The sequence below is a fragment of the Clostridium aciditolerans genome, assembly GCF_016316925.1.
In the GTDB taxonomy this organism is placed as follows: domain Bacteria; phylum Bacillota; class Clostridia; order Clostridiales; family Clostridiaceae; genus Clostridium_AM; species Clostridium_AM aciditolerans.
In genome coordinates this window covers 1-57,671 of record NZ_JAEEGB010000038.1, presented here as the reverse complement: position 1 = coordinate 57,671, position 57,671 = coordinate 1, and the positions used below count along the sequence as shown (strand labels likewise).

Sequence of the window (57,671 nt, the reverse complement as noted above, 5' to 3'; positions counted from 1 at the left end):
TTCAACAACTTCCTGCACTTCTTTAAAATTCAATTTATTTACTGCCATATAAATACATATATTAGAGTTTGATGCATCATCAATGTTTTTCATGATAGTGTCATAAGTATCTCCTCTTATCAAATTATGAGTATCTTTCATACCATCAAGACTTAAAAATATTACATCTGCTTCGGGAATATCTAAAGTAACAGTGCCATTAGTTACAACGTTCACTATATAAAAGCCTATTTTTCTTGCCTCTTTAATCAAATCCCTTATATTTTTTCCTTTATCCTGCCAAAGTAAGGTTTCTCCACCACAGAAAAATAAAATTCTTATACCCGTACTATAAAATCTTTTCATTTCTTTTATAATGCTTTCATAGGAGTGCATTTTCTTGTTTATATTATTTACTGCGCAATGCTTGCAGCTTAAATTACAGTAATCTGTTAATATTATAGTTCCTAGTATTGGCTTCTTTTCTTTAAATACTATACTTTTGATACCGAAATGAGCTAAATATAAGAAATCTTTTTTCTTCATCTCATATCTCCTTATAAATTAAGTTCTTTTATCCAAGGCTGCTGCATAGAACTCTGCCATAGCTTGTCTAGATAATGTATGGAATACTGTTTTTCTACATAGTGATACGCGAATCTGCCAAGGTCCGTTAAAATCACTTTGTTACCTTCTGATCTTATCATTTTCAAAATTTTTAAAGCTGTAAAAAGCAATCTAAATTCATTTTTCATATCCCTATTAAATAATTCATAGAATCTATTTTCACCAATGACTCCATCGTAGCATCTCCAAAATAGCCAAAATATCATCTTCTCCCTTTCTGTCATTATATTTACAATATTTATAGGCAAACTATCTTTATTAAGTGAGTTAATATATTCATTCACATTAAAAGTATTGAGGTAAAAGTAGTTGCTAAAAAGGGAACTAGCTCCTGCCCCTATTCCAATAAAGCTTTCTCTAGTAACAGATGTATATCTGTTATCCATGTCTTTCCCATAAGTCCATATGGAACTTCTTTTATAATTATGCTGAATAGATATTTCGTCAATAATTTGAAGAATTCTTTTTTCTTCTAGTTCACTAAATCTGCTTAATCCCTTTTCTCTTATTATCCTATCCATACTGGTCATTGGAAAAACAATAAGAGGATATATGGAAATTTGGTCTATATCATATGAGTAAGCAGTTTTTAAATCATATACTATGTCATCAATAGTTTGTCCAGGTATATTAGTCATAATATCAATATCTAAGCACTTAAAATTAAAGCTTTTAATTAAAGTTATAGCTTCCTGTACATCTTCACTACTATAACATCTTCCTAGAAACTTAAGCTTATCATCATTAAATGTTTGTACACCTAAACTAATCATATTAATTTCCATTTCTTTTAGGTTTTGAAGAAGATTTTTATTTACTTGTGAAGGATATATTTCTATTCCTATATCCCCTGTAAAATTAAAATTATTTTTTATAAAATCAATAACTTCCTTAAGCTCTAAGCTTAAAAGAGCTGGACTTCCGCCACCTATGTATATGGATGTAATCTTTTTATCTACTAAACTATTCTTATAAATGGTTAGCTCCTTAAGCAGCGCCTTAGAATATTCCTTTGCTTTATTTTTTTCATATATTTCTTTATTGTAAGGACAATATGGACATATACTTTTACAAAAGGGAACATGTATATATATTCCGCATTCATTATCAATACTGGTAAAATCAATTATTCCCTCCTTATATCCTACAAATTTGAATTTGTCCCTCTTTCCTAATATCACTCTACGAAAAAAATCTGTAATCATAACTCTCACCCCACTACACTTATAGTGTAATTTTACACTATAAGTGTAGTGTTGTAAATACTATAAATATCCAACTTTATTATTCAACACATCCAAGTTGATAAATCAAACATCCAAGTTAGATATCTATAATTCTAAGAACTAGAGGATTTTTATTACCTTAAATACTATTTGTAACTATTTTGTAACCTTTACCTCATTCCACAAATAACCATAAAATGATATAATTTATACAAATGTAAATTTGATGTTAACGTAAAGGATGTGTTCAAAATGAAAAAAGGCCACATAAAAACAGCTGTTATAGCCTTTGTAGCAGGGTTATCAATGGTATGTCTATTTAAAGGAGCAACTGTACAAGCTTCTTCTCTTCCTGCAAAATATGATATGAATTTAGAATTTAATGCAGAGAAAAAGAACTTAACGGGAAAAGAAGATATATACATTAACAACAACAGTGGTTCTGACCTTAAAACACTGGAATTCCATCTATATGCAGACTCATACAACAAAAGAGAAACCATGCCTTTTTACAATAGTTCTATGGGGGACAAGCCTCTTTTAGAGGAAGAAAAAGGTGATATATCAATAGCAAAGGTTATCGTAAATGGAAAAGAATTAAGCTATACTCAGGACAATGAACTTCTTAAAATATCTCTAGATAAAGAGCTTAAAAAAGGTGAAAATTTAAGTATATCTATACAATTTAATCTAAAACTGCCTAATGGGGTTTTAAGACTTGGATATTCAAATGATGTATATTCATTTACAAATTGGTACCCGATACTTTCAATGTATGATTCAAAGGAAAATAAATGGGATGAAAACTCATTTAATATTATAGGAGAATCAAATTATAGTGATACGGCAGAATACAATGTAAATATCAAGGTACCTAAAAATTTCACTGTAGTTTCCACAGGTAAGGAATCAGAAACCTCTTCAGAAGGTAACACTAAAATAATGAATCTAAAGGCAAATGATGTAAGAGACTTTGTAATGATTATGAGTCCATATTTTAAATCTGTATCTAAAGAAATAGATGGTATAAAAGTGAATAGCTATTACTTGGACAAGGATAATAATTCAACACTAAACACTGCTAAAAAAGTTTTGGACTCTTCTGTAGATGCCGTTAAATTTTTCAGCCAGCAGTTTGGAAAGTATCCTTATGAGGATTTAGATATGATTGAAACATATTTTCAAGGTGGCGCTATGGAGTATCCTCAATTAGTCCAAATGCCAAAATATCCATCGGACACTGAAAATTCTTCTAATAATAGCTCCTTTTATATGACATCTTTTATAAAGGAAGCTGCAGTTCATGAAGTTGGACATCAATGGTGGTATGTAACCGTAGGTAATAACGAATTTAAAGAACCATTCTTAGATGAATCTTTGACTTCATTTTCTACTGCATACTTTTTTGATAAAACTGAGGGACCATACTCCCAATACGGTATCTTAAGTAAGCTAAGATCTTCATTTGTAACAACCAATGAAGGAGCCTATGGCGGAATAAAAATTCCATCTGCTGCCTCAAGTGTAGACAAGTACGACAACATGATGTCCTATAACATTTCAATATACGGAAAAGGTGCTTTAATATTTGAGGACTTAAGAAATAGAGTTGGAGATGCGAAATTTAAAGAAGTATTACAAGCTTATTTTAAGGAGTATAAATTTAAAAATTCGTCTATTGATGGACTTTTATCTATAATAGAGCAAAAGTGTGGAAGTTCTGTTAAAGAAGCTATAAAAAATGCTATATATTCGGATAAATACAATCCAGAAAATTTAAAAGTGACTAATGAAGATTTTGAAAAAATCTCTATCGAAAGATTAAAGAGTTCAATAAAGGCTTCAGAGGATAGCAAAGGGGTTGTATTAGGAAGTTTATTTCTTAGAGCTGCACAAGGAGAAAAAGTTATAATTGTTACTCCTTCATCCCTTAGTAAAACAGAAGAAGCATTAATTGGAGATAATTTAAAAAATTATTTTAGAGACTTATACGGAAAAGTATTAATTAAAAAAGACAAAGACATTACCGAAAAAGACCTTATTGGTAATAATGTTATGCTCTTAGGTAATCCACAGAACAATAAGTTATTTGATTCTATATCCAAATCTCTTCCTATTTCTATAAATAAAACAGGAATATCTTCTAGCAGTTTTACTATAACTAATGAAAATATAAGTGGATTTTTAGTAACAAAAAATCCTAAAGATGAAAAAAAGGTCATGGGAATACTTTTCTGGACAAAAGATGGTTCTGAAAACTTTTTCTTTCATCCTGAGATGGATTCACAATTTACAATTTCCATAGATAATAAGCAATTTATGAACGGAAATTTTTAATTCTTAAGATTAAAAATGCGGCAGAGTTTGCCGCATTTTTTCTATAGATTAGCTTTTAATTTTGGGTTCTGGTATATATGTACCTTCTAACACTCTCTTTAACTTTCTAAGAAAATAACCTGATACCATCGGAGATAAAGCGATAAATATTAAATAAAATCTTAATATTGAAGCATTTTTAAATACAGTTAATAATACAATTAGTATAATTCCACTTATAACCCTTCCTACATTAAGTGCTATATCTTTATTAATCATATATTCTATTCTCATATCCTCTTCATGAGCTTCATTTATGACATTAAAGGTAGAGGAAGATAGCTGTATAATAAAAAACGGCAGAAAAAACGCATCCGCTACAGTATAAATTAATAATGTTTTATATTCTATACTTATTGCTAAGCCTACAACAGCTGCAAAAGAGCCTATTGTTCCAATGAGTATGGAAATTTTTCTTCGAGCTGGCTTAATTATTTTTTGTACCAATATATAAGATGCTGAAGATATCAAGGAAGCAGTTAATGTAAATTTTCCGAGGGAAAGTTCGCTTTTAGTAGTCTCAATAATTAATATATTTACTAAAAAAACGATTATTACATCTCTAATTCCCCAGAAAACTGTAGCCTTCTGAATAACTTTCCACTCATCGCAATTACTTGAAAATATTTTTTTATAATTAAGCTTACTAGAATAATTATTACACTTCAAAATCATACTAATTAAAATAAGCAGTAAAAATATAGTAAGAGTAGCAGTAAAAACTATATTATACCCTCTTATACCAGTAAATCTATTGATTATATACGCAGAAGTTATCGGAGCTATTGCTGCAGCAATTCCGCAACAGCTTCCGTTAAATCCATTAAAGGTATCCCTATTGTTAACATTAGTAAGGTCAAAGCTTAGCGTGTTAAAAGCTAACCAGTAAAAGCCTACCGCCACTCCAAACACAATCCCAAGGCCATATATGTATGGTACCCCTTTATTTCCTACAAATAATATCAACCCATAAAATAATGCATAGGTTAATAATCCTAATCTTAAGGGTAATATACCATTTTTCTTTTTAGCAATTATTCCAGCGAAAAGGAAGGTTATTGGTGTAGCTATGTAATGAATTAAGTTATAAATTACAATTACAACAAAATCATTGGTTTGTCTCCAGAAGAAAACATTTATAAAAATACCTGATAGTCCTGTAGCAAATGAGAACAGCATACTTACAACCAATAGAACTTTAGCATTTTTGCACATAAGGCTCTCTCCTTCAACTTCATTAGTACCCTTTTATTATGTGCATAATATGCTATTATATCAGTAAATAAAAAAGAGATATATCAAAAGTAATTTGACATATCTCCTTTTTATTTTAATTAATTGTAAAATCCATTTTTACAGGTGCTATAAGCTTAGATGCCTTTCCATCTTTTTCTACAGACTTAATATCTTTTATAAATAATGTGTATTTTTTCCCTTTTCCATAGGATGTATCCGGCTCTACTTTTATAGCCTTGGTATTTTTATCATAGCTAACTTTTATTTTAAATTGATGATTTTCCTCATCTAAAACATATATATTAGCTGTATTAACTGTCAAAGGGTCTAACTCATCAGAGAATTTAACTGTCCAAGCCTTGTTATCAACTACTTTATCCTTTTTCTGCAATTCTATAAACTTACCTTTCTCTTCCTTTGAGGTTAATACATTTTTTATTACCATAAAATTCTTTTTATTTTGTTGTATTTGAGTTTCTCCACCTACCACACAAAGGTAATTCTGCTTTAACACAGCGTCCATAACAGGAGCAAAGTTCCTTATATCTTCTGCAGTGGTTGATACAAGTTCTTCCCTTTCCTTTTGCATATCAGATTGTTTAACTCCTGTTAAGTACAATCCATCTGCAATCATACCATCTGCTGCAGGACCTATTAACGAGCTTAACATACCAGTAGAATTATCAACTTTTCCTGCTGCACCAATTATATAATTGTTCATTTGTTTCTCATCCGCTTTAAAATTCCTTAAATATTCAGGAATTTTATCAAAGGTATCAATAGTCTCTTTTAAATTAGGATCTCTGTAGGAGGATAATATAACACTACCATTTTCTATTCCTATATTAGCACCGTAAGCTCCACCTTTAACTCTTATATTATTCCATAAATAATCACTTTGTAATATGTTTTGTAGTACTATCAACTTGCCGTTTTGTGTGTATCCCGCTTTTTTAAGATCCCCTCCTTTAACTACATACTGAACCTTTGAAGGTATGATTAGACCTTCATTTATTTTTGAGCTATCAAAAGTGTATTTGTAACTTGTTAACTTATTATTCTTTAGTGAACTGGTTAATTTATTCAAGCTATCAGTAAAACTTTTATAGTTTTCATCATTACCTGTAATACTTGCAATCATATCTTGCTTATTAAATATAGCATCTCTGACCTGCTGCAGGTTCTTAACAATTTCATCACCTTTACTATCAAAATTTTTATCTAAATCACATAAGAAAGAGTAGAATCCTTCATTTTCATATGCTTTATATTTTCCTGATTCAGACATATAGGATGCAACTCTTTCTGCTGCCATACCATATCCGTTATATGCCAAGCCCTGCTCTTTTTCCATTTTTATATTATTCACTATTTCTTTTATACGAGTTTTATCATTTAAATTGCTGTTAAATATAATTTCTTGTAAAAGCTCAAATCCTTTAGGTATGTTTTCGTTTAACCCTATTAGGTTAACACACATTTTAGGAGAATAGGTATCATTGTCTCCGTATTTAACTAAGCAATTAGTTGAAAAACCAATTCCACCTGAATTAATCAACGTCTGCTCTGCTAATTCTTCTTTAGAATAGTTTTTTGTATCTACATTTCCAAGAATCTGGCTCAATAAATAAACATAGCCTAGTTTGTCTTGTGGAACCTTCGTAGTATCAAAGTACAAACCTACATAGTCCACACCATTTGTATTTATAGGGTGTTGAAGTACCTTGACACCATTTTCACTCTTTTCGATAGTTTTATATTCTTTAACATTTTTATTTATATCTTCACGTGTAAGGGTAGGTAAAGTATTTATTTCCTCTTGTGTAGAGGTTGCTGCCTGCCACTTTTTAAGCTCTCCTGTATTTTTAACTAATTCATCTATCTTATCTTTTGAAAGAGAAGCTTTGTAATTAACTAATTTAGCTTTTAATTCACTTTCTTTCTTCTCCTCAAGTCCTGGAACTGGCTTTAATACTACTAGCGAACTATGCTTATTATCAATAAGATATTTTTTTACCAAATCTTCCATATATCCTTTTTCAAATTTATTTTTAATATCTGCCATATCAGAATTCATATTCAAATAAGCTGTAGGGTCTCCACCATAAAGCCAACTTCTCATAATTAGCATATTATATGATAGAGCAAAATCTCCTTTTAACATTCGATGTGATAAATCATATACCTTAGAAATTGAATTTACTAACTCATCATCAAACCCTTTTTCAACTATGCTTTGCAATGTATCATCAACAACTTTTTTGAATTTTTCCTTTTGATTTTCATTAACATTTTCTGCTACTATGCTTAGTACTGGCTGAATATTTGAATTATCAAATCTAACACTTACATCTTCTCCAAAGCCGTTATCCTTTAATGCTTTTTTAATAGGTGATGACGGTATACCTCCAAGTAATGTTTGAATAAATGCAAAAGCTTCTACCACCTCTTTATTGGTAGATTTATCAATTACATAATTTAAGCTTAAATATGTTTTATTATCAGTAGGCGCCCCTTTAGGCAGTGAATATTCCACTGTTTTTTCTGCTCTCTGGGCGAAAGGCTTTTGAAGTTGAAGCTCTGTCTTAACTTCTTTTTTATCAAAATTATTTAAGTATTTTTCACCAATGAATCTTAAAGTTTTTTCAATATCCATCTTTCCATACAAATAGAAGTAACTATTAGCTGGATTATAGTTATCATTATAGGTCTTTACAAGCTCCTCATAAGTTAAAGTTGGCATATCCTCTGGCAGTCCACCAGATTCGAATTTATATGAGGTATCAGGAAAAAGTGATTGTTCTATACTTTTATTTAGTATCCTATCGGGCATTGAATAGTTTCCCTTCATTTCATTGTATACTATGCCATTATATTTTAACTCACCATCTTTAGAATCTAACTCATATCTTATGCCTTCCTGCTGAAAAATTCTTTTATCCTTTAATACATTAGGATAAAAAACTGCATCTAAGTAAACACTCATTAGATTTTGAAAATCCTTATCATTTTTACTTGATACAGGATAAATAGTGCTGTCATTTGAGGTCATAGCATTCAAGAATGTGCTCATTGATTGCTTACCCATTTGATTAAAAAGATCTTTAACGGGATAATTTTTTGACCCACAAAGTACAGAGTGTTCTATTACATGGTTTACTCCTGTATTATCTTTAGTTGGGGTTCTAAAGTTTACACACATCATTTTGTCATCACTGTTACTTTCTAAATATATAAGATGCGCTCCACTTTTTGGGTGAACATATGTATATGAATTGCACTTCAAATCTTCTATCCATTTCTTGGATTCTAATTTAAATCCACCTAATGAATTGCTTTCTGCTGCTGTATAGGATGCTTGTACACTAACTCCTGCCGCTTTAACACTATTTGGTCCTTGTATTATCAATGCTTGTGATATAAGCATCGTTGACAATGTAATTGCTATTAAAAGCTTTGTTTTCTTATTCATTATAATCTCTCTCTTTCAAACAAATTTTCCACATATAATCTTATATGGAAATATAACTTACAATATCATAATATATTGTATATCATCCAGTCAAATTCCTTTAAATGGTGTATAAAAAAATTATTTCCTGTTTATTACGCTTTTATATGTCTATCGTAATTTATATTATTATTTGAAAAAAACTTATTATTAATTCAAAAATATTTTACGCATAATCAAATAAATAAGAGACCAAATATGCGAGAATACTGGTCTGTTATTTATTTGATTATGCCTTAACAAAAATAAATAATTAAAAGGTGCGGCAATACAACCGCACCTTTTAATTATTCATATATGTCCGAAAACTCAATCTGAACACTCTCAATATATTTGGAATTCATATCTTTATAAGATGACTCAGGTTCTAAGTCCTTCTTCTCTTCTACAAGAGTCACTGGCAATTCAATTATAAATTCACTACCTTCTCCAACCTTACTTTTAACATATATCTTCCCGTCATGGAGTTCTACAAGTGATTTTACCAGCGCCAGACCAATTCCACTTCCTTCACCTCTTCTTGAAATAGGCCTATTCACCTGAGCAAATCTTCCAAAAACACTTTCTAATTTATCTTCAGGAATTCCTATTCCAGTATCCTTAATAGATATTTTAATTCTATCTCCTAAATCATAAATATTAACAAATATACTGCCGCCTCTCTCAGTAAACTTAATTGCATTTGATAGTATATTTAATACTATTCTTTCGATTTTATCCGAATCAAAGGCCATATATTTTTCTTCTACTTCTGTATCAAAAATTAAATTTATATTTTGAGATTCAGTGTAACTGGCAGCTGATAAAACTATCTCTTCTATAGCATATATTATATTGTCATTAGCCAAATTAAGTGCTAAATATCCTCCGTCTATTTTAGTGGTATCTATTAAATTATTTATTAATCTTAAAAGCCTCAAGGTATTTTGGTTCATGATATTTAAATATCTATTTATGTCATATCCTTCCCCACAGCTAGTTAACTTTATTGATTGAAGTAACTGTGTTGTACTCCATATTACATTTAATGGAGTTCGGAGTTCATGAGAGACATTGGCAAAAAACTCAGTTTTAAGTTTATCATACTCTAATACTTCAGTAAGCATTCTTTTGTTTTCTTCAAAGTTTTCACTTAGCTCTTCTACCTGTTTTGTTGTATTTTCAACCTGGAACTGCAATTTTATAGCTTCTTTAACTGAGTGCTTTAAATCTATAAGAGTTTTTACTCTAGTTAAGAGCTCAGAACGCTCAAAAGGCTTTTTTAAATAATCATTGGCACCACATTCAAAGGAAACAACTAAACTTTCAGCCCGATTATCAGCTGTCATTATTAAAACTGGTAGTTCAAGTAAAGAGTATTTTTCTCTTAATAGAGTACATACTTCAAAGCCAAGCATATCAGGAAGCATTATATCTAGGATGACAAGATCTAAATCCTTGTCATTAGCCACCTTTTCTATTGCCTCTCTGCCATTAGCAGCTGTAACAACTGTATATTCTCGTTGCTCTAAAGAATGTTTTAAAACTCTTATATTTATCGGCTCATCATCTACAATTAATATTCTTTTACCGTTTTTAGGTACTTCTTTGCTACATTCATCATTTTCTTTGTAGTCCCGCATTTCATTTAACTCTTCTTTGTCTGTATCTATTTGTAAGTTATCTATCTCACGATTATAGGAATTATGTTTTGGTAATGTAAAAATAAATTTTGAGCCTTGGTCTACCACAGATTTAACCTTTATTTCTCCGCCGTGAAGCCTCACTAGCTTTCTTGCTATATGCAACCCTAAACCTGTTCCTCCATATCTTCTATCTATTCCTTCACACTGTTCATAGGGATCAAAAATTTTATTAATCTGCTCTAATGCTATTCCTATACCTGTATCGGATACAGTAATTTCTATGTAATCTCCACTTTCCGCCGTTGATACTACTATCTCACCAGCATCAGTAAACTTTACTGCATTTCCTATTAGATTATACAGAATTTGTTCAATTCTGTTTTCGTCCCCATAGATAGGAGGAGTATTATAATCTATGTTATTAATGATTTTTAAATGCTTATTGCCAATAAAAGGTTCACAAAACTTTATGACAACATTAGTAAGCTGTCTAATATCCACAGCTTTCATTTCAAGGTTTATATCATTATTTTTAAGCTTTGAGAAATCCAAAATATCGTTTACTAAATTAGATAATCGCTTAGCACTAGCCTCTATTAAATTTAAAGTTTCTTTATTTCTCTTACTTAGAGACTCTGGCAATTCTGAAGACAAACTCTGAGATAATCCAATAATGCCATTTAACGGCGTCTTCAATTCATGGGACGTATTAGCTAAAAAATCATCCTTTAGTCTATTCACAGATTTTAGTTTTTCTGTCATTTCTTCAACACTAGAAAATGCTGTTGAAAATCTATCTGCTAACACATAGGATTGAGCTAAAATAAAAATAAGCATTCCTAATGGAGCATAGGAGTCAGTCTGAATTATCGAATATTCATATAAAATATCATTAAGTCTTGTTATAAATAAGATAAATACAGCAACTATGACCATTGGATACCCTTCACCTTGTGTAAGATACCTATAAGATAAGTTGCACAAAATGTATAATAATAAAAAGAGTGCTACTATTTCAAAAGGAAATAATAAATTATTATAGTTTACAACAGGTAAAAGCAATATTATGAGAAAGTAAGCTATTCCTACAATCTTAGAAAATTTAACTATTGATTTAGATATGATTTTAGGGTAAAAGCTATCTATAAAAAGTACAAGCATAGGTATATAAAGAAAAAATGTCCATAGAAGAAGCTTTGTATTTAAAACATAGTTCATATTAGGAAATATACTGTAGATTAATCTTTCTCCAACTAAAATAGTTCTTAGGCCTACTAAGGCACATACTATAGCAAAATACAAAGGAGCTTTGTTCTTTTTTCTTCTTAGAAACATGGCAAAATGATATATAACGGCTACTATAGTGCTGCCAAAAAGGAATAAATCGAATCCTAATTTTTTAGCATTATATCTGCTAATTTGTGATTCCGTTCCCAATAAAATACTGTCAATTTGTCCTGTACCATAATAAAAATTACTTGTTTGAAGGACTATATCAAGCTCTCCAGTATTGTTATAAAAAGCACCAGTGCTTGTAGCAACTTTTGGGATCATCTCTGCTCTAGATGTTCCTACAACTCCAGACCCAGCTACAAGTTTACCATTAATCCATATTTTATGTGCTGTTTGAATAAATTCTGTTTTTATAGCATACAAGTCCTCTGCATTATTGGTAAGAACTTTTAAACGATAAGTAGCATATCCTTTGCCATCTAGTTGTTTTTCTGTATATTTATATGTAGAAAAATTTCCTGGAATATTAATTACTCCTGTTTTCTTCAAATCACTTTTATTTTTGAAATCCTCTGGAGTTAAAAGTTGATTATAGTAAATTTGCCATTGTCCATCTAATTTAACAATACCTTGATTTTTAAAATCCCAATTTTTTAAATCTAAAACACCATCCTTAGCTATTGGCTGCGCTTTGAAAGCTTCAGTGTTTTTATTAATAAACATTAAAAGCAATATTAAGCATATAGATAGTGCTGTACATATTAGAACTGCCCTAACAATAGCAGGCTTTAACTTCCGCATAAAAATCTCCTCATAATTTATTTTTATAACTTCTAAAGATATTTTACCAAAAATTCAGCCATTATTCTACCAATTATAACATTCTTCTTCATTTATTGATTAAAAAAATTGACAAAAAACTATTCTAATAGCAATATTGACATAGTCTTTTTTATTATTACGTAAAAAAGTAAAACAGTTTGCATATAAGCAAACTGTTTTATCTTTACATATATATTATATTATATCTAAAGCTATATTTTTTAGATGCTCTAATTTACTTTCATAGTCAACAAAAGTAGAATCATATACTTCTTTAACCATTTTAAAGTAATTTATAAATTCCTGCTGCTTCTCTATACTTATATTAAATCTTGCTGCTAGTCCCATTAAAAACTGTATCTCTTTTTCATCATATGCTCCATCTGATAAAGCTAATCCAACTAATTCAAAGTATATTATATTTTTAATTCTATCTGTGGATCCCTCTAATTCCTTAATAGCTGATTCAAAATCTAGCTTTTTTATATCCTCTTTAGACAAAGAAAGTTCTTCGATATATTCTTCTAATAATTCCTTTTCATTTTCAGCAAATACTTGGTCTATATTAGCCAAAACTTCAACCAGATTAACAAATGCAATGGCTTCTTTTTTATTAAATTCACTTAAGAACATCTCTACATTCCCCCCTATACAATATTAACGAACACTGACCATAACCTCTCGAAATATACCCTTTACCAATTAATTGAAACTTGGACCAAATAAGATTTAAAACTTACCTTGCTATTAATGGATTTAAAGAATTGTTAGGTGTAAAATTATCCATCAACATAATATTACACCATAATAAGCTATTTGTTAATATTATATCCTTTAGCTTTGCTTATATTTTTGTAATTCTGAATCTAAATCCACTTCTTCAAGCTTTGCAAACTCTTTATCTAAAGAATCTTCCTGTCTTAAATCTTGTAATCCTTCTGCAAAAGCTTCTTTCTTCTGGATTTTTCTTTCTATATCATCTAAGTTTATCTTATTATTTCCATCGTCTACATTAGCTAAAATTTCATTAACCTTTTTACTTGCCTCAGCATTGTTATATCTTGCAGCAGCCTCATCTCTATAAGTCCTTGTTTTCCCAATTTCCTCTTCTAAATCTCTTAATTTTTTCTTAATAGCCTCTCCTTTTTTTACTGCATCTTCATAACTTGTTTTTAATGAATTATAGCTCTTATCAGCCTCAAGTTTTTTAGCTAAAGCTTTTTTAGCTAACTCTTCATTACCTTTACTCATCGCAAGTTTTACTTTTTCATCATATTCTTCAGATTCTCTTTTAGCATTATTCATTTTCTTTTCATTCTCACGAACATTACCTAAGATTTGCGCAGATGAAAGTTTTGCTTGATTTAAACTTTCTTCCATATCTCTTACCTTTTGATCTAAAAGCTCTATTGGATTCTCTACCTCATCTAAAGCGTTGTTAACCTTTGCCCTAAAAATATTTGATATTCTTTTAATCATTCCCATAAAAACATCCTCCTAAAGATTATTTTTAATTTTTTAATTTCTTGTTCAAAAACTATAATCCTATTATATAGTTATATATACTATTTAACAATATTAGTTTAAACTCATTTCCACTTGTTTTCGACTATTTATCTATTATTACTAAGCTTAATCTCCCAATATCTAAATATATCTAATATTTTGCTCAATTTCCCAAGGTATATATATCCAATTTCCCTAATTGACTTAACTAATGTATTCATAGAGGTACATCTGACAGTACAGAAGATGTACTTCTATAAATACCTCTAATAATCCAAGCACCCAAGTTGTATATCTATAGCTTAATATCTTAAATTATGCAAATAAAAAAAGGCATCACTGCCTTTTATACTTTATATTTACTCTTATTTATTTTCTATTGATTCTCTTTTCTCAGCAAGATTATTATTTAATTCTACTCCATTTGGATTAATCTGAGTAAAATCCGTTACTGTTGTTGTTGCAAAATTGAACACTCCAATATTAGCTGCTTGTGCAACAGCATTTTGAAAAGCATTTTCGAAATTGTCTAAGTCTCTTATTTTTTCACTCATAGCTTTCACCTCTTTTAATGTTAAGCTATCCAAAATAAACTTATGCTATTCATGTTGGTGAATACCATACAATCTTTCTGTCAAAAATTATAATAAAAACTTAAAAGGTATATAATAATTATGGTGCAGTAAAAATATTTTAAAAAATGTTTATGGTAGAAACGAGGAAAATAATGCTATTAATAAAAAATACTTATAAAAAATATAAACACTTTTTGTCCTTAACTATATTCCTATTTTTAACCTTATGGTTTGCTTATCTAAAAAAAACTATAATTCCTGAGCATATTATGTATTTTTATCTTGATTCTCAAATACCTTTTGTGAAAGAGTTTGTTTTAGCCTATTACTTTTGGTTTGCATATATGGCTATTGGATTTCTATATCTTGGGTTTGCATCAAAAAGAGCCTTTTACAGAATGGAGCTTTTTCTTTCGTTAGGCATGACTATTTCCTTTATAATATTTATACTATATCCAAACGCTCAATTTCCCAGACCAAGTGTACCAGGTAATGATGTTTTTTCTTGGCTAGTTAATTTTATTTATGATCATGATGGCACAAATAATGTATTTCCAAGCATTCATGTTTGCAATGCCATTGGAGTTCATATTTCACTAATTAATTGTTATGAATTAAAGGATAAAACATTACTTAAAAGCTTATCATTTGTGGCGGCACTATCAATATGCGCTTCCACAGTATTTATAAAACAGCATTCAATTATAGATGTTGTTGGAGGGGTTATTCTTGCTACAATAATTTATATATTTATTTATCAAACACCAAAATTATTTGCATCTTCACCGAAGATAGATAACATAGAAAACTAAAACAGAAAATTCTAGTACTATTCTATATTTATTAAATTCCAAAGAAGATAGTTTATGCAAATATAAAACTTAAATAATTCCTCTGTAGACCTGGTTCCAATTTCCAGAAACATTGATTTGACTTACTTCTTAACATATATTAAAATATATGAGTACAAAAGCATACAAAAGACAGTTCGTAACCATCCTGTCTATAAACAAAACTAGGACGTAACTACCGGCTTAGGTAGTTTTTTGTTTAAGGGCAGTTTCTGCCCTTTTTTATTTTAGGAGGAATTTACATGTATATTTTAAAAACAGAACATAGTTTTGATAGTGCTCATTTTCTCGCTCAATATGTAGGTAAGTGTGGAAATATCCACGGACATAGATGGCGAGTGGAAATTGAGGTACAATCTGAAACATTAATAAAAGGTGGTCAACTTGACGGTATGGTAGTGGATTTTAGTGACCTGAAAAAAGATGTTAAAGATATGATAGATTATTATGATCATGCATTAATTATACAAGAAGGAACTATGCGACAAGAAACATTACATTGCATACTTCAAGATGGATTTAAAGTAATAACAGTTAACTTTAGACCTACAGCAGAAAATTTTGCTGCTTTTTTCTTCAAGGAAATAAAGAATAAAGGCTATAATGTAAAAAGATCTACTGTTTACGAAACTCCTACTAATAGTGCTATATATGAAGAAAGCGAGAGGAATTCCAATGAGTTTTAAAGTAGTTGAAAAATTTATAAGTATAAATGGCGAGGGTTCTTTATCCGGTCAATTAGCAGTATTTATAAGATTTGCAGGCTGTAACCTAAAATGCAGCTACTGCGATACAGAATGGGCAAATAAAGATGGCGTGACCTATGAATTAATGACTAGTGATGCTATATATGAATATATAAAATCTACTGAGATTATAAACATAACTCTAACTGGAGGTGAGCCTCTTCTTCAGAAAGACATAATAGAATTATTAAATAAACTCTGCAGCGATGAGACACTTAATATTGAAATAGAGACTAATGGCAGTGTGCTATTAAGTAAGTTTTTTGATATAGAAAATCCACCAGCCTTTACTATGGACTATAAGCTTCCTTCAAGTGGAATGGAGGATAAAATGATATTAGATAACTTCAAATACTTAACTTCCAAGGATACAGTTAAATTTGTATCTGGCAGTATTGAAGATTTGCAAAGAGCCAAAAATATAATAGATAAATATAAACTTGTAGATAAAACTAATGTATATATTAGTCCAGTATACGGAAAAATTGATATGAGCGAAATTGTAGAATTTATGAAAGACAATAAAATGAATGGGGTAAACTTGCAAATGCAGCTTCATAAAGTTATATGGGCCCCAGACAAGAGAGGTGTGTAATGTAATGCCAATCGATACAAATGCAATCGAGGAGCATATTAGGGGTATTTTTATAGCATTAGGCGCAGATCCTAACAGAGAAGGTCTTAAGGATACTCCTAAACGTGTAGCTAAAATGTATGAAGAAATATTTGAAGGAATGCTCTATACCAATGATGAAATTGCGGAAATGTTTAACAAAACCTTTGAAGATGATTTATCTTTTAAAGAAAGAACTGATACTAATGACATAGTTATGATGAAAGATATAGAAATATTCAGCCATTGTGAGCATCACCTAGCATTAATGTATAACATGAAGGTCGCAGTAGCATATATACCTAATAAAAAAGTGATTGGGTTAAGTAAAATCGCTAGAATAGCTGAAATGGTAGGACGAAGACTCCAATTACAAGAAAGAATAGGTACAGACATAGCTGAAATTATTGAAAAAATAACCGATTCAGATGATGTAGCTGTTATTATAGAAGGCGAGCACGGATGTATGACTACCAGAGGTGTAAAAAAGCCTGGTACTAAAACAGTATCAGTTACACTAAGAGGAAGATTTAATATTGACCCAATGCTAAATAATAAGCTGATGATGCTTTATAAATAAATATATGGATATTCAACCTCGGTGTTTGACTTATTAGCAGTATTCATAGTGGTACCTCTTATGTACTGTCAGATGTACCCCTATAAATACCTTAGTTAAGTCATATATCAGAGTTAGATATCTATAAAGAAACTAGCTAGAAAGTTAACTTATGCAGAGGGATATGTTTCCAAAGCTGAAGTAGATTTAAAAACTTTGTGCCAGTCTTAGTAAAGGGTTTTAAGAGAACCTTAGAACTTTAGAGTTGTTTGAGCACAGCGGCTTAATGTTATATGAAACTCCTCTTCCTTACGTCAGAGGAGTAAGCGACTCGCACAAAATCATAGATTTTGGCTCTCTGCTTAACGTGCTGAAGCTTGGAAACATATCCGGTTGTATAAGTTGACTTTCGGACTTTTTTCCTATGGAGATATCTTAAACTTAGTAAATATGCCTTGTATAGTCTGTAAAACAATCAATACAAACCTTTTTCCCATTCATAAGTCTTATTTTGTGTTCTGCTGCAGATTCTCCGCATTCTTCGCAAACTACACTGGTAAATATTCGTGCTTTTTCAGGAAGCTGAAAATTAGGCTTTTTAAATTCAAATAATTCGTCATAAGGAGCATTCAGTATGCGCTCTATTTCCTTTTGTCTGTCTTCGCCTTTCTTTCGAGATTTAAGAACAATCCTAATACCATCGCCATTCTTTCTATTAAAAAATGTAAAGACCATTTTTCCTGAATCTTTATGTATCAAGTTTCCCTTTCCTATAGAGCAGCCTGTCAAAACCTGCACCGCATCTACACAACAAGCATCATTCTCAACTACACATACTATTTCTTCATCCTTTGAAAAGCTCAATCCCATCTTTTCTTTCACTGCTTCACTTACCTTGTAGCCTATAGCTAGTCCAGGACATTCATGTCCATGAAAATCTACGCATTTTTTCCATAATTCATTATTCATTTTTATACCCCCTCAAATTCAATTAATTAGATTATCTACTAAATATTATAACTAAAATAATTTATAAATTATAGAATTTTCCATTTATATTATTCAAACATGGACAAAAATGCACCTCCAAATATTATATGTATCTAACATTTGGGGTGCACTTAAATTCCGTCTATTTTTTTATCCGATGACTACCCGCTCTAATACTCCCTCGCACTCTGTGAAAGCGATTCGCACCAAATCGGAGATTTGGGCTCTCTGCTTTTCTCAAGGTGGGAGTATTAGAGCGGCTACATCCCTGGATTCGTTCAACTAAACTTCAGATGGGGTCTAAAACCCCACCTGAAGTAAGTTTCACTTTATCTTAAGAAAATTAAGTTTTATAAGCTGTATACACAGCAAAAGCGAAAGAGATATAGCTAAAACATAATATGATAATACTATTTCAGTATTTAGTTTAACCGTAAAAATAATAGACAGTGCGTTAACTACTATATACACTAAACAGCATTTAAAATTAACTGATTCTCTATACGCTCTAACCATAGTAATGATAAATAGTACTAGTATAAAGAGTAAACCATAAATTATCCAAACTTTTAAAGATAACTTATTATATACATCATTCTTATATGTTAAAGAGCGCATTAACCCCATCTTTTTATCAGATAGATAATAAATAATAAGAGAAAATGCTATTAAGCATGCTTGAATAATAGTACCTAACCATTTTAAAAAACTTTTTATTCTCATTGTACTTATTCCTCTAGTATTAGTTTCCTATTGTTGTTTTTTAGGTTCTCCTGTTTCTATAGGATTTGCTGGGTTTCCAGTGTTTCCACTCCATTCATTCCAACCACCATCATAAAGTGATATGTTTTTTAATCCCATAACATCCGCATAAGTTAAAACCTCTGCTGCTCTCCAACCTGTTCCACAGAAGAAAGATAATCTTTGCTCTGGAGTAATACCCCATTCTTTCCACATAGCAATTATCTCATCTTGATTACGCATTGTATTGTCTACATTTCTATAATCATCTAGATTTGAATTGTCTGTACCTGCATGACCCCATACTGAACCAGCTGGACGTCCCTTTGGTTTTATATAGTCATATCCTGATGTCTTACCAATATGTTCATCCCAGCTTCTAATATCAACTAATTTACTCCCTTGCTTGTCTGCTATTATTTCTTTAGCTTGTGGTAAATCAACAATGTAGCCTTTGTTTGCAGGAACTGTTGCTCCAAAAGAAGCTACAGCAGTTTTCTTATTAGATGTTTTTTCTAATTCATAACCTGCATTTTTCCATTTTGCAGTTCCGCCATTTAATACTCTAACATCTTTTACACCCATATATTTTAGTATTGCAGCAACTCTGAAGGATGGCATTGAATCAGCTCCATATAATACAACTGTAGTATCTGTTGTTATACCACTACTTTCTGCAAATTTTTGAAGTCTATCATCAGAAATACGATTCCAAAGAGGTCCTTCTTCAACTTCATCAGTATTGATATGTACTGCTCCCTTAATATGACCTTCTTTTAAATAGTCTGGTGACTTTGTTTCATCTCCCCAGGAAACTTCAAAAATCTTGTATTCTTTACCTTTATAAGTTTCTGGTTTTTTGCCATCGACTAAATCTTTTACCCATGATGCTGGCACTAACATTTGATAGTTTGTATATGCTTCCATTGGCATACTTTCATCTTTAGCCCACTCTTTTACGTCATATGTATATATATTTTTATATCCCTTTTTAGATAAATAATCTCCAACTTCTTTAGCATCTTTTCCATTGGCATCATAAAGAACTACATTCTTTTCTGCTGATATTCCCTTAGTCTTTAGGGCATCATCTAAACGCTTGTCCTTATCTTTATTATCTGCTTTTAACCAAGCAGCTGAGAAATCTGTTGCTCCTTTAATGTGTCCTCCTCTTTTTACGCCATCTAGTGTCCAGCCATTAAATGCATCATTTTCTCTTGTATCTACTACTACCCAATCGCTTTTCCCAATTTTGTCTTTAAGCTCTTTAGCAGTAATAGTTTTAGCTTTTCCATCTTCTTTAACTTCTTGCTTACTTCCACATGCAGCTAATACTGTCACTGAAAGAGATAAAGTTAAAAGTATACCTAATAATTTAGTACTTTTTTTCAAGATTATTCCCTCCTAATATCCTTAGTCTTTATAAGCTCTATGGTCCCTAACTATAGAGTTTACTATCACTTAATTAATAAGTAAATATATAATTCCTCTATATTAAATTTTCAAATAACCAGTTTTAACTCTATTACAAAACCAAATAGATTGCATGTTTTTTGGTTATAATAATAGCCTTAATTATCTGAACCACTAATGTCATATAATTAAGGCTATTGTTATAGAGATTATTGATCTTTTATAAACATCATTTTACTATCAGCTGTAGCGACAAGTTCATCATTGCTATTAAAAGCCTCAGCATACATATTTATTAAAGTATTTCCCTTATATTTTAAATACACATTAATCACAAGCTGGTCTTTTTCATAAATCGGTTTATGATAATTAGTATTTAAATCTAATGAAACTGCCTTATTTTCTGTAGAAAGAAAACATAACATGCCAAAAGCGTTATCAAAGGCTGCAGAAATAAACCCTCCCTGCATGGACTTCACCGGATTTAAATACATCTGTAATACAGGAAACTTTATCTTAAGCTTTTCATTTGGCACATATTCTAGTAAAATTGGCTGCATTAACTCAAAACAACTTGCTGTTATTTCTTCAAGGGATGTCAACATATACTCTTTTCCAATACTGATTAAAGCTTTTTCTATATATCTCATTTCACCCATTTCTCCTTTTACTATAAAAAATATTACACTTAATATAAAATTAATAATTCCTTATATAAACTCTTCTTATACTGATATGCTTTTTTGCATAGGTATCTTAATTTTCATTGCTAATGTGAAATTCATTATGGCTATACATGCTCCGGCAATGAATACATACTCATACCCAAAAGCATTCCAAATTAAACTTCCTAACCATGGAATAAACATTGACACTACATGGTCCATACTGATTCCCATGGATAAGGTAGGTGATATATCTTCACTATTTACAGCAATTTTTTTCAAATAAGTAGCTCTGGCCATGGTAGCTGCCGTAAGGAGCTGGTCTACTACAAAACAAGCGCAAGTTATATATAAAGCAGTATTCGTGAGTAAACCAGTTCCCGGAATACTTTTTGCGAAAGCATAACCTGTACATACTAAAATAAGCAGCAGTGCCTCTGCTGTTAGTACAAACCTTTCTCCCATACTATCAATAAGATAACCAACATAGGGTTTAAAGAAGATTCCAATACCTGCAGTAAAAAACCCTAGTAATGCAAAAGTACTAACTCCTTGATTAAATATCTTAATAAGTACCCATGGACCAAATGTTATAAATATCTGTTTTCTTGCACCATTTAATATACTAAGATAATAAAATAAGCTATATTCTTTTTTTATAAACAGCTTCTTTATTTTACTCTCGCTTTTATAGGGTGTCATTTTAAATATTAATACTGCAGAAGCCATATACGCTATTGCTCCTATTGAAAAGGCAACTCTATAATCTAATTTTACATATCTTAGTACGATTGCAGTTATAATACTTGTTACAAGAAAAGCGGCAGTATTAAGCCCATTTATCTTTCCAAGTATCTTTCCTACATCCCCTTCTTCTGCCAGCTTCATCCCTATACTATTTTGTACTGGCATTAAAAGGTGCTGCCCCATGCTGTATACAATGACCCATAACATAGTTATCCCAAAACTTTTTGATAAACAACCTATAGCAAGCATCCCCAACGCAGAAAGTATATTTGCTACAAAGGCTATTCTTATATCCCCTAAGAATAACAGCATTCCTAAAACAAATACTACCATAATCCCTGGAAACTCTCTTGGCAGCTCCATTAAAGTTCTTTGTGTAACAGTAACATGAAAAACATCATTAAAAAAATTATTAAAAGTTGAAGAATCAATGCTTTGGCTAATCCCCATAAATGCACCGGCAATTAAAAACAATGTAAAATCCTTTTTTTTCAATTGTATATCCCCCTATGTAGTTCATCAATATTTATTATTTTATCATACATAGAATAAGCTAACATCATAATTGGGTAAAATATTTAGACTACAGGTTTTTTTAGCAAACTAAAAATCACTTAAGCAAAAAACTTACTTAAGGAAAACATTAATTTATGAATAATTACTTTACTTTACGAGAAAATATTATATAATAGTAATATAGATGTAATTACAAAACTTACATTATAATCTTAAATTATATAAATGAGGTGATTTTTATGAAAAAAGTTGAGATATACACTAGCGATACTTGTGGCTACTGTCATGCTGCTAAAGATTATTTTAATCAGAATAATGTTCAATTTACTGAATATAACATCTCATCAAATTCTGAGGCTAGAAAAGAACTTATGAAGAAAGGATATAGATCTGTTCCTTTAATTGTAATTGATAGTGAGGAAATCCTTGGATTTGATAAAGATAAAATTGATTCAATTTTAGGATTATAACTAACAAGGCATAGAATTTAATTCTATGCCTTATTATATTACTTTATGCATTCCAATCTCAACTTTATTGCGGCCACTATTTTTTGCCTTATAAAGAGCTTTATCCGCTGCTTCTATCATCTCATTATATTTTATATGTTCTTTTGCTGATTTGTAGCATATTCCTATGCTTATTGTGACTCTAATAGATTTATTACGTACATTAAATTCATGTTCCTCAATACTTTTTCTTATCATTTCACATAACCTTAAAGCTTCACCTAATTCTATATCTGGAAAAACTATACCAAATTCTTCCCCTCCATATCTACCAACTATATCACAAAACCTAACAGAACTTTTTATAATAGATGAAATTTCTCTCAAAACCATGTCTCCAGATGTATGTCCAAAGTTATCGTTAATTTTTTTATAAAAATCAATATCAAGCATTGCAAAACAAATTCCTTTTTTAAGTTCCAATTGTTTCTCATACTCTTTTACAAATAGCTCTATTAGAACTCTATGGTTATATAACTCAGTAAGCCCATCCTTCATGGCTAATTCTTTCAATTTATCTTGATGAGTTTTAAAGCGTAATGCAGAGTTTACCCTGGCAGACACCTCCACTTCATCTATAGGTTTTCTTATATAGTCAAAAGCTCCAAGCTCCAAAGCTTTCTTTATATTTTGGCTTTTAGTTTCTGATGTAACCATTATTATAGGTATATCCTTACTTTCATCCTTTTCCTTTAATAATTTACAAACTTCAAAGCCATCAAGCTCAGGCATAACTATATCCAATAAGATTACATCTGGGTTAATTCTATTAGCTAACTCTAGCGCCTTCAACCCATCAGTACATGCAAATACAGCATATCCCTCTCTTGATAATATGTCTATGAGAATTCTTAAATTTAATTTTGTATCATCTACTATAAGTATTGTTTTAGTCATTATATTTATCACCTATCCATTTTCCTATTTATTAATAGTTTAATACGACTAATTACTGTGATAATATGTTTATTTTTCTTTTGGCTAATGATTCTAATGAAAAACTTTTATTCAAAAACCGACACATTTCACCAAATAACATACTTAATTTTACCAAAGGAAGTTATACAAAGTAAATAGCAAATTTTATCCAAAGCTTTTATATTACTAGTTAAATAAGATTAAAGTATAGAATAAAATCAAAGGGAGCTTAAAATAATAAAAGCAACTATTAGCTTGCATCACACAAACTGCTCTAAACATGAAACTAGGCATTTCTTCGTAGTGATTTAACATTAATTTAACATTGATAATATAAATAAAAGATAGTAAGATTGTGTAATACTTTAATATAACCGGAGGAGCATAAAAAATGTTTAACGAAAAGAAAACACTAAATCTTTATACAAGCATAGAATCTTATAACAACTCTGAACCAGATATAGTCATTGAAGATGCAATCATTGAGACTCAAAGAGAAGGTTTTTTAGTAATAAGGGATTCTAACAATTATACTCATATAATAAATGTAAATAAATTCGTAGCGGTAGTTTACTAGGGGGGCAAATGGAAATTGAGTTTTTTAAAGGATTTAGAATTATATCCTATATATATAAAATGGAGAGAAGGTACAGATGCCTTTGAATGTTTCCTTAAATCAACAGCCTTTGTATCTTTAAAGAATTATCCAAACTTTGAATTAGAGAATCCTTCTATTTCTCTAGAAGAAAGTATACTGTATGATAAGATTAAGACAATAATAGATTCAAATAATACATCAGATACCATTTTTCTTTTAGATATACCAGGACATCAGAGTATATTATTAGGATATTTACTTCAAAATAACTTGAATATTAAACCTATACTAACGCTTAATCTGCTTTTTCATCCTTACGGGTTAATAGGCAGCAAGAAGCTTATAGGTAATTTACTTCTTTGCGGGGATAAATTAAATAGTATTGATCCTAAGGGATATATCTTCATATTAGATAGTGGAAGATATTTATTGGAGTCTGATGGTACTGAAAAAAATTCATTTAACAACCAATACGAAACTACAGAAGAAGATATGCCAAATGTAGACTTATTAAAAGAACTTTGTTATTCAAAGGTCGTTTATATTTACTCTGATAAAATAAAAGAAGATATAAATTGTTATCTTGATTATCTGGAGCATTTTGATATTAAAGTAAGCAAGTGTAAGATTGGAGAATGTTAATATTATGGACAAGAACAATTCATGGAAACAGAAATCTGCTGCGTTAACCTTAGCCGTATCTATGGTTATGGTTAACCCTATAGCCTTATCAGGCTGCAGTTCTTCTAACAATACAGTAAAAAACTCTACAAATCAAAATCAGAATGTTAACAAGGATAAGGATAAAGATGAAGAAGAGCAACAAAGTGGTTATACTGGCGGTGGTGGAGGCGGTTACTATCACAGTTCCTCTCCTTTTATATTTAATTCATCTAATAAAAGCAGCAGTGGAAACTCTACTGTATCGAATGAATCTTCTAGCGGCTGGCATGCGTGGACAACTCCTTCTTCTTCAGGAGGATATTCAGGAGTACATGCTGGTAGCGTAGCAGGCTAGTTATAACAGGAGATGATGGATTATGTATGAATCTTTAACGGATAAATTATTATTTGATTATTATATGATAGATAGCAGAAGAAAAGATAGCATATTTTCTCCTGCTCCCTTTTATTTAGAAAAGGAAATTGCACAAAGTATGAAAGACTCTGCGGAAATACTAGATATTTTACTGCAAAGGATAGTTGCAAATATTAATACTAGCTTTAGTGACTTTATAGATTTTATACCTGACTTTAATTATAAAAGAGATATTTTAAATCTAAAAGTTCCTTTAAGCCCTATATTTTGGGTCCGATTTGATGCTTTTATAAGAGAAGATGGTGGCGTCTTTTTCTCTGAATTTAATTATGATAAACCCTGTGCTCAAAGAGAAATCTTAGCAAGCGAATATCTATATGCTGAAAATAATATTAATAAGGGTTTTAAGGAAAGCTTTATCAACTCCTATAAAAATATAGCTTCTCAATTCTTTAAAGAAAAAAGAACCTTCAATACTGCTATATTAATAGATCCTTGTCACCTAGAAGAATCTAGACTTTCCTATTTATATACTGAACTGCTAGAGGACAGTAGCTTTCATTTCATAGCTGTTGGTCCTAAAAACTTGAAAGTAGTAAATGATGAACTTATTGCTTTTGGCAAAGAAAAGATAGATATAATACTAAGACAATTCCCTACAGAGCACTTAGATGAAGTAACAGATATAGACGCTATACTAGATTTATATGGCAAAGAAAAAATACTCATATTAAATGATCCCAGAATTATTGTAGGTCAATGTAAAAATTTATTTTCTTTTTTATGGAACCTTGTTTCAAATAATGATTATAGGTTAACAAACATTGAAAAAGAAGTAATACGAAAAACTATTCCCTATACTGTACCTTTTAGAAAAGAATATATCAATGAAGTTATAGATAATAAGGATAAATATGTATTAAAACCAGTATACGGGAGGTACAGTGAAGATGTATTTATAGGAATACTTTATAACAGAGAAGAATGGCTAGAAGTTATAAACTATGTACTAAAAAAAGACAATAGTTTCATATTACAAGAATTCTGTCCTATTCATAAAGATTCAGTAACTGCTGCTTCCAAGCATCGCCATATACCTAAAGAAGCCTTTGGAAACTTTGGAGTTTACCTCATAGAGGGGAAGGTTAAAGGCTTTTGTACAAGATGGAACGAAAGCTATCTCACTTGCGACGAAAGTACCTGGATAACACCTATAGGATTAGGCGAAAATCCTTTAAAAGTTGTTAAACCAAACCTTCAGTGCAGAAAAGAGTTATGGGATAGGGTAACAGATAGGGCTATGATGGAATCTGGATTTACAGGAAGGTATTTTAGAGATAAAGAATATATTGGATTAGATAGTCTTTTAATAGATAAAAATAAATTTTTAGAATTAAAAAATGCATCAGAAGCCCTTTGTCATATTTTTAAAAAGGCTCAAAAATTAGTTATTGACAATATTGACACTTTTTCTCCTATATTAGGAATTTCCGGTTTAAATAACTTAGCTGTTCAAAACTATACAGACTCTCTTACTTTTCTAGGAAGAATGGACTGGTGCCTTAACAGCAAAGGACAGTGGAAGCTTTTAGAATTTAATTCAGAAACTCCAGCTGGTCTGGTAGAAAGCATAAGCATAAGCAAAATTATAAAAGAAGAGTTAAATATTAAATATGAAAATCCAAATGAAAATATGGAATATCTATTAAAGAATGAGTTCCATAAAATAATAAAAGATTACGAAAAGGTGAAAAAAATAAACAATATAGCTATTCTATCCAGTACCTATTATGAGGATTGGTATAATACCAGTGCTATATATAATTTGGTTAAAAGTCTGCCCTATAATATCACAATGGGAAACATTTTTGATGTTAAAGTACATGAGGATAAACTATATTTATATAATGAACCTATAGACGCTGTGTTTAGATATTATCCTTTAGATTGGTTTTTAAAAGATGGAAATGAACAAATACTTAAAGCTCTAGAGTTTAATACTTTAAGTATAAATCCTCCACATACTATAATAACTCAGTCTAAGGCATTTCTAGCACTAATTTTCGAACTAAAGTTGCAAGGATTCTTCTCCGAGGAAGAAGTTAATTTAATTGATAAGTATATAACTCAAACATCCTTTGATGTAGAAAACTTAAACACCGTTGATATATGCCTAAAGCCTCTACTGGATAGAGAAGGTAATGGAGTTCTACTTGGTTGTGATGTTTTTGAAGAACCTGAATATGATTTTGTGTTTCAAAAAAGAGAAGATATCAGACCTTTAGACTATGTTACGCATTGTACTACAGGTGAAGATAAGAAGTTATTATACCCAATAATAGGAACATATATAGCCGGTGATAAGTTTTGTGGAGCGTATACTAGGCTTGGTGAATTAATTACTACAAGCTCTTGTATATATGCACCAATATTTTTGAAGCAAGATCTTAATTCAAATGGGGGTTCTTTTACCTCATCTGAATTTTAGAGCTGCAAATGCATGACTTATGCCAAGTCAGTCAGATAAAAATAGCATGAGGAGATTTTTATGAGTAAAAAAGATAAATCTTTAAGCAATGTTACATTATCAAGATCAAAGTCAGCTGAAATAGATAGCTCTATAAGGACAATTAAAAAAGTAGTAATATTTTTTTTAGTTATATTTACTGCTGTTGCAATATATTCAATTAAGCAATCTAAAGAAAAAAAAGATGATAAAAATCTTGTAGGCTACACATTAAAAGATGAGAAGTTAGTTGATAGCTGCAATTTGATTTCTGTTGAGGGTTTTTATCTCGGAAAAGGTGCTCTAAAGGGCGAGGTGCATTATATTTTTCAAGCAGAAAAGAATGGGGAAAAATCGAATAACGTAGATGTGCCCGAAAAGGAAATAGAAATAGTTTATGTTTCATCAAATAATTCTACCGAAAAACCTGGAACTGTTAAAGCCTATACGAGAACCTATACTAAAGAAGATAAAAACAAGGTGTTAAAAACACAGAGCAGGTATTTTTATAAGGCTTATATTCCTCAAGGTACTATTAAAGACTGTGGTGAACTTACTACAGATTCTGAAAACAATGATGAATAAAATTATATTGCAGCAAATGTGATTTACATATAATATTGTATTAATGCTAAATCTAATATAAAAATTAACCTAAAACTATAATTGTTCGATAGATACCATCCGTAACACTCTCACCACGCCCTGTGATGAGAAATAAAGTATAATACGTCTCTAGATAAGTTCTTCTAAGGCTCAGATGAAAAGAGTAATATCCTTATAGGCAAACTCCATCTGAGCCTAAAAATCACTTAATAGGAGGTCTTTATGAAGATTGTAAAATATATCAGAAACATCTTATCTGGATTATATTTAAGTATTAAGAGATTTCCACTTGCCATATTATTTTCAGCATCTGTTGCTGCTGTACTTATAGTAATATCAGAAACTAATTTAAAAGAGGACACCTTAGCTAGAATAGCTATGATCCTTGCCCTTGGAATTCCCCTTTCACTTTGTATAAAGCTTTTCTTTGAGAAAAAAGAGGAAAAAAGTATTTATAAGCTCCTTCTAGCTTATATAGGTGGATCTTTATTTCTAATTCTTTATTACTTCTTATTTCTAAAAACTAGAGAAATGGTGCCTATTACTAGATACATTGCTGTAAGTCTTGCACTATATCTATGGTTTCTTTTTATACCACATCTTCTTAAAAAAGAACAATTTGAAATGTACATTATAACTGTATTTACAGGATTTTTTATCACTATAATCTATTCAATTGTATTATATTTAGGGCTTTCTGCAATTTTATTTACAATAGATAAACTTCTTGGAATAAAGATTTTAGGTAAAGTCTACTACTATACATGGCTTTTTGTAGTTTTTATCTTTGCAGTATCATATTTTCTTTCTGGAATACCATTTAAAAATCAAGAACTAACTGTGAAATCTTATCCAAAGCTTCTGAGGATACTGCTTTTATATATTGTAATGCCGCTTTTGACAGCATACACAATAATACTATATATATACTTTGGGAAAATAATTATAACAGCACATTGGCCAATTGGCATAGTTTCTCATCTAGTTCTGTGGTATTCAGTTATTGTTACAATAGTATTATTCTTTATTACCCCTATAAAGGATGAAAATCCATGGCAAAACAAATTTTTAAAGTTTTCTCCTAAAATCCTTCTGCCACTTCTTATAATGATGTTTATTTCCATAGGTATAAGAATAAATGCTTATGGTGTAACAGAAAGAAGATATTTTGTTGTTATTCTAGGAGTATGGTTATTTTTAATGATGCTTTATTTATCCTTTACTAAAAAGCATAGGAACATAATAATTCCTCTTACACTTTCTATAGTCGCCTTAATTTCTGTATTTGGTCCTCTTAGCAGCTATTCTATTTCAAAGATGAGTCAAAATAACAGACTTGAAAAAATTCTTATAAAAGATAACATACTTAAAGATGGAAAACTGCAAAGTTCTCCTAATATTCCTAAAGAAGATAAAGCTGAAATAAGCAGTATACTAGATTATTTTAATCGGAATCACAGCTTTAAAGATGTTAAATATCTTCCACAAAATTTCAAATTAGATGATATGGATAAAGTATTTGGATTTTCTTTTGTAGCATCAAGCTACGGTCCTACTGGAGAATACTTCACTTTTATGAGAAATCAATCAGAAAATGCACTAGATATAAGTGGATATGATTACCTCTTTGATACAAGAACTCTTAATAATCACGTTAACGCATCAAGTTCTCCTTTGACAGCTTCATATAATTATGAAACCGCAGTTGTAAAGGTTACTTACAAAGGAATTGAGGTTTATAATAAAAATTTAAATTCTTTTGTAAAGAATCTAATTGACAAACATGGATTATTTTCAAAGGAAAACTCACTTTCTTCTGAAGAAATGACTTTAGTTGAGGAAAATGAAAAAATTAAGGTTAAATTTATATTCTTAAACATATCTGGCAACAAAGACCCATCAACTGGAAATATTGATGCTAAAGGAATCGAGTTCTATATGCTTCTTAAAATCAAATAAAATTTCAGGTGGTGAAATAAGTATATTCACCACCTTTTTGGTAAAAACTTGTGAATTTATGAAAAGTTTAGTAGAATTGTATTGTCATCAATATTTTACATCATACGAGGGGGAATAATCGTGCGAAAATTTTTTGCTTTTATTACAGTAACTTTATTCTTTATATGTCTACAAGTTACTTCTTTTGATGTCCACGCTGAAGGGGCCGGTAGAACATTATATGTATCTCAGACTAAAGGAGATAGACAAGCGCCTTGGGGAAGTATAGATAATCCTTTTCCATCTATTCAAGAAGGCATATATGCTATGGAACCTGGCGACACTCTTTTAATAAGAGGAGGAACCTATATCGAAACTACAGATGTATTAAGCAGACACAAGAAACCTGGTTCAAGTACTGCTTGGTATACAATAAAAAATTATCCTGGTGAAACTGTTGTAATGAGTGGAAACAATGCTAGGACTATATTTGGAAAAGATGGTGTCGATGCAATAACTTTCAACGGAGTTTCTTATTGGAGAGTTGAAGGTATAGAAATGAAAGACTATACAGGTGCAGGAGTATATGTATACAACTCAAGTAATATCGAATTAAGTAACTTAAAAATACATGACTTAGATTATCCTGAATATAGACCTGTTGGAACATCTGGAGTATACGGAGAAAATGGTTCAAACAATTGTACTGTTAAAGACTGTGAAATATATAATGTAGGTTTAAAGATAAATAAGCCAAAAGATCATGGAATATACATAGGTTACGATGTTTCAAACTGGACTATTAGCGGAAATCATATTCATGATAACGCAGGAGCTGCTATACAAATGTATGGGGCTCCTAATGGCGGCAGTAACTGCAACATTACAAATAACTTTTTATATAACAATCATGCTTATGGTATGGCTATTGGCAGCAATGCAACTAACAATTACATATATAATAATGTATTTTATGGAAATGCTTTTGACGACATATACATGCTAGAAGGTGCCGTTAAAAATTACTTTAGAAACAACCTATTTTTAAGCAGATACAGCAACTATAATATTCAGTTGTCTGACGAAAGTTCAATAGATAACTCCTTTGATAACAATATTTATTATAAGGTTAACGGAATAGTAACAAACAGATACGATAAGACATTAACTTTTAACGAATGGAAAGCATGTTCACAGGAATACAGTGGACAATATATTAATGATGAAAATGCTGCCCAATCTTTAATAAATAACTGGACACCTGCTAGTGGTAAAAAATATTCAAGTATAAGATTAAGTGGACAGGATAGATTTGAAACAGCTACGAAAATTGCAGAAGGCTTTAATAGCGGAAGTGTCAGCAGTGTAGTTATAACTTCTGGTTATAACTTTCCAAATGCTCTAAGTGGAAGTGTTTTAGCTAAAAAACTAGATGCTCCTATACTTTTAAGTGGTAACTCTGCTTCTGAAAATACGAAGACTATAGAATATATAAAGAATCATTTGACTAAAGATGGTACAGTATATATTTTAGGTGATGAAAAGGAAGTAAATAACGATATAGTAAATAGCCTAAATAATTTAGGTTACTCAAATGTAAAAAGACTTAGTAGTAGCTCAAAATATGAAACTATAAAAATTATAAATGATGAAATAAATGCGAAAGAAGGTACTCCTTTAGTTATAGCTGGTGGAAATGTATTTGCAGATGGTCTAAGTATTTCAACAGTAGCTGCTTCAAAAGGATATCCAATTGTTTTATCAGACAGTAATTCTTTATCAGATTCTGCTATAGAAACTATTAAAAAGGTTAAACCTTCTAAGGTATATATCATAGGAGGAACTGGCGCTATATCTGATAGTATAAAAGAACAAATTAAAAGCATAGCTAATCTTTCTGAAGATAATATAGCTAGAATTTGGGGAAGCGACAGATATGCGACATCCTTAAATATAGCTAAACATTTTGATTTAGCTAGTGATACTGTAACCTTTGCCTCTGGTGAGAATTTCCCAGATGCTTTAGCTGGTAGTGTGTATGCTGCAAAACATGGCTCTCCTGTTATTCTTGTCAGTGGAGATATTAAAAATCAAAAGGTTTATATTGACGGAAAAAGCTTTGTAAATCAAGTTATTTTTGGTGGAGCAGGAGTAATTGGAGAAAATTTAAGAATTAATTTAGCGAAATAGAACTCAAGCAATAATAAGACACTGTATGTAAAACATATAGTGTCTTATATAAAAAATGTCATGGACTATATACAAAGTCGCTAATTTTTTTATAGCAAACTTTTGCATGTCCATGACATTTAATTTTTATTTTATAAATAACTATTAAGATCTATTTGCTCTTTGAAAGAATCCAATCCTACTCTGTCTATATAATCTCCTAATCTTTCTCTATTAGTTGCATTTTCATTATATACTTGAATAATTTTTTCTGTTAAGTCATATATGTTTTCTTCTGGTACGCAAAGAGCTATTCTATCTGCTATTCTTGGCTTGGCTCCACCTTTTCCGCCAACATAGAACATCCATCCTTTTCCGCTTCCTATTAATCCTATATCCTTAAATGCACTATCTGCACAGCTATTAGGACAACCGCTTACACCTATTTTTAATTTATTAGGTAATTTTTTACCATGATACAAACTATCTATTTTTGAGCCAACTGCTACTGAATCTTGAAGACCCCTTTTACAAAAAGTAGTGCCTGGACATATTTTTACACTTCTTACACATAAACCTATTGCTGCACCTGGATCCATATCTAAGTCTTTCCAAACATTATCTAAATCCTCTTCTTGTAATCCAACTAATGCAATTCTTTGAGCTCCAGTAACTTTAATAGCTGCTGCATTATATTTTTCAGCTACATCTGCAATAGTTCTCAAAATATCTGGTGTTACAATTCCAGCAGTTAAATGTGGTGCTACTGCATATGTTTCTTTATCTCTTTGTAATATTGCCCCTTTTTCTAATAAATCAGTTTTCATTCGTATAACCTCCTAAATTGGTTCTTTTAATATATATTATTAAATAATTAATATCAATTCAATTGTATCATATTTAGCCAATATAGACTACTAAGATATTAAATGCTTTATTTATATCCAGAAATAATTAATTTAAAAATACTATGTTTTAAGTGTGTATACACCTATATAAGATCAGTTTAGTTATGGAAAATGTAATGTAGGTTAGATAATATAAATAGTTTAGAATTTATAGTGTAAAGTTGATAGAGCTAGACTAAATTAAACTAGCTCTATTAATTTGCTGTTATAATCAATGTGACTAAACCAACTGTCCGTTATTAGACTAACGGGTATATGAATAATATGAAGTTTAATTTTGCCTAAGGGTCTTACCTCATCTATGATATGGTTCACCGAGTCAATTGCATAGAAGCTAAAAATGGCAAATTAACCTTCTAGAGGAGCTTAATTACCAACTTTCTATTGAAATTAAATCAAAATTTTTTGAAGCCTTTAACAATTCATCGTCTGTTGGGGACATTCCAAAATATACCCTTCCTTCTCTTAGCGATCTTAATTCTCTCATAGCATATTTATCAGAGTGATATTTCATGACATAGTTGCCATAGGTTTCAAATTCACTGAAGCCTGCTCCCTGTATATTTTTTACATCAATAGAATACATTATTTTTTCATAAAAGTAGTTGCCTTTTAATTCTTTATTACTTTCGATTTTCTTTATTAATTCAATCATTATTTTTGTATCTATTATCATATGCTCTGCTATAAATGACTGATGATTATACTTTTTAACTTCACCATTGAAAAGTTTTTCAAGAGTTGCAAAATAAGGTTTATGGTGCTCAGTCTTCATTGTAAATAAATATTTACCGCTCCTATCATCAAAAAATGAAATGACGTTAAGCGGTATTGTATCAGCATCCCATATAACATAATGATCTTCTTTACATATTGTTGCATAAGACATCTTAAGAAATTGTTGAAAATACCAACCACTTGAGTGAGTGTTACCTGCAATATTATACATAATAGATTGAATAGTATTTAATTTCATATCTTTATAAATCTCATCTTCATTAATGAATTCTAATTGCTCATTAAGTGGAAATGAACTTTCTGAATCTTTAGAACCGATAAAAATAATCTTTCTAGGTGAGAGCATTTTAAAGATATATGGTATATTTTTTATCGCTAGAGGCACATCTTCTTTAGCTACTGGTATAACCACATCAAATGTTTTATTATTATCCACTATATTTTCCCCCATTTGCTTTTAACACATGAATCTTTGCGCTTTATACAGTTGCATTTTATTATATTCTATATGTTGGAATTTGTTACAGCTTTATAACTAACTTATTAGTATTTATATAATAGTTTAGAACTAATTCTACGTTATTTCAGGGGGAATTTGAAAACGCATCACTATCATCATTTAGCTGCATTACAAGCTATATGAACTGCATCCCATACTCCTGCAAAAGGAGGTGCATAACATAAATCTGTCATTCCTAAATCCATGGTAGTCATATTGTTATGAATTGCTATAGCAAACATATCAACTCTTAATACAGCTCCTTTTTTGCCCATAGCCTGAGCACCTAAAATTCTATTAGTTCTTTCTTCATACACAAGCTTAATCCATATAGGAGTTGGATCTGGATAATATCCTGGGTGGTCATACGCCTTAATAAAAACTGTTTTATAGTTTATAGCTAAAGCCTTAGCTTCACTTTCAGATACTCCAGTTCTGCCTAATTCATAATCTAAAATTTTAATTGCAGAACTTCCAAGGGTCCCTACATACTTGTTATGCTTACCTGTAATGTTTTCCCCTGCCAGCCTTCCACACTTGTTAGCAGTGGTTCCCAGCGGTATAAAGGAGTTCTCCTCTTTTACCTTATTATATACTTCAGCACAATCTCCCGCCGAGTATATGTCAGCAATATTAGTTCTCATTTCTCTGTCAATTACTACTGCACCATTCTTAGCAAGGGCTATTCCTGAATCTTTCAAAAAATTAGTAGCAGGTCTTACACCTATAGCCAAAATAACCAAATCTGCTTCATAGCTTCCCTTATCAGTTTTTACCCCTGTAACCTTATCTGTGCCTACAAGTTCTTCAACCTTTTCATTTAAATTAAATTTAACTCCAGCTTCCATCATAATGTTAGTTGCCATTTCTGTTAATTCAGAATCAAAAGGTTGTAATATTCTCGGAGCTAGTTCTACAACCCTGACATTTTTGCCAGCATGTAATAAGGTTTCCGCTAATTCTATTCCTATGTATCCACCACCAACAATTGCTACATTCTTTATCTCTGGAGTTTCTACTGCCTTTTTAAGTATCATTCCATCTTCCAAGGTTTTAAGCACATATACTCCTTTTAAATCCTTTCCCTTTATAGGTGGAACTACTGGTACAGTACCTGTAGCTATCATAAGTTTGTCATAGGAATCTATAAACAGACTATCATTCTCTAAATCTTTAACTAAAATTTGTTTACTTTCCGGTTCAACTTTTACAACTTCATGTTTAAGATTTATTTTCATTCCTGTCTTTTCAAATTCTTCTTTAGTTCTTGCTATCATTTTAGTATAGTCATCATTTATACCAGATACATAGTAAGGAAGTCCGCAAGCACCATAAGATACAAATGGACCCTTCTCATAAACTACAATTTCAGCACTACTATCAACTCTCTTTATTTTAGAAGCAGCAGACATTCCCGCTGCAACTCCACCAATAACAACAACCTTCATAAAATCACTCCTGTCTACTTGAAAAGTTTTGGAAGACTCTCACTATATGGCGAATATGCTATACCCTTTTCTGTTACTATAGCAGTTATTAGTGAGTTATCTGTAACATCAAAGCATGGATTATAGGTTTTTACTCCTGCTGGAGCCATTGGTTTTTCATACCACTTTGATGTTATTTCTTCATCAGCTCTTAATTCTATGTGAATGTCATCACCAGTACTGCATTTTAAATCAACAGTAGATAGTGGTGCACAAACATAGAATGGTATTCCATAGTGCTTAGCTAAAATCGCCACCCCTGAGGTTCCAATCTTATTAGCAGTATCCCCATTTTCAGCAACTCTATCACAGCCAACCAAAACCGCTTGAATTTTTCCTTCTTTCATAACTATTGAAGCCATATTGTCACATATTTATGGATAAACAACTGAATTTTTAACTATATACTACCATAGCATGTTGTGTTTTTCAATTAATACAACAAAGGCTATCTTTCTTACACAAGAAAAATAGCCTTTGTTAAAGAATATTAACTTCTACTGATTTTCTATATAGGCATCCACAACAGTAGCCACATAATGATCTATTCCTTCATCAACCATAGCTATTATTGTAGGAGAACTAGGACTGTTAACCTGTATCCTATAGGCACTTGAATTTATTCTATCTAATCCTTTATCTCTATTTATAATAACTTCAGATGCTCCATTATATTCATAACCTTCGTAGGCATTTGATATCATATTCTTTAACCTATCCGCCTGACCATCGATTTGTCTTATATCTTTTAATACATCATCTATATCTTTCATGTTTTTCCCTCCAGCATTTATAAAAATATAATTTTACTTAACTTATTATTCCTTTTCCATAAAAATAAATACAGTCACAAGGCAATTCCTTATGACTGTACTACAAGTAAGATATATTTTAGATTTCCATGATTATTGGAAGTATAACTGGTCTCCTTTTTGTTTTTTCATATAAAAATTTCTCTAAAGATTTTTTCATGTTAGATTTTAATACGTACCATTCAATCACTTTATTTTCTAGGCAATTATCCAATTCTTTTTTTACGATTTCTTTTGCTTCATTAATTAGGGCTTCTGATTCTTTTACATAAATGAAGCCTCTGGTGATTATATCTGGACCGGCAATGATATTGTAGGTTTCTTTTTCTATAGTTACAACCACTGTTAGAATACCGTCTTCGGCTAAATGCCTTCTATCTCTAAGAACTATATTTCCAACATCTCCAACTCCAAGTCCGTCTACAAGGACAATACCAGTTGGAACCCTACCGGAAATTTTTGCTTCATTTTCTGATAACTCTAAAACTTGACCAGTTTCCATAATGAAAGTATTTGAACTTTCCATACCAAGCCTTTGTGCTAATATTGAGTGATGTCTCAAATGTCTATATTCACCATGAACTGGCATAAAATACTTAGGATGTACCAGTGTATGAATTAATTTCAACTCTTCTCGATAAGCATGGCCGGATACATGCACTTCCTCTAATGCCTCATAAATAACCTCTGCCCCTTTTTTAAATAGTTCATTAATCACTCTTGATATAAACTTTCCATTGCCTGGTATTGGTGATGCAGATATAATAATTAAGTCATTAGGTTCAAGTTTAATTGTTTTATGAGTAGAGAAGGCTATTCTAGCAAGAGCTGACATAGGTTCTCCTTGACTGCCTGTAGTTATGATAGTTATCTGCTCATTCGGATAATTACGAATTTCATCTACAGAAATCATATAATGTTCTGGTATATGCAAATATCCTAGTTCCATTGCAACCTTAGATATATTTTCCATACTTCTTCCACTAAAGGCTACCTTTCTCCCATATTGTACAGAAGCATTGACTATTTGCTGCATTCTTTGAATATTTGAAGCAAATGTGGCTACAATAACTCTTCCTTCAGCCTTCGAAAAAATTTTAACCAGCGTTTCTCCTATAGAACTTTCTGAAATTGTATGACCAGAACGCTCAACATTTGTGCTATCTGCCATAAGCAGTAGTACTCCGCTACTTCCAAGATTAGATATACGCTTTAAGTCCATAACCTTATCATCTATAGGTGTATAATCTACTTTAAAATCTCCAGTATGTAGTATAACTCCTACTGGTGTGAAGATAGCAAGACAACAGGAATCTGATATACTGTGATTGTTTCTTATAAATTCAACCTTAAAATTTTCTAGCTCAATCTTATCGCCAGGTTCTACCGCGTGAAGCTCAGAGCTATTGAGCAAACCATGCTCTTTTAATTTTATTTCAACTATTCCTAAAGTCAATCTTGTGCCATAAATAGGTACATTAAGCTGTTTTAAAAAATATGGTATTGAGCCTATATGATCTTCGTGCCCATGAGTTAAAAATATTCCTTTAACTTTTTCCTTGTTATCTAACAAATATGATATATCAGGTATTACTAAATCTACACCATACATGTCTTCCTCAGGAAAAGATATTCCACAGTCTATTACCATGATTTCGTCTCTATATTCAATTGCAGTTATGTTTTTGCCAATTTCTCCAAGCCCACCCAAAGGAATAACTTTTACACAATTTTCATTTTTCACTTGAATTCCTCCTTAATACCTATTAATTATCTAAGGATTTTCCTATACTTTATTTTTTCTTTAAATTATAAAAATAATCCTTTTTATTTTTAAAAGAAAGAAACTTAGTATGATAAATATAAATATCTAAACTAAGTTTCTTTGCTGTAAAAATATTCAATTTCTAATCTAAAACCAATGCTTTTAATTGTGCTTCAACAAAACTTTTATAACAATAGTTTAATATATCACTTCTCTTTATTATTCCAATAAATATTTCTTTATCATCTACTACTGGAATAAAGTTTTGACTTACAGAAGTATAAAGTAAATCTTCTATGTTTGAATTAATATGGATAGGCTTATTTACCATTCTTCTAGGTATATCATTTAATTTTATCTTGCTTGTACTTTTCAAATCTAAACCTGAGGTATTTTTTAGTTTCCAAAGCAAATCACCCTCTGTAAGTGTTCCAACATACTTTCCTTGGTCATCTAATAAAGGAATGGCCGTATATCTATGGTATTCCATTTTCTCTAATGCTTGCCTCATAGTCGAATTGATATTTTCATATACTATTTCTTCTTTAGGTGTTAAAAAAAATGCTATATTCATATCGACTTTATGTTACTAAATTATAAGAATTTATCTTAGTAATTAGTAACAATTTCACCTGCCTTTTCTCATTTTACAGTTCTCAATACTACTTAATATTTTATTTGTCATTATATATACTTATAAATTTATTATAACTCTAATATTTTAAAACTCAATAAACTAATTATTAATATTTTGTAATTTTTAAATATCAATTACCTTATATAGATATTCAACTTCGATAATTGACTTAACCAAGGCACCCCTATGAATACCGCTAATAAGCCAACCACTCAGGTTAAATATCTATATAATCTACTGATTTACTGTATAATCAAAGTTTCCATTCAATTGATTTTTGAGGAATACAGCTCTTTTATTTAACCTGTTAAAGTTCTTATAGTAAATATCTTTAAGGTTGTTTATTTCAGTTTTATATTTATAGTCATTAGTTTTCTTATAAGCATTGTCTAAATATACATAGTATTTTTGGTAAATCTGATAATAATACTTTTCACAATCTAAAACTATATCAAAATACTTGATTGTATTCTCTATATCTCCAAGCCTTTCATAGGTAAAAGCAATATTCATCTTTATTCTAGGATCTTCATTATTAACCTGTTCTGCTAATTTTAAGTTTGCTAAGCATCCTTGATACATATTATTGTTTCTGTAAACCTGTGCCATCAGCACATATACATCTGGATTTTTAATGGTTATTGCTTTATTTGCTCTATAAAAAGTAATAGATTTGTTTATATCATTTTTTGCATATAAATTTCCCAGGAAAGTTAATGAATTAATTATTAAAATATATACTGAAACTATCAATCCCAAACTTATCATAGACACTTTAACTGAATTTCCTATAGTAAAGCTATTACTTTTATCTGAAAAACTCATTATCATTACTACTATTATAAAAATTGAGGTAAAAGAAAAATCAAAATCTAACAAACTATGAAAATATATCGTTAAAAACATAGCTAATTTTAAAACTTTTAATCTATCTTTCTTAAGTTTTAGTATTATATATAATCCATATATAAAGATAAATATAAAAACTGCTAGTCCCAGTATCCCTAAATCATAACAAACTTGCAAAAGTGAATTGTGAATGTATTTTATATCATAAAAAGCGGATTGACCTTTATACTGTTTATACACAAATGAGTTAATACCATCCCCCAAAGGATTTTTTATTATACTTTGAAAACAATCTTCATAATATATAAATCTTTCTTGAAGAGATCCTGAATTTAAACTGATATTGCTCACTCTAGTGTTAAAATTAAATTTTCCAAATACCAGCAAAGAAAGAGATATAATTATAGCAATAGCAAAAAATAAAGATATCTGTTTTTTTATTTTAGCACTAGACTTGTCATAAAAATAATATAAAGGTATATAAAAAACTGGTATAACAAAGGCTGTTCCTAGTCCAAAATATTTAACTAATCCATAAAATATGATAGTCGTAAAAAAATTTATTGCTATTCTATAGTTTTTTTCTTTATATTCTGCAAAATAGCATATTAATGCAAAAATAAATAAATATATAAATGTATTTCTTGACTCAGTAAATAGTATTCCAAGTATTAGTACCCATTGAATTGATGACTTAAGCTTTTGTTCTGCTCTTATTTCATTCATATATAAGCCAATTAACAGCAATAATCCATATGTATTGGCATATCCAAAAGTACCATCTATCCTTTTATTTAATATAAGTCCTTGAAATATTATAAATATAAAAGTTGATATTGATATAATATAGGTAAAATAATCTAATACTTTAGGCATATGTAAATTCGTAAATAATAAATAGAACATCAGAATAGCTAGATATGTAATGAAGCCATCAAAAAATAGATTTATATTCTTACTGTATATCAAGGATAGCATTGCTATAACATTTAAGAATAATATTGAATAAAATATATATTTATTAACTATTAAGCTCTTTTCTATTTTTAATAAATATATGCTGCATATTAATAACAGTATTGCTCCACACACACTAACAGGCAGTAGATTATATGGAACAAGTAATATTGCTGCAATAAGTAGTAAATACCTCATAGCTATTGTTTTCCTTTCATCAGTGTTAAAATAATAAAGCAGAGAAAGCTCTGCTTTATTGATTTAATTTACTTCAAAGATTTTTACAATATTTTTATTTAATTCTTTTCCATCCTTACTTTTTACATCTTTACTTATTTTCAAATTATAAATTTGTCTTCCTTCTAAAATACGCTGTTTCTGCCAAATATCAGAATCAGTTTTCCCAGTATTATCTTTGCTTACAGTAATTGATTTTTTATCCGAATTGAGAGCTATATTCACCTTTACTATTTGATTATCACCATCAGTAACTATAATATTTTTACTGTTTATTGTACTTTCATCAAGTTCTTTGCCAAACTTCACTATCCACTTCTTGTTCTCTGAAACTTTTTGTATATCTTCTGAAGGGGATAGTCTTTGTGAATTACCTGAATTTATATCATACTTATATAAAAACTTTTCACTATCATTAAAGTCATTTATGTAATAAACATAATCCCCATCTTTTAAACAAGACATTAGGTTTAAATCATACCTAAAAGAATCTTTTGATATAGGCTTGTATAGTTTGATCTTTTGACTACTATCTGTATTTACCATACTTAAACAATTATAATTTGAATCATGGAAATAAATCCAGTTGTCTACCATATTTATGCCTGTCCACACATCTCCAGTATACATTTTAAAAGACCCAGCACCTGACTCTTTTATATCTTTTGATCCATCTATATTTTTAAATAAAGACGTACCATTATTATAGTCGTGAATCCATTGATCATTTAGTACATAAGCAAAACAATCATTACTGATCTTGCTTTTTTCACTTCCATCAATCTTCATTTTGTATAAACCGTCTTTATATATTCCATAGTAAATCCAGTTATCTGTAAATTTAACTATGTCATTAGCACTTCCAACTTCGGTTTGATTTTTACCATCTAAATTTGATATAAAATAAGTTTCTACAGCTCCGCCATTAGCATCTGGTTTACTATAAAAAATATAGTTTTTTCTTATTCCACCGTGTTTACAATCTACTATTTTTTGTGATTTTTCACTGCCATCAGCCTTTATTTTATATATACCATCATTATTTTTTACATAATAAATATAGTCACCTATAAAAACTTCGTTATTACTGCTAAATTTCAAGTCTTGGGCATCTCCTTGAGAGGCACCTTTCTTAATTCTAAACATTTCATAGTTTTTGCTGTCATCCTTAGGGTCAATTACTTTGAAATAAATCCAATCCCCGTAAACACTTATATTTGAGCTACTTACATCATTTATTTTTGTATTTTCTGTGCCATCTGTTTTTATTTTGTATATAGAACCTCCATCGCTTGAGTTTCTATAATATAGCCACTCCCCTTCTTTAACCAGTAAGCTATTGTTATTTATTACCTTGCTGTCTGAATTAGCTGCTGCTAAGGCACCTGTTGGCAATAATGTTACAAGTAACATATAGCAAATCAAGAAGCTCAGCAAGCTTTTAAAGTTTTTTAAAGCTTTCATATATCCTCTCCCCCTTCTTAAGCAGACATCCAAAATCCTAAGCAGATATCCCAAATTTATGATTTGGTGATAGTCACTTACACAGAGTGCTGATTTTGAGATGGTCGCTTACTCCTGCGAAATAAAAAGAGCAGGAGTTTCCTTAATATACATTATACATTTTTTAGTATAACAAGTAAATAAACCCTATATTAAAAATTGCCACTAATACTGCCGTTACTTTGAGCGTTAGTATTAATGGCATAAGTGCTTTGTCCTTTTAACTAAGAATCAGATGGGCTTTAAAATCCCATCTGATTCTTAGTTGAACTTTATACAAATTCGTATTTATATTGACCATCTTTCTGTACATTGAAAAAGTCTGCATAATCAATTTTAAATATATTTTTATTTATATTAGATATATTTATTTTATTCTTTATAAGCTGATGCAGCACTCCACAATAAGATATATCACCTAAAAGAATTGCTCCGTATATTATTCCATCTTTATGAATCACTTTTTTATAGACATTCTTTGTTTCAATAATGTCTACAGTATAGCTATTGTCTGGAGCTTCTACTATACCTAGAGATACAGTTTCTAATCCTAAAAAATTCATAGAATTTCTTAATGCAAAGGTATCATCAAAAACTCTTTCTTCTCCGTACATGTTATACGCAGCTGCTATACCTTGTTTCACAGCAATGGGCCAAATTGGAGCGGTAAAAGTAACATCTCCAGCAGCATATATGTCTTTTTCAGAAGTTCTACAGTTTTTATCAATTACAATTCCTTTATTTACATTTATGCTAGTGTTTTTTATAAAATTAATATTAGGTCTAACTCCTGCAGCTACAACTATCATATCGCAGTCTATCAAAGTTCCATCGCTTAATTTAGCCTTACTTACATATCCATCTTCTTTTAGAATTACTTCTTCTAAGCTTACTGAAGTATAAATATCTACAGCCTTATCCTTAAAAAGCTTTTGATATCTATCAGCTCCTTTTTGATCTAGCTGAAGAGGAAGTATTCTGTTTCCCATCTCTACAATAGAAAGTTTTATTCCTCTCTCCATAAGCCCTATAGCTGAGTCTATGCCAACAAGGCCAGCTCCTAGTATTACAGCTTTCTTTGATTTCTTTATTCCTTCTTCTATATTTAGCACATCAGCATAATCTCTTAAGGAATATACACCTTTAGCTTCTCTTAAATTCTTAACTGGTGGAACAAATGAGGAGGCTCCGGTCGCAATTAGTAATTTATCATACTTTTCTATTGTGCCGTTTTCTAATACAACTTGCTTTTCATCAGTATTTATATCTGTAACCTCAATACCTTTTACCCATTTTATATTATTCTTAGAGAAAAAGTCCTTATCTACAAAGGCAATTTTCTCTAAATCTCTATTGCCACTAATAACATGATGAAGCATGCACCTTGAATATACATCGGTGTCCTTTGATATGATAACAATTTCGCTCAGATTATCTAATTCCCTTAGAGTTTTTGCAGCATTAATTCCTGCAGCACTAGCTCCTATTATTACATATCTCATTAGCAGTCCACCTCCTCAAGATATATTGCACCAGTTGGACAGTTTTCTACGCATCTTGGTATCTCTCTACCATTACATAAGTCACATTTAACTACGACCTTTTTTGTTTTTGTATCGGGCTTTAATACTCCATAAGGACAGGACATAACACACATAAAGCAAGAAGCACATTTTTCTTCATCATAAGAGACTATTCCACTTTCCTTATCCTTAGTCATAGCGCCACTCATACAAGTGTTAACACATTCTGGGTCATCACAATGACGACAGAATATAGGGATTGGTTTACCTTCTTTATCTAGAGTTATATAGTTTCTTCCTTCATTTTCAATATTTTCAAGATCTACATCAAATACAGATTTACCCTTTTCGTTATGCTCTGCCATGCATGCCATATAACAATTTAAACATGCGCTGCACAAATCCTTATTTATCATGATTCTTTTCATAGGAGCACACCACCAATCAAATTATTTAAGGCCTAGTTTTTGTCTTCTATTAAGTACGATTTCTTCAAGCTTATCTGCTGCTTTTATTACATCATCTTCAAGTATAAGTTTTCCACCAGTTAAAGTTTCAAGGTCCTCTGTTAATACCTTTGTTACTACCTTACTTCCTGTTATGAATGGAGGTATTGCAAGGTGAAGTGGAAGTCCTAACGCTAACCCGAAAGCTCCGTCAGCTAAAGCTTGTTCTTCTAACCATTGTGGAGCAGAAAGTACTAATGGAAGCTGTGGAATATCTATTCCCAAATACTCTGCAAGCTCTGTAGCAACTAATTCTAATCTTCCTATAGCTAGACATGGTCCAAAGTTCAATACAGGAGGAATTCCTAGACTCTTACATACTTCTTTTAAATTTTCCCCAGCAAGCTCTGCTGCACCTGGTGACATTAATCCTACATTCTCAAGTCCGCCACTTGAACATCCAGCTGAAAGTACAATTATATCTCTCTTTATAAGTTCTTTAGTAAGTTCTACTGTAAATACATCATGACCTTTAGCAGTAAGATTTGAACATCCTACAACTCCAGCTACCCCTTTAATTTTTCCAGCTGCAATTAAGTCTACTAATGGTTTCCATGTTCCACCTAGGAAAGCTTTAAGAGACTCTTCACTAACTCCAGTTATTACATCATCGTGACCATGATCCATTGGTATATTTATAGGAACAGCATCTCTGTTTTCACTTACCATTTGCATCATACGATCCAACAGTTGTTTTGCATTTGTAACAACATTGCCTCTTCTTTCGCTATAGCTCTTAATAGCTTCATCAATTACATAATTGCTTATTTCTTCTCTATTTTCAAAGGAATATTCAATATATTCAGCATTTGCCTTTTTAGCTACATCATCTAAACATATCATCTTAACCTTAAATTTATCAGCAATAGGCTCAATACCTGGAAGTGTACAGTTAAACTCTGAAACTATTAAATCCACTCCTCCAGTAGCTATTAATGCTTCACTTGTAAAGTTATTACCAGCATGTCCTGAGAATACTTCTTTATAATGCTCTCCTCTTAACTGTAGATCCTGTCCTACACAAGTACATCCCACAAGTTTGAAGCCTTTAGCTCCAGCTTTCTTAGCCTTTTCTATTACCTTATCATCTATTAGAACATCTTGAAGATGTGATATTGTTGAATGTTGGTGTCCAGTAATCATAATATTTATATAATCTGTATCTACAACCTTGAAGCCTACCTTAGCTGCTCTTATAACAGGTTCTCCAAGCATGATATCGTTTAACAAGTTTGTAAGAGTTAATCCGTAAAGTCCTGTAGATATTCCAAGATTTAAGCAGTTTAATAACATGTCTACTGGATCACTATTTAAATTTGTTGAAGTCTTAACTATAGCATCAAAAACCTCTGACTTAGCTCCACCAGGCATTATATTAAGCTTCTTCCAATTTTCCACTCTAGGCTTATATGCCATTTTTTCTACAATTTCCATTTTTTCAAATCTAGGCTTATATAAATCAGCAATAACTTTATCAGCTATCATTATTGCTTTTTTATGATTATCTTCCTCTTCTATTCCAAAGACTTTAGCTACTTTATTTAAAGCATTAACGCCTTTTATTGTTCCCTTTGTTTCTCCTATAGATTTTAAGTTTCTTGCTGTATTCTCAATTACATGTAAATAGCAAGCTGCTCCTGATGACACCGCTCTTAGGAAATTTCTAGCTACTATTGTGTCTGCATTAGCCCCACATATTCCTCTTGGTGATTTTGGAGTTATTCTACATGGTCCATTAGCACACAATTTACAACATACACCCTGTTGTCCAAATCCACATTTTATCTTTTGACTTTCAACTCTATGGTGAGAAGTTTCCATATCCATAGAACCTATAAATCCTTCTAAAACCTTATCTGCTGATTGACAAGTTGTACAGTTTTCACACATTGACACAATAAATTCCTCCTTATTGTTTACCTTATTGGTATACTTTTATTTTTAAAATTAAGGCATACTAATGCCTAATAATATATTACTAAATTTATATAAAGTATACTTGTTTTGTATAGTTTTAATATAAACCTTTTCTTTCTATTTGTCAATAAGTTATCAATAAAAAATTTGTATTTGAAAATAATCATTGTTGAATACAAGCAAATAATCTATTTAACGACTATAGGCTCTAACTTCTCCAGTATCCATCTATATTCTAAGTTACTTAAAGGTAATTATTGCCTCTACACTGCTATAGTTGTAGAATTAGATAGAGAGTTTCTTAATGATGAGAAAGGAGAACTTAAATTGCAGAAAAGATATCAAATGGTTTTAATTGAACTGATAAAAAAAATGCCATCACTAATGTTTGGGCTTCTTCTATATTCTATAGGTATACTATGTACTTTGTATTCTAAGCTCGGAATGAGTCCCTGGGATGTTCTGCATATGGGAATTGTTTATCATAGTTCACTTACCTTAGGCCAAGTATCTGAGTTAATGGGTTTGCTAATATTGATTGCATGTTACTTTATTGGAGTTGTTCCTGGACTCGGAAGTGTATTTAACATGATATTTATAGGCTTATTTATAGATATCATAGAAAAATTTAAATTTTTTAGTACTCCAAATAGTCTATTGGGACAAATACTATTGCTTATTTTAGGAATCTTTATAATAGGTTGGGCAACCTTTTTTTACCTTAGGGTAAACTTAGGTGCTGGTCCTAGAGATGGTTTAATGGAAGGGCTGGTAAAAAAGTTAAAAAAGCCTGTCTGGATGATTAGAGGAACCATTGAAATTACTGTCCTAATTGTTGGATATTTTTTAGGTGGTCCTGCTGGAATTGGAACAATAATCCTCGCTGGCTGCATAGGCTTTTCTGTACAACTTGCCTTCAAGCTAGGAAAATACGATTCTCAAAGTACAAATCACATGAATCTGATAGATTTATATAATCGCTTAAAGTCAGATGTCTGTGATGAACACTTAGAAAAAAACTTTGTAGAGGAATAAAATAGGAAAACTAACTAGAAAGTTAACTTATACAGAGGGGTATGTTTCCAAAGCTGAAGATAGATTTAAAAACTTTGTGCCAATCTTAGTGAAGAGTTTTAAGACAACCTTAGCACCTTCGAGTTGTTTGAGCGTAGCGAGTTTCTCGAAGGTTCTTAGGTCGTCTAAAACACAAACTTTAGACTGGCTAAAAGTTTTTAACGTACTGAAGCTTGGAAACATATCACGGCGTATAAGTTAACTTTCGGTCTAGTCCCCCTATATAGGTTTATCCTACAAGCAGCATATCTAGGTCATTTTCGTCTATTATTTCATAGCTTAATAATCTTTGTGCTACAACTTCTAGTTTGTCCTTGTTTACTAGTATATAATCTAAGGTTTTTTTATAGATTTTGTCTAATATTTGTTTAGTTTCACTTAATAATAATTCATTTTGAAGAGAAATTTCTCTGTCATCAAAACTTACAAGGCCTAGTTTTTCGCTCATCCCGTATTTTGTTATTAATGTTAAAGCCATTTTTGTAGCTCTTTGTAGATCATTTGATGCGCCGCCTGTTATATTTTGCTTCCCAAATATTATTTCTTCAGCTGCTCTTCCACCGAGCAACCCACTTATTTTATTTAATATTTCTTCTTTAGTTTGGAACATTTTTTCACCTGGATTTATTAGAGTATATCCCGCTGCTCCTTTTGTTGTTGGAATGATAGAAACCTTTGGTACACTTTCTTTATTCAATAGTTTGGCTATTATAGCATGTCCTGCTTCATGGTATGCTGTTATTTTCTTTTCTAAATCAGATATATTTGATCTATCTTTCTTTTCATCTCCAGCAACGATTTTGTTTATTGCTCTGTCAATATGTCTTAGAGTAATTTCTGTGCTATTTTCTTTAATAGCGTATATAGCAGCTTCATTCATTACTCCTGATAAATCAGCTCCACTCATATAAACTGTTTGCTTAGCTATTTGCAACAAATCAACTTCTTTTGATAACGGTTTGTTCTTTGAATGAACTTTTAAAATTTCGTGTCTCGCATTTAAATCAGGAAGACCTACCATTACATGTCTATCAAATCTTCCTGCACGAATTAATGCATCATCTAACATATCAAGTCTATTTGTTGCAGCTACAACTATAATGTTTTCATCATCTTTAAAGCCGTCCATTTCTACAAGAAGCTGATTTAGTGTTTTAGCATCTTCGCTGGTGCTTGTGCCTTCTGATCCTCTTTTACCACCAACTGCATCTATTTCATCAATAAATATTATAGCTGGAGTTTTCTTTCTAGCTTCTGTAAATAATTTTCTTATTCTAGATGCCCCTACTCCTACATATTTTTCTACAAAATTAGATCCACTTGTTGCAATAAAGGAGGCACCTGCTTCACCTGCTAAAGCTTTTGCTAAAAGGGTTTTTCCTGTTCCAGGAGGTCCATATAATATTATTCCTTTAGGAATCTTCACTCCAAATTTTTTAAATCGATCTGGGTCCTTCAAGAATTCAATTATATCCTGCATGTTATCTTTAGCTTCTGAATTACCTGCTACATCACTAAATTTAACATTAACATCTTTGGACTCACTGAAGTGCTCTGAATTTGCTCCTCTCATTCCTGCTGGGAAAGCCTCTTTTTTTCTATATCTAGCTATTAGTCCTATTACAAAAGATATAATTATGCTGAATAATATAAAGTTTAGTATAGTTGAATAAACACTAGAAGATTCTTTAATTATTACTTTATGCTCCAACAAATACTGTCTGAACTGTGAGTTCTTAGGATTTTCAAAAGTAAAAGCTTTTCCTGACTTATCCTCTGCCTCAAGAACAGAGTCTACTTCGTTGTAATAAACCTTTTGTACTTTACCGCTTTCAACCATAGCTTTGAAATCATTAAATCTCATATCTGCATCCATATAATTGCGCGCCACTGTACTTTTCATAAAGCTGAAGCTATTATACGGTTTATAACTAGGATTCTTTAATACTATAAATGGACAAACAATAATAGGAAGTAATATTAACCCCATTAAAAAATACGTTGTAAACTTATCCCAATTCATATTCGCTATTCTCCTTTTGTTGGTTTGTAAAAAGATTGATCATATCAGTCCTCATAAATGGCTGAAATTCGTAAATCTAATTAAGAGTTTTTGTAAAAAAGTTTGACCATTTTCATTTAATACACATACTGTGTTTATAGGAAGTAATCCATCACGTATTATTCTATAGTTTCCTATAAATTATAATTAATGTTTTGCTGTATTTATATACTTGACTATACTAGCTTGACTACAAAATACTTCATAATACTTCATAATTATTCACAAAAAAAACAAAATGTTTTTTAAAATTCTCAATTTTAAAAAACATTTTGTTCAATTATATCTAACCTACAAGCAGCATATCTAGGTCATTTTCGTCTATTATTTCGTGGTTTAATAATCTTTGTGCAACAGCTTCTAATTTATCCTTATTTATTAGTATATAATCTAAGGTTTTTTTATAGATTTTGTCTAATATTTGTTTAGTTTCACTTAATAATAATTCATTTTGAAGAGAAATTTCTCTGTCATCAAAACTTACAAGGCCTAGTTTTTCGCTCATCCCGTATTTTGTTATTAATGTTAAAGCCATTTTTGTAGCTCTTTGTAGATCATTTGATGCGCCGCCTGTTATATTTTGCTTCCCAAATATTATTTCTTCAGCTGCTCTTCCACCGAGCAACCCACTTATTTTATTTAATATTTCTTCTTTAGTTTGGAACATTTTTTCACCTGGATTTATTAAGGTATATCCAGCTGCTCCTTTTGTTGTTGGGATGATAGAAACCTTTGGCACACTTTCTTTATTCAATAGTTTGGCTATTATAGCATGCCCAGCTTCATGATATGCTGTTATTTTCTTCTCTAAATCAGATATATTTGATCTATCTTTCTTTTCATCCCCAGCAACGATTTTGTTTATTGCTCTGTCAATATGTCTTAGAGTAATTTCTGTGCTATTTTCCTTAATAGCGTATATAGCAGCTTCATTCATCACTCCTGATAAATCAGCCCCACTCATATAGACTGTTTGTTTAGCTATCTGTAATAAATCAACTTCCTTTGATAAAGGCTTATTCTTTGAGTGTACCTTTAAAATTTCGTGTCTCGCATTTAAATCTGGAAGACCTACCATTACATGTCTATCAAATCTTCCTGCACGAATTAGTGCATCATCTAACATATCGAGCCTATTTGTTGCAGCTACAACTATAATGTTTTCATCATCTTTAAATCCGTCCATTTCTACAAGAAGTTGATTTAGTGTTTTAGCATCTTCACTGGTGCTTGTGCCTTCTGATCCTCTTTTACCACCAACTGCATCTATTTCATCAATAAATATTATAGCTGGAGTTTTCTTTCTAGCTTCTGTAAATAATTTTCTTATTCTAGATGCCCCTACTCCTACATATTTTTCTACAAAATTAGATCCACTTGTTGCAATAAAGGAGGCACCTGCTTCACCTGCTAAAGCTTTTGCTAAAAGGGTTTTTCCTGTTCCAGGAGGTCCATATAATATTATTCCTTTAGGAATCTTCACTCCAAATTTTTTAAATCTATCTGGATCCTTCAAAAACTCAATTATATCCTGCATGTTATCTTTAGCTTCTGAATTACCTGCTACATCACTAAATTTAACATTAACATTCTTTGATTCATTGAAGTCCTCTGAATTTGCTCCTCCCATTCCTGCTGGAAAAGCCTCTTTTTTTCTATATCTAGCTATCAGCCTTATTACAAAGGATATAATTATGCTGAATAACACAACATTTAGTATCTTTGAATAAACATTAGAAGATTCTTTAATTATTACTTTATGCTCCAACAAATACTGTCTGAACTGTGAGTTCTTAGGATTTTCAAAAGTAAAAGTTTTTCCTGACTTATCTTCTGCTTCAAGAATAGAGTCTACTTCATTATAATCAACCTTTTGTACCTTGCCACTTTCAACCATAGCTTTGAAATCATTAAATCTCATATCTGCATCCGTATAATTACGTGCTATTGTATTTTTCAGAACGTTTAAATTATTATACGGTGCAAAACTAGGATTTTTTAATAATATAAATGGACAAACAATAATAGGAAGTAATACTATCCCCATTAAAACATATGTCGTAAATTTTTCCCAACTCATACACACCTTTTCTCCTTTAACAAATAACATTTTTTAACATATTTAAACGTAAAACAACTTATATTTTACGATTTCTCTCCCACTGAATATTATAGTTATTTCCATGAAAAAAGGTATAGGTTTTAATGCTTTTTTCCACTATTTAATAAAAAATTTATATTTTCATTTTAAGTCACTATTTTCAAAATATATATTTTATTTTCTATTTAGAATACATAGAAATAAGACTTATACAAATCCTTTAATATCAGCATTCCAATAAATATAGCAGTAAAAGTCTCTCTTTCTGGTAAATTCAAACATTTTTTTGAAACTCAAATTGCATATATATTCATTTATTCTAAAGTGTTATTATTGATAAACAGAATTCTTGACGTTAGGTGGAGATTAAATACCATTTCGGATAAAGTTCAAAAATAATAGAGAATGAACAATACTTTCACTCTCTTGAAATTCTAAAAATATATATCTGAAAATTCGACATTCACTTTCTCTATTTTACTATCACATATTTGTTTAGATATAGAAATTTCATCCAGGATGCAAGAATTATTTATAGGCAATTTTACCAAAAAAGTTGTTCCTTTACCTTTAGTGCTGAAAACCTCAATTGTACCTTTATGCATCTCCACAAATACCTTTGCTAGAGATAAACCTATTCCACTTCCCTCTTGATTTCTTGTAAGAGACTTATCAACTTGTCTAAATCTATCAAATATCAAGTTTAGTTTATCTTCTGGTATACCAATTCCATTATCTTTTACTATAATTTCTATAGAGTCGTTCTTATCAAAGATTTTAACCTCAATAGTTCCTCCATTATGTGTAAATTTAATTGCATTCGAAAGCAGATTTAACATCACTCTCTCAATCTTATCCGCATCACACATAATATATTTTTCTTCAACATCGGTGTCAAATATCATATCTATATTCTTATTTTTTGCATATTCTACAATGGATTGTGCTATCTCTTCAACTACGTTTATAATATCCCAGCATTGAAGGTTTGAATGTAAAAAGCCAGAATCAAATTTTGTAATATCCATTATATTATTAATTAGGCGAAGCAATCTATAGCAATTCTGTTTCGATGCTCTTAAATATTTTACTGCATAGTCTTTTGTTAGTCCTTCCTGATTATTCACAGCATCTAAAAGCATTTTATTAGAGCTTATTATAATATTTAAAGGGGTTCTGAATTCATGTGAGAGATTTGCAAAAAATTCCGTTCTCAATCTATCTAACTCTATAGTTTCTTTCATTATTTGATGATCTTTAACTCTATCAGTAATATCATTCATAATAACAAGAATACCTTCATGTGATGGTGTAACATTGAGTTCATACCATTCTGTATAACCCTTTTGATTAGTAAATTCAATGATATCATGTTTAGATTCTCTAGTGTTCATTACATATTTGTATATTTTAAATATATCACTATTATATATATTAGGGCATATATCTTTAACCTTCTGTCCAACAATAGTGCTGAGTGTAAAGTTTTTATTTGTTTGATGATTTATTGTATCCACAACATGCTGGTTTGCGACTACATATCTATACTCTTTGTCCAATACTGCTATCGAATTGTCATAGGAGTTTAATAATGTCTTATACTTTTCATTACTTTTTATAAGCTCATTTTGTAGAGTTTTATAACTGGTTACATCTTGAACTTGTAAAACAAAATACAGCGGTTTCTGTTTCTTGTTTCTAATTAAAGAAATATTTACAATGGCCCATACGACATGTCCATTTTTATTACAATATCTTTTTTCTACTTGAAAAGAATTCTTTTTTTCTGATAAAAGCTCCTCTACTCCCTTCAAGGTCATATCCATATCCTCTTCATATGTAATATCTTTAGAATATAGCCCCTTCAATTCGGCGCAAGAATATCCTAATATTTTACTAAGAGATTCATTCCCCCGCATAATACTGCCATCTACTCCAACCACCGCCATACCAATTGCTGAATAATTAAAAATATCATCAAAACACATTTCTTTTTCATATAATAGATTTGTTTTGTGCCTATAAAAAGCAAAAATAGCGTAGATTAAAAAGAATAATGTCATTATAAAAGTGGTAACAACTCCCCATAACCTAAATTGTGGCTTTATTATAAAAACAATACCCTTAACAGCATATGACATACCCCAGGCTAAAAAGGCAAACCCTAATACATATTTATTAAACATAATATACTGTTTAGATCTAATTAGTTCAATAGCTATGTATACATTAACATAGGTTAAAAAAGTGAAGTGAATAAATAAAAGGAATCTAATAGGCATTAAGCCTAATGCATAATTTGTTGCAGCTATTATGTTAAGGCATAAGAAAACAAGTATACTACGATTAATTTTTTTGTTTAAGAGCTTCATACATCCTTCTGCCATAAGCAAAGCTCCTAATGAACTAAAAATTCTTTGCAATAATATTATAAATTCATTTCCATAACTATAGTTAACACTCATAAGCAGTATAATATTTGCCAAAAACAGACCTAATCCTCCTGCCCACATACCTAAATATATCTTACGATCTAGCAAAAAAACCATCAGTATAACTATAAAAAAAATAGCTACAAGTACAATTAGAGATACTCTAATTGAATGTATTATTAAATAATTAAAAACCAAGTACGTCCCCCTCTTTCGTCCTAATATTCAGAATACTATCCTTAATACAATTTTAACTACATTATTAGATATTTTAAAGCATTTTTATCAAACATATTTTTACATTTAGAAGTAAATTATATAGCACTTTTATAGTAGTAAAAAACAGTAAATTACAATTCTTTTAATTAGACTTATAATTTTTTTCATTTTTTCGAATTTGTTTTAATATATTTGAGCATTGCTTTATATAATACTGTAAATACAAATAGAGGCTTATACCTTTGTTAAATTTTATATATTAATTGCTATATTTTTTGTGATAAAAAATTATAACTAATTTTAAAAAATACTGGTAATTTATTTTATAAATGCTATAATTAAATTAATAATAATTACTAAACAATAATAACTATACCATAGGAGGTATTATAATGAATAAAAAAGAACTTCAATTATTAAAACAAGCTATAATTAATGAAATTGAGGGATCAGAATTCTACAAGCTTGCTTCTGAGAAAAATGGAATATCTGAAGAAGTAAAAGATGCCTTTATTGATTTACATAATGAGGAGCTAAAACATATAGACTGGCTAAAAAATCTTTTCGATAAAATAAAAAACGATAAAGAAGATGATTTTAATTTAGCTATGATAGAAGCCCTACCATCACCAAAACTTTTTAGCTGGGATAAACTTGATAGAAAAAGTGCTGCACTTGTAGTATCTGTTTTTGGTATAGCTATACAAAATGAAATGGCTGCTGTTGAATTCTATAAAAATGCTGCTGCTAGCACTGATATAGATAAGGCAAAAAAATTATATGAAGTGTTATCAAAGTGGGAAGAATTGCATGTAGAAGCCTTTTCTAAGGAGTATGATAATTTGCTTGAAGAATGGTGGGCAGACCAAGGTTTTGAACCATTTTAATGTAAAATAAAAAACTACTTATAAAATATGTTTGCAAGTAGTCTAAGGCTCAGATGAAGAACTGAGCCTTAAAATCATTTGATAAAGTTTTTTCTGAATTCATTTTTTATTATTAGAAATTGTTCTAAATCATTTAAAAATTGAAAAAGCATTGCTCTATTTTCAAATTCCTCCCTTGTTCTAGGAAGCTCCATTTTTTTAAAATCCCCCCTTAGTATCTCTACAGCCTTTAATTGCTTTTCAGCTGTATTTTCCTCATGTAGAGAATTTGCAACACTTTCTGTAAAATATGCCATTATAATACTTTGTTCATAGGTCATAAAAAACCTTTGAAAATGCTCTTGCATCCTTTTTAACGTTTCATACTGCTGTGTTCTCATCTCCATATATTGAACATAGTAACTGACATCTGACATAAAGTAATTATTTAAATTATTGTATGCACGTATTCTAGCCATATGGAGTCTTTTTTCAAGTTCATTAAATAATTTCTCTTCTTTTATAGAGATATTATTGTCTTTAAGTGCTTTTATCATTTGAAACAAAATTTCTTTCATTTTTTCTTCTATGTATACCTGATCCTTTTTAATTTCTTCCTCTATGCTTGGCATATATAGATTTAGTAGTAGTGCTACTCCAACACCTATAATCATAAGCCCTAACTCATTTCCAATCCAAAATATGTTAGAGGATTTCTGAACTAATAAATGAGTTACAAGCACAGAACTTACAACTATCCCTTGCTCTAATTTAAATCTTACCGTTATAGGAATAAATATTAATAGAAAGATACCGAAGGCTATTGCGTTGTATCCCAAAAGCATAAATACAGCAGATGAAATTAATAGTGCTACTATGCACGAAGCCATACGTTGGATGGCTATATTTACAGATTGTCTTTTTGTATTTTGAATACTTAGTATAGTAATGATTCCAGCAGATACAGCATATTCTAAACCTATCTGCTTTGCTATAATCATCGCAATTGATGCACCTATTCCTGTTTTTAATGTTCTGTAACCAATAAATTTCATAAAATCCCCCTTTAACTAAGAAACAGATAAAGTTCATTTAAGTTTCACTTTATAATATATCAAAACTTGTATTATATGAAAAGAATCTATATTATAAAAATTATAAAAACTAATTTTCACTTTATATTTTTATATAAAATTATGAGAATATTTGTGTAGATTCAACAAAATGTGCTACAATAAAAGTAATTTATAACGGTAAATTCTTTATTTGGGGGGACATAGTATTGCTTAATTTAGATAAATCTATACGAGATAGCCTTATTGCTGATAGCCTATCTGAATGGATCTGGGAGTATGATTTGATAACCGGTGAAACTGCTATAATTGGAGCCTTAGTAAATTTCTTAGGTTATTCTAAAAATGAAATTATAGAACATATGGATTTTTGGTTTACACTTATTCATCCTGATGATGTTGACCAGTTGTCAAATGCTTTTAAAAAAGTTATCGACGGCAAGGATGATTATTTTATGGCTGAATATCGTATAAAATCCAAGTATCAGGGATATAAGTGGATAAAAAGTAATGGCAAAGCTTTGAAAAATGAGAATGGCAAAAATATATATATAGCAGGATACCACACAGATATCACATCATTTAAACATATTGAAGAAAGCAAACAAAAGCATACGACAATATTCAACAACGTAAACGATATAATTTTCTTGTCTCCTTTAAATT

44 protein-coding genes and 1 pseudogene (1 of these 45 running past the window's edge) are annotated in these 57,671 nt (G+C 30.4%); 16 read left to right on the top strand and 29 right to left on the bottom strand.

Translation table 11 applies throughout. The features are described 5' to 3' along the window. Positions 1–525, bottom strand: the 5' portion of a protein-coding gene (locus I6U51_RS20780; protein WP_211144475.1) for a radical SAM protein. The gene continues 378 nt to the left of window position 1, outside the view; only the first 525 of its 903 coding nucleotides appear in the window; it begins with the start codon at positions 523–525; the stop codon falls past the left edge of the window. 11 nt (positions 526–536) lie between these two features. Continuing rightward, positions 537–1,811 (bottom strand): coproporphyrinogen-III oxidase family protein, encoded by a 1,275-nt coding sequence (locus I6U51_RS20775; protein ID WP_211144474.1) that lies wholly within the window; start codon positions 1,809–1,811, stop codon positions 537–539. A 273-nt stretch (positions 1,812–2,084) separates the two neighbouring features. On the opposite strand from I6U51_RS20775, the gene I6U51_RS20770 reads away from it, so the two are divergent. Then, positions 2,085–4,169, top strand: coding sequence for a M1 family metallopeptidase (locus tag I6U51_RS20770; RefSeq protein ID WP_211144473.1), 2,085 nt, complete (start codon positions 2,085–2,087; stop codon positions 4,167–4,169). A gap of 48 nt (positions 4,170–4,217) precedes the next feature. On the opposite strand, the gene I6U51_RS20765 is transcribed toward I6U51_RS20770, so the two are convergent. From I6U51_RS20765 to I6U51_RS20740, 6 genes are all read right to left on the bottom strand, one after another. Further along, positions 4,218–5,423 carry an MFS transporter gene (locus I6U51_RS20765; protein WP_211144472.1) on the bottom strand — a complete coding sequence of 402 codons (1,206 nt, stop codon included), beginning with the start codon at positions 5,421–5,423 and terminating at the stop codon, positions 4,218–4,220. Between the two features lie 115 nt (positions 5,424–5,538). Then, positions 5,539–8,916, bottom strand: coding sequence for an insulinase family protein (locus tag I6U51_RS20760; protein ID WP_211144471.1), 3,378 nt, complete (start codon positions 8,914–8,916; stop codon positions 5,539–5,541). 326 nt (positions 8,917–9,242) lie between these two features. Further along, on the bottom strand, positions 9,243–12,614 hold the full coding sequence (locus I6U51_RS20755; protein ID WP_211144470.1) for an ATP-binding protein: 3,372 nt from the start codon (positions 12,612–12,614) through the stop codon (positions 9,243–9,245). 216 nt (positions 12,615–12,830) lie between these two features. Beyond that, positions 12,831–13,268: a hypothetical protein gene (locus tag I6U51_RS20750; RefSeq protein WP_211144469.1), complete on the bottom strand. Its 438-nt coding sequence runs from the start codon at positions 13,266–13,268 to the stop codon at positions 12,831–12,833. 201 nt (positions 13,269–13,469) lie between these two features. Further along, positions 13,470–14,120: a PspA/IM30 family protein gene (locus I6U51_RS20745; RefSeq protein WP_211144468.1), complete on the bottom strand. Its 651-nt coding sequence runs from the start codon at positions 14,118–14,120 to the stop codon at positions 13,470–13,472. Between the two features lie 386 nt (positions 14,121–14,506). Further along, entirely contained in the window at positions 14,507–14,695 is a 189-nt protein-coding gene (locus I6U51_RS20740) for a hypothetical protein (protein WP_178906674.1), read from the bottom strand. Positions 14,696–14,847: 152 nt separating this feature from the next. Between I6U51_RS20740 and I6U51_RS20735 the strand changes: the two genes are divergently transcribed. The 4 genes from I6U51_RS20735 (at position 14,848) to folE (ending at position 17,506) form a co-directional block, all read left to right on the top strand. Continuing rightward, the gene (locus I6U51_RS20735) at positions 14,848–15,528 is read left to right on the top strand and encodes a phosphatase PAP2 family protein (protein ID WP_211144467.1); all 681 of its coding nucleotides are present in this window, start codon (positions 14,848–14,850) and stop codon (positions 15,526–15,528) included. A 281-nt stretch (positions 15,529–15,809) separates the two neighbouring features. Next, a complete protein-coding gene (gene queD, locus I6U51_RS20730; protein ID WP_211144466.1) occupies positions 15,810–16,253 on the top strand; it encodes a 6-carboxytetrahydropterin synthase QueD in 444 nt (147 codons plus the stop codon). Then, positions 16,243–16,908: a putative 7-carboxy-7-deazaguanine synthase QueE gene (gene queE, locus I6U51_RS20725; protein WP_211144465.1), complete on the top strand. Its 666-nt coding sequence runs from the start codon at positions 16,243–16,245 to the stop codon at positions 16,906–16,908. Before queD ends, queE begins: the two co-directional genes overlap by 11 nt. Before the next feature lie 4 nt (positions 16,909–16,912). Next, on the top strand, positions 16,913–17,506 hold the full coding sequence (folE, locus tag I6U51_RS20720) for a GTP cyclohydrolase I FolE (RefSeq protein ID WP_211144464.1): 594 nt from the start codon (positions 16,913–16,915) through the stop codon (positions 17,504–17,506). Between the two features lie 420 nt (positions 17,507–17,926). Here the strand turns inward: folE and I6U51_RS20715 are convergent, their stop codons facing one another. The 4 genes from I6U51_RS20715 to I6U51_RS20700 all read right to left on the bottom strand — a co-directional run bounded on the left by I6U51_RS20715 (position 17,927) and on the right by I6U51_RS20700 (position 22,536). Further along, positions 17,927–18,454 carry an FmdE family protein gene (locus tag I6U51_RS20715; protein ID WP_211144463.1) on the bottom strand — a complete coding sequence of 176 codons (528 nt, stop codon included), beginning with the start codon at positions 18,452–18,454 and terminating at the stop codon, positions 17,927–17,929. Positions 18,455–19,225: 771 nt separating this feature from the next. Further along, positions 19,226–20,608, bottom strand: coding sequence for a rhodanese-like domain-containing protein (locus tag I6U51_RS20710; RefSeq protein ID WP_246517558.1), 1,383 nt, complete (start codon positions 20,606–20,608; stop codon positions 19,226–19,228). 230 nt (positions 20,609–20,838) lie between these two features. Next, positions 20,839–21,279, bottom strand: coding sequence for a PaaI family thioesterase (locus I6U51_RS20705; protein ID WP_211144462.1), 441 nt, complete (start codon positions 21,277–21,279; stop codon positions 20,839–20,841). Between the two features lie 75 nt (positions 21,280–21,354). Further along, positions 21,355–22,536 carry an MFS transporter gene (locus tag I6U51_RS20700; RefSeq protein ID WP_211144461.1) on the bottom strand — a complete coding sequence of 394 codons (1,182 nt, stop codon included), beginning with the start codon at positions 22,534–22,536 and terminating at the stop codon, positions 21,355–21,357. 260 nt (positions 22,537–22,796) lie between these two features. Between I6U51_RS20700 and I6U51_RS20695 the strand changes: the two genes are divergently transcribed. After that, on the top strand, positions 22,797–23,027 hold the full coding sequence (locus I6U51_RS20695) for a glutaredoxin family protein (protein WP_211144460.1): 231 nt from the start codon (positions 22,797–22,799) through the stop codon (positions 23,025–23,027). Between the two features lie 33 nt (positions 23,028–23,060). On the opposite strand, the gene I6U51_RS20690 is transcribed toward I6U51_RS20695, so the two are convergent. Continuing rightward, positions 23,061–23,963: a diguanylate cyclase gene (locus I6U51_RS20690; protein WP_211144459.1), complete on the bottom strand. Its 903-nt coding sequence runs from the start codon at positions 23,961–23,963 to the stop codon at positions 23,061–23,063. Between the two features lie 412 nt (positions 23,964–24,375). On the opposite strand from I6U51_RS20690, the gene I6U51_RS20685 reads away from it, so the two are divergent. The 7 genes from I6U51_RS20685 (at position 24,376) to I6U51_RS20655 (ending at position 32,861) form a co-directional block, all read left to right on the top strand. Next, positions 24,376–24,561 carry a hypothetical protein gene (locus I6U51_RS20685; RefSeq protein WP_211144458.1) on the top strand — a complete coding sequence of 62 codons (186 nt, stop codon included), beginning with the start codon at positions 24,376–24,378 and terminating at the stop codon, positions 24,559–24,561. Between the two features lie 15 nt (positions 24,562–24,576). Continuing rightward, the gene (locus tag I6U51_RS20680) at positions 24,577–25,224 is read left to right on the top strand and encodes a hypothetical protein (RefSeq protein ID WP_211144457.1); all 648 of its coding nucleotides are present in this window, start codon (positions 24,577–24,579) and stop codon (positions 25,222–25,224) included. Positions 25,225–25,228: 4 nt separating this feature from the next. Further along, the gene (locus I6U51_RS20675) at positions 25,229–25,600 is read left to right on the top strand and encodes a hypothetical protein (RefSeq protein ID WP_211144456.1); all 372 of its coding nucleotides are present in this window, start codon (positions 25,229–25,231) and stop codon (positions 25,598–25,600) included. Between the two features lie 22 nt (positions 25,601–25,622). Then, positions 25,623–28,109 carry a glutathionylspermidine synthase family protein gene (locus tag I6U51_RS20670; RefSeq protein WP_211144455.1) on the top strand — a complete coding sequence of 829 codons (2,487 nt, stop codon included), beginning with the start codon at positions 25,623–25,625 and terminating at the stop codon, positions 28,107–28,109. 60 nt (positions 28,110–28,169) lie between these two features. After that, positions 28,170–28,712, top strand: coding sequence for a hypothetical protein (locus I6U51_RS20665; protein WP_211144454.1), 543 nt, complete (start codon positions 28,170–28,172; stop codon positions 28,710–28,712). Between the two features lie 243 nt (positions 28,713–28,955). Next, a complete protein-coding gene (locus I6U51_RS20660; protein WP_211144453.1) occupies positions 28,956–30,692 on the top strand; it encodes a DUF4153 domain-containing protein in 1,737 nt (578 codons plus the stop codon). 120 nt (positions 30,693–30,812) lie between these two features. Then, entirely contained in the window at positions 30,813–32,861 is a 2,049-nt protein-coding gene (locus I6U51_RS20655) for a cell wall-binding repeat-containing protein (RefSeq protein WP_343069757.1), read from the top strand. Between the two features lie 131 nt (positions 32,862–32,992). On the opposite strand, the gene I6U51_RS20650 is transcribed toward I6U51_RS20655, so the two are convergent. From I6U51_RS20650 to cooS, 12 genes and pseudogenes are all read right to left on the bottom strand, one after another. Then, positions 32,993–33,667, bottom strand: coding sequence for a nitrite/sulfite reductase domain-containing protein (locus tag I6U51_RS20650; protein WP_211144452.1), 675 nt, complete (start codon positions 33,665–33,667; stop codon positions 32,993–32,995). A gap of 451 nt (positions 33,668–34,118) precedes the next feature. Beyond that, a complete protein-coding gene (locus I6U51_RS24895) occupies positions 34,119–34,922 on the bottom strand; it encodes a DUF6492 family protein (protein WP_211144451.1) in 804 nt (267 codons plus the stop codon). Between the two features lie 179 nt (positions 34,923–35,101). Beyond that, on the bottom strand, positions 35,102–36,433 hold the full coding sequence (locus I6U51_RS20640; RefSeq protein WP_211144450.1) for a CoA-disulfide reductase: 1,332 nt from the start codon (positions 36,431–36,433) through the stop codon (positions 35,102–35,104). Positions 36,434–36,447: 14 nt separating this feature from the next. Continuing rightward, positions 36,448–36,846: pseudogene (gene mtnA / locus I6U51_RS20635) on the bottom strand (S-methyl-5-thioribose-1-phosphate isomerase); the annotation flags it as partial. A gap of 123 nt (positions 36,847–36,969) precedes the next feature. Beyond that, the gene (locus I6U51_RS20630) at positions 36,970–37,245 is read right to left on the bottom strand and encodes a hypothetical protein (RefSeq protein WP_211144448.1); all 276 of its coding nucleotides are present in this window, start codon (positions 37,243–37,245) and stop codon (positions 36,970–36,972) included. 118 nt (positions 37,246–37,363) lie between these two features. Beyond that, positions 37,364–39,028 carry an RNase J family beta-CASP ribonuclease gene (locus I6U51_RS20625; protein WP_211144447.1) on the bottom strand — a complete coding sequence of 555 codons (1,665 nt, stop codon included), beginning with the start codon at positions 39,026–39,028 and terminating at the stop codon, positions 37,364–37,366. A 163-nt stretch (positions 39,029–39,191) separates the two neighbouring features. Continuing rightward, positions 39,192–39,623 (bottom strand): CBS domain-containing protein, encoded by a 432-nt coding sequence (locus I6U51_RS20620; RefSeq protein WP_211144446.1) that lies wholly within the window; start codon positions 39,621–39,623, stop codon positions 39,192–39,194. Between the two features lie 297 nt (positions 39,624–39,920). Next, on the bottom strand, positions 39,921–41,690 hold the full coding sequence (locus tag I6U51_RS20615) for an O-antigen ligase family protein (RefSeq protein ID WP_211144445.1): 1,770 nt from the start codon (positions 41,688–41,690) through the stop codon (positions 39,921–39,923). 63 nt (positions 41,691–41,753) lie between these two features. Further along, positions 41,754–43,193, bottom strand: a complete 1,440-nt coding sequence (locus I6U51_RS20610) for a DUF5050 domain-containing protein (protein WP_211144444.1) — start codon at positions 43,191–43,193, stop codon at positions 41,754–41,756. A gap of 311 nt (positions 43,194–43,504) precedes the next feature. Then, positions 43,505–44,734, bottom strand: coding sequence for an NAD(P)/FAD-dependent oxidoreductase (locus tag I6U51_RS20605; RefSeq protein ID WP_211144443.1), 1,230 nt, complete (start codon positions 44,732–44,734; stop codon positions 43,505–43,507). Continuing rightward, entirely contained in the window at positions 44,734–45,183 is a 450-nt protein-coding gene (locus tag I6U51_RS20600; protein ID WP_211144442.1) for a 4Fe-4S dicluster domain-containing protein, read from the bottom strand. The genes I6U51_RS20605 and I6U51_RS20600 overlap by 1 nt, the downstream gene beginning before the upstream one ends. A gap of 21 nt (positions 45,184–45,204) precedes the next feature. Further along, complete coding sequence (gene cooS, locus I6U51_RS20595; RefSeq protein ID WP_211144441.1) at positions 45,205–47,157, bottom strand: anaerobic carbon-monoxide dehydrogenase catalytic subunit; 1,953 nt, start codon at positions 47,155–47,157, stop codon at positions 45,205–45,207. A gap of 348 nt (positions 47,158–47,505) precedes the next feature. Between cooS and I6U51_RS20590 the strand changes: the two genes are divergently transcribed. Beyond that, positions 47,506–48,213 carry a YczE/YyaS/YitT family protein gene (locus tag I6U51_RS20590; protein ID WP_246517556.1) on the top strand — a complete coding sequence of 236 codons (708 nt, stop codon included), beginning with the start codon at positions 47,506–47,508 and terminating at the stop codon, positions 48,211–48,213. A 268-nt stretch (positions 48,214–48,481) separates the two neighbouring features. Here I6U51_RS20590 and I6U51_RS20585 read toward each other — a convergent pair whose 3' ends face one another. From I6U51_RS20585 to I6U51_RS20575, 3 genes are all read right to left on the bottom strand, one after another. Then, entirely contained in the window at positions 48,482–50,275 is a 1,794-nt protein-coding gene (locus I6U51_RS20585) for an ATP-dependent metallopeptidase FtsH/Yme1/Tma family protein (RefSeq protein ID WP_246517555.1), read from the bottom strand. Between the two features lie 325 nt (positions 50,276–50,600). Continuing rightward, positions 50,601–52,394: an ATP-dependent metallopeptidase FtsH/Yme1/Tma family protein gene (locus I6U51_RS20580; RefSeq protein WP_246517553.1), complete on the bottom strand. Its 1,794-nt coding sequence runs from the start codon at positions 52,392–52,394 to the stop codon at positions 50,601–50,603. Positions 52,395–52,849: 455 nt separating this feature from the next. Beyond that, positions 52,850–55,045, bottom strand: a complete 2,196-nt coding sequence (locus I6U51_RS20575; RefSeq protein ID WP_211144440.1) for an ATP-binding protein — start codon at positions 55,043–55,045, stop codon at positions 52,850–52,852. A gap of 413 nt (positions 55,046–55,458) precedes the next feature. On the opposite strand from I6U51_RS20575, the gene I6U51_RS20570 reads away from it, so the two are divergent. Next, positions 55,459–55,953 carry a ferritin-like domain-containing protein gene (locus I6U51_RS20570; RefSeq protein WP_211144439.1) on the top strand — a complete coding sequence of 165 codons (495 nt, stop codon included), beginning with the start codon at positions 55,459–55,461 and terminating at the stop codon, positions 55,951–55,953. A 74-nt stretch (positions 55,954–56,027) separates the two neighbouring features. Here I6U51_RS20570 and I6U51_RS20565 read toward each other — a convergent pair whose 3' ends face one another. Further along, positions 56,028–56,987: an aromatic acid exporter family protein gene (locus I6U51_RS20565; RefSeq protein ID WP_211144438.1), complete on the bottom strand. Its 960-nt coding sequence runs from the start codon at positions 56,985–56,987 to the stop codon at positions 56,028–56,030. Between the two features lie 227 nt (positions 56,988–57,214). Between I6U51_RS20565 and I6U51_RS20560 the strand changes: the two genes are divergently transcribed. Continuing rightward, the coding region (locus I6U51_RS20560) for a PAS domain-containing protein (protein ID WP_211144437.1) at positions 57,215–57,671 on the top strand (457 nt) is incomplete at its 3' end.

What these genes read in the sequence shown, in the direction of transcription:
- I6U51_RS20775 (WP_211144474.1), bottom strand. Translation starts at nt 1,811, where the DNA reads ATGATTACAGATTTTTTTCGTAGAGTGATATTAGGAAAGAGGGACAAA.
- I6U51_RS20770 (WP_211144473.1), top strand. Translation starts at nt 2,085, where the DNA reads ATGAAAAAAGGCCACATAAAAACAGCTGTTATAGCCTTTGTAGCAGGG.
- I6U51_RS20765 (WP_211144472.1), bottom strand. Translation starts at nt 5,423, where the DNA reads ATGTGCAAAAATGCTAAAGTTCTATTGGTTGTAAGTATGCTGTTCTCA.
- I6U51_RS20760 (WP_211144471.1), bottom strand. Translation starts at nt 8,916, where the DNA reads ATGAATAAGAAAACAAAGCTTTTAATAGCAATTACATTGTCAACGATG.
- I6U51_RS20755 (WP_211144470.1), bottom strand. Translation starts at nt 12,614, where the DNA reads ATGCGGAAGTTAAAGCCTGCTATTGTTAGGGCAGTTCTAATATGTACA.
- I6U51_RS20750 (WP_211144469.1), bottom strand. Translation starts at nt 13,268, where the DNA reads ATGTTCTTAAGTGAATTTAATAAAAAAGAAGCCATTGCATTTGTTAAT.
- I6U51_RS20745 (WP_211144468.1), bottom strand. Translation starts at nt 14,120, where the DNA reads ATGGGAATGATTAAAAGAATATCAAATATTTTTAGGGCAAAGGTTAAC.
- I6U51_RS20740 (WP_178906674.1), bottom strand. Translation starts at nt 14,695, where the DNA reads ATGAGTGAAAAAATAAGAGACTTAGACAATTTCGAAAATGCTTTTCAA.
- I6U51_RS20735 (WP_211144467.1), top strand. Translation starts at nt 14,848, where the DNA reads ATGGTAGAAACGAGGAAAATAATGCTATTAATAAAAAATACTTATAAA.
- queD (WP_211144466.1), top strand. Translation starts at nt 15,810, where the DNA reads ATGTATATTTTAAAAACAGAACATAGTTTTGATAGTGCTCATTTTCTC.
- queE (WP_211144465.1), top strand. Translation starts at nt 16,243, where the DNA reads ATGAGTTTTAAAGTAGTTGAAAAATTTATAAGTATAAATGGCGAGGGT.
- folE (WP_211144464.1), top strand. Translation starts at nt 16,913, where the DNA reads ATGCCAATCGATACAAATGCAATCGAGGAGCATATTAGGGGTATTTTT.
- I6U51_RS20715 (WP_211144463.1), bottom strand. Translation starts at nt 18,454, where the DNA reads ATGAATAATGAATTATGGAAAAAATGCGTAGATTTTCATGGACATGAA.
- I6U51_RS20705 (WP_211144462.1), bottom strand. Translation starts at nt 21,279, where the DNA reads ATGAGATATATAGAAAAAGCTTTAATCAGTATTGGAAAAGAGTATATG.
- I6U51_RS20695 (WP_211144460.1), top strand. Translation starts at nt 22,797, where the DNA reads ATGAAAAAAGTTGAGATATACACTAGCGATACTTGTGGCTACTGTCAT.
- I6U51_RS20690 (WP_211144459.1), bottom strand. Translation starts at nt 23,963, where the DNA reads ATGACTAAAACAATACTTATAGTAGATGATACAAAATTAAATTTAAGA.
- I6U51_RS20685 (WP_211144458.1), top strand. Translation starts at nt 24,376, where the DNA reads ATGTTTAACGAAAAGAAAACACTAAATCTTTATACAAGCATAGAATCT.
- I6U51_RS20675 (WP_211144456.1), top strand. Translation starts at nt 25,229, where the DNA reads ATGGACAAGAACAATTCATGGAAACAGAAATCTGCTGCGTTAACCTTA.
- I6U51_RS20670 (WP_211144455.1), top strand. Translation starts at nt 25,623, where the DNA reads ATGTATGAATCTTTAACGGATAAATTATTATTTGATTATTATATGATA.
- I6U51_RS20665 (WP_211144454.1), top strand. Translation starts at nt 28,170, where the DNA reads ATGAGTAAAAAAGATAAATCTTTAAGCAATGTTACATTATCAAGATCA.
- I6U51_RS20660 (WP_211144453.1), top strand. Translation starts at nt 28,956, where the DNA reads ATGAAGATTGTAAAATATATCAGAAACATCTTATCTGGATTATATTTA.
- I6U51_RS20650 (WP_211144452.1), bottom strand. Translation starts at nt 33,667, where the DNA reads ATGAAAACTGATTTATTAGAAAAAGGGGCAATATTACAAAGAGATAAA.
- I6U51_RS20640 (WP_211144450.1), bottom strand. Translation starts at nt 36,433, where the DNA reads ATGAAGGTTGTTGTTATTGGTGGAGTTGCAGCGGGAATGTCTGCTGCT.
- I6U51_RS20630 (WP_211144448.1), bottom strand. Translation starts at nt 37,245, where the DNA reads ATGAAAGATATAGATGATGTATTAAAAGATATAAGACAAATCGATGGT.
- I6U51_RS20620 (WP_211144446.1), bottom strand. Translation starts at nt 39,623, where the DNA reads ATGAATATAGCATTTTTTTTAACACCTAAAGAAGAAATAGTATATGAA.
- I6U51_RS20615 (WP_211144445.1), bottom strand. Translation starts at nt 41,690, where the DNA reads ATGAGGTATTTACTACTTATTGCAGCAATATTACTTGTTCCATATAAT.
- I6U51_RS20610 (WP_211144444.1), bottom strand. Translation starts at nt 43,193, where the DNA reads ATGAAAGCTTTAAAAAACTTTAAAAGCTTGCTGAGCTTCTTGATTTGC.
- I6U51_RS20605 (WP_211144443.1), bottom strand. Translation starts at nt 44,734, where the DNA reads ATGAGATATGTAATAATAGGAGCTAGTGCTGCAGGAATTAATGCTGCA.
- I6U51_RS20600 (WP_211144442.1), bottom strand. Translation starts at nt 45,183, where the DNA reads ATGAAAAGAATCATGATAAATAAGGATTTGTGCAGCGCATGTTTAAAT.
- I6U51_RS20585 (WP_246517555.1), bottom strand. Translation starts at nt 50,275, where the DNA reads ATGAATTGGGATAAGTTTACAACGTATTTTTTAATGGGGTTAATATTA.
- I6U51_RS20580 (WP_246517553.1), bottom strand. Translation starts at nt 52,394, where the DNA reads ATGAGTTGGGAAAAATTTACGACATATGTTTTAATGGGGATAGTATTA.
- I6U51_RS20570 (WP_211144439.1), top strand. Translation starts at nt 55,459, where the DNA reads ATGAATAAAAAAGAACTTCAATTATTAAAACAAGCTATAATTAATGAA.
- I6U51_RS20565 (WP_211144438.1), bottom strand. Translation starts at nt 56,987, where the DNA reads ATGAAATTTATTGGTTACAGAACATTAAAAACAGGAATAGGTGCATCA.